Source organism: Wenyingzhuangia gilva (genome assembly GCF_030519655.1).
GTDB classification, from domain to species: domain Bacteria; phylum Bacteroidota; class Bacteroidia; order Flavobacteriales; family Flavobacteriaceae; genus Wenyingzhuangia; species Wenyingzhuangia gilva.
In genome coordinates this window covers 807400-865070 of record NZ_JAUMIT010000001.1, presented here as the reverse complement: position 1 = coordinate 865070, position 57671 = coordinate 807400, and the positions used below count along the sequence as shown (strand labels likewise).

The window sequence follows — 57671 nt, the reverse complement described above, 5'->3', positions numbered from 1 at the left end:
TTTTTGTAATTGCTTGATTTATAAGGTTTTTTATATAAGTTATCATATATGTTGTTAATAAGTGTTAATAATGTTGATTTTATAAACAAAACTAATATTTATTGAATATATGATAATATATACTTTACTGTATATGAGTTGTTTATGTTAAAATTACTAAATAGTTAGACTAATAAGCAAGACCATTTTGTAATTTAGCGCTTTTATAAAAAATACCCTTATATGAATGTACCTAAATCAAATTTACCAAGAGTTGTAGTTATTGGAGGAGGATTTGCCGGTCTTAATTTGGTTAAAAAATTAAGAAAACTACCTATTCAATTGGTCATGATTAATAAGCATAATTATCATGCTTTTCAACCCCTGTTGTATCAAATTTCTACAAGTGGTATAGAATCTGATTCTATTGCTTATCCTTTAAGAATGTTTATTAAAAAACAACAAAATTTTTATTTTAGATTGGCTGATGTCAAAGAAATAGATCCTGATAACAAAATAATTAAATCTGATATTGGTGATTTATCTTATGATTTTTTAATCATCAATACAGGTACTAAAACCAATTATTTTGGAAATAAAGAAATAAAAAAGCATGCAATGCCAATGAAAACTATTCCTCAGGCATTGAACTTAAGAAGTTTAATATTACAAAATTTTGAACGTGCTACTGTAGAAGCAGATATAGAAGTTCAAAAATTCTTATTAAATTTTGTAATTGTTGGTGCAGGACCTACAGGGGTTGAATTGGCTGGAGCTATTGCAGAATTTAAAAAGAGTGTACTTCCTTTAGATTTTCCTGATTTAGATCCTGAATTGATGCAAATTAATTTATTAGAAGGTGCCGATAGAGTCTTACCTCCTATGAGTGAACATGCTTCAAAAAAATCAACTAAATTTTTAAAAGAATTAGGGGTTCAAATTCATACCAATACCATTGTAACTTCTTATGATGGTAAGTTGGCAACTACTAAAGATGGAAAAGAATTTGCCACACGTACTTTAATTTGGTCTGCTGGTGTAATTGCGAACAGAATTGATGGTTTTGCTGAAGAATGTTCTGAACCAAGAACCAGAAGATATTATGTAAATGAATTTAATCAAATTAAAGGATTTAAAGATGTTTTTGCTTTGGGTGATGTTGCTTTAATGATTTCTGATGATTATCCAAGAGGACATCCACAAGTAGCGCAACCCGCTATTCAACAAGCTAAAAATCTAGCTAAAAACTTTCCTAAAATTTTAAAAGGCAATACAAATTTAAAACCTTTTAAATATAACGACAAAGGTTCTATGGCAACCATTGGTAGAAACAAAGCCGTGGCTGATATTAAAAAATTACAATTCGGTGGATTTTTTGCTTGGTTTATTTGGATGTTTGTTCACTTAATGTCTTTGGTTGGTTTTAGAAACCGATTGGTAATATTAATTAGTTGGATATACAATTATACAAACTATAATAAAGGATCTCGTTTAATAGTACGCAGATATAGTGTTACCAAACGTAGAATTAGAACCAACGCAGAATTATAGGCTTTTTTTACGTAAATTTGCCACAAAATATAAAATAGATAAAATGAAAATAGCCATAGGAAACGATCACGCTGGTCCAGATTACAAATTAGCTATTGTTAAATTGTTAGAACAAAAAGGTATTGAAGTTGTAAATTATGGAACCGATACTTTAGACAGTGTAGATTATCCTGATCATGCTCATAAAGTGGCAAGTGATGTAGATACCAAAGCAGTAGATTTTGGAATTTTAATTTGCGGATCTGCAAATGGAGTCGCTATGACAGCTAATAAATATAAAAATGTAAGAGCTGGTTTGTGCTGGTCTAAGGAAATTGTATTATTGGTAAGACAACATAATAATGCAAATATTTTATGTATTCCTGCTCGTTTCACAGCCATTCCCCAGGCTTTAGAAATGGTTGAAACTTTTTTAAATACTGAATTTGAAGGAGGTCGTCACCAAACCAGAATTGATAAAATTCCTTGTGGTTGTTAATCATAATTAAGGTAACTAATAAAAAAGCCTCTGAATTTTCAGAGGCTTTTTTTATAATTAAAACTTATGTTTTTTCAAAATCCTAAACCATGGATTGTGTTGGTTTTTATTGGTTTCAGATGTGGATTCAAAACTCTGTAATTGAAGAATTGGATGCTATAAACCTTCAGAATATAGATTACTCAGCATATGGAGATGATATAAATGTTAAGTGTGCAGTACAACTAGAAATTTAGCAACTAGAAGAATGTACACTTCATTTAAGATCAAATGTAAATGTACAAGTTTATATTAATAATGAGTTGAGAATAGATACAAGAGATTTATCTGTAGAGCAAGAGTTTACAACTATATTAAATTTATATCCAAGCTATAAGTATTATATTCGAGAAGAAGGTTCTTATAGCTCCTCTAATAATGTAACTTTTTAGTTGAAATGGATGGAGATTTTACTTATGATATTTATGGTTTTGATGGAAAAAAATAGAATCTGGAGTTGCATAAACTTCTTGTAAAGTTGATCAAAACCTTTTAGCAGGAGTTTATATACTAAAACTAAATAATAGAATTAATAATTATGTATTAATAATAAAACTAATAATAATTTATAACATGAATAAATAAATAGTAAATAATGTGTTTATTTAGAGTATTTACTGTTTAAATTTTAAAATAAGTTAATTACTCTTTTTTTTTATTAATTTGATAACCTTTTGTTTATTTTATTGTGTTAATTTTAATATAAATAATTAAAATATATCATATTATGAAAAAAAATTACACAATTAATTTCAGCAGTAATGCTGTTATTTGCAGTTATGAATGTATCTGCACAAAACTTGATTCCAAACTGGGATGCAAATGGAGCAACTGGAGCAGGAAGTGAAGGAAATATGTGGGGGTTTGCAAGTAATGCTATAAATCCTACATGGGGAGAGGCTAATGGAGGTGGTGTTAGATATCGTGACAACACAACTTTTCCTATAGAAGGTTCTTCAGAGAGTTATACAGGAAGACATTTCTTATATAGATGGGACGGTGGATATGAAGGTAGTATTATGTCTTTAGGTGTTACCTCTAGTACTGGTCAAGGAGCAATTTCATTGGAAGCAGGAAAAGTTTATGAGTTAACAGGATATTATTTATGGTTAAATAATGGTATTGCCCCTACTTATCAATTTTCTTTTTCTGATACCCCTACAGGGACTGCTTTGTCTCCTCAAGAATTTTCACAAACTGAAACAGAAATTTATAAAGAGTTTACTTATTCATTTACGCCTCCAACTACAGGTGATTATTATTTACAATTAACACAAACAAATGGTTTAACTAGTTCTACAGGAGGTATTATCCAATTAGCAAATTTAAATTTAGAAAATACAGGAACTTTAAGTTCTAAAAATATTTCAAATATAAAACCTGAAATATCTTTTAATAATGATGTGTTATCAGTAACAACAAATTCAGCAATAAGTAGTATTACTTTATTTGATATATTAGGTAGATCAGTATTGTCTAATAACAATTCTAGTACAATTAGTATTTCTAGTTTACAGAGTGGAACTTATATTTTACGAGTTACAACAACTTCTGGTGAAGTTCAAGTAGTAAAGTTTGCTAAATAAATTTATATAAGTATTAGATTGATACTTTACTATTCTGTAAGGTGTCAGTCTAATTTTTTTGATAATTAATATTTCAAATATAAAACCTGAAATATCATTTAATAATGATGTGTTATTGGCAACAATAAATTTAGGAATAAGTAGTATTATTACTTTATTTGATGTATTAGGTAGGTTAGTATTGCCTAATAATAATTATAGTACAATTAGTATTTCTAGTTTACAAAGCGGAACTTATATTTTAGTTATTAAAATCTTTTCGTGTGAAGTTCAATAAACAAAGTTTGTTAAATACAATCAATTACCCCCCTTTTTTTTATTAATTTAACAACCTTTAATCTCTTTTTATTACACTAGTTTTAGTGTACTTAATTAAAACATATTTATATTATGAAAAAAATTACACAATTAATTTCAGCAGCAATGCTATTATTTGCAGTTAGTGCTACATCTGCACAAAACTTAATTCCAGATTGGGATGCTAATGGAGCAACCGGAGCGGGTTCTGAGGCAAATAAATGGGGGTTTGGTACATCTAGAGTTGATGCGCCTTGGGGAACAGCTAATGGTGGTGATGTAAGGTATCGAGATAATCAATCTTATACTATTGATGGTACTACACAAACGTATAATGGTAGGTTGTTTTTATATAGATGGGATGGATCTTGGTGGGGATCAGTTATGTCTTTAGGAGTTACTGGAAGTACTGGTCAATCAGGAATTACAATGACTGCAGGAAATACATATACTCTTACAGGATATTATATGTGGTTTAATAATGGTGAAGCTCCAACATATCAATTTTCATACTCTACTACTCCGGATGGTGATGCGCTGAATCCTCAAGATTTTAGTTTAGAGGAAAAAGATAGACATGAAAATAATACTACTAAAGGAGGTTATTATAGTTTTACATATAATTTTACTCCTGATACTAGTGGTGATTATTTTTTTCAAATTAGACAAACATCAGGTGATGGTAGTGCAGCTGGTACTATTATTCAATTGGCAAATTTGAGTTTAGAAGATAAAGGAACTTTAAGTTCTAATAATATTTCAAATATAAAACCTCAAATAGCATTTAATAAAGATGTATTATCAGTAAAAACAAATTCAGGAGTAAGTAATATTACTGTATTCGATATATTAGGTAGATCAGTATTATCTAATAACGATTCTAGTACAATTAGTATTTCTAGCTTACAAAGTGGAACTTATATTTTACGTGTTACAACCATTTCTGGTGAAGTTCAAGTAGTAAAGTTTGCTAAATAATTTTTAAATTATTTTCAATATAAATAGATCGATACTATACATATGTGTCGATCTATTTTATTGTATAAATATACTTAATAGTTCAATTAATTAGATTATGAAACTAAAATTAAAATTATTATTATCAACCTTTATTTTTACATTAGGAATAAATAGTGTTTGTGCACAAAATTTAATTCCAAATTGGAATGCAAATGGATTAACAGGGCCTGGAAGTGAAGGAAATAAATGGGGATTTGCAGCTTCTACAGGTGGTACAGATTGGCAACTTGCAAATGCATTAGGAGTTAGATATAAAGATGTGACTAATATTACTATAGATGGTGGAGGTGCTTTTACAGGAAGAGAGTTTTTGTATCGATGGGAAGGAAGTTATGTAGGTTCTACTATGTCTTTAGGTTTACCAACCAATCCAGGGGTAGACACTGGTCAATCGGGCATTACTTTAGAAGCAGGTAAAGCATATCGTTTTACAGGTTACTATGAGTGGATTAACAATGCTAATAACCCAACTTATGAGTTTTCAATATCAGATGCTCCTGAAGGAGGGAATATTATTACAACAAAAAGTTACTCTATAAGTACTAGAGGAGTTTATTATCCAATTGACATTTATTTTGAACCACCTACAAATGGCGAGTATTACATTCAATTAAAACAAATAAATGGACTTAGTGGTACTCAAGGAGGACTTATTGGCTTGGCAGAATTAAATTTACAAGAAACAGAAATTATAATTCCTCCAACACCATATTTAGCAAGAGGAACAAAAACTTTTACAAATGATGGTACTTGGTGTTGGTTTCAAGATCCAAGAGCATTGTATTATAAAGGTGAAAAAGAACAAACTTATTCGGGTTGGATTACTCACGACGGAAAAATACAAGTTGCAAGTTACAATCATGAAACTGGTGAAATTATTCAAACAACTATTAGAGAAGGTTTTCAAGTAGATGACCATAACAACCCTACTTTTTTGGTAAGAAAAGATGGACGTATTATGGTTAGTTATTCGGGACATTTTTTTGGGCCTATGCGTGTTCTTGTTTCAGAAAATCCAGAAGATATTACTTCTTTTGGACCAGAAGCTACTTTTGGAACAGAGGTTACTTATGCAAATCCATATCAAATAGGAAATGATATTTACATGTTTTATAGAGATGGAAGTAGTTGGCATCCTAGCATTGCTATTTCAAATGATGGTGGATTAACCTGGGGAAGTCCTCAAACATTAATCAAGAGAAATGCTGCTCAAAAAAGACCTTATGTAAGATATATACAAGACAGTCAAGAAGGAGTTCACATTACTTTTACTACTGGTCATCCTAGACAAGAACCATCAAATAAAATTTATTACGTTTATTTTAAAGACAATAAGTTTTATAAAGCGGATGGAACTTTTATAAAGAATTATACTGGTACCTCTAGTGCTTTAGATATTGATGCAGGAGAACCAGAAGTAGTTTATAATGCATCACAAGGAAAAGGTTGGACTTGGGATATTGCTCTTGATAAAAATGAGAAACCTGTTATTTTATATGCAGCTTTCCCGGATGATTATAATCATCATTATTATTATGCAAAATTTGATGGTTCACAGTGGAACAATCATCATATTGTTAATAGTGGAAAATGGTTTCCACAAACACCCTCAGGAGGAACAGAACCTGAACCCAATTATTCAGGAGGTATGAGTTTAGATCCTAATGATATTTCTACGGTTTATTTATCTAAACAAGTAAATGATGTTTTTGAAATTTATAAATATCAAACCCCTGATGATGGAGCAACATGGAAAACAACAGCTATTACAGAAAACACACCAGCCGATGTGATTAATGTAAGACCTGTAGTTCCTAGAAATCATAAACCTGGATCTTTTGATGTTATGTGGATGCGAGGAAAATATATTACTTATCAAAACTACCTTACCTCTATCATGTATTATAGTCCTAAAGATGAATTAAAATACTATGATTTTGGAACAGAAAATTCTGCGTTAGATACAGATGCTTTAAGAGTAACAAATTCTAATGTTTATGCTAATGATTATGGATTTATAAATATAACAGGTTTAACAGCTGTAGATGATTCACAAACAAATAAAGCAGAAACAGATTATGTTAGTGGTACAAATACAGCCATATTTAAACAAAAATTATTTAATGGTACCTATAGTATAACAGTTGTACAAGGAACCAATACAACAGCTCTGAGCGGTCAAATGATAAGAGCTAATGGTGTAGAAGTTTTATCTAATGGTAGTTCTAATATTGGAGAATGGACCACACACACGTTTGATGTAGAGGTAACAAATGGGGTATTAGAGTTGGAGTTTAGTAATTCAAATTCTGGAAATCCTTGGGTAATAAATAGTTTATTAATTGATACTAAAGAGTTAAAAGTTAGTAATATAAATATTAAAGAAGAAAATGTCTTAGTAAATGAATTGGATGTTGTTCAATTACATTTTACAACTTCTCCAGTAGAAATTTCTTCAGAGAATGTTACTTGGTCTAGTGATGATGAAAACATAGCGACTGTAGATTCAAATGGATTGGTTACAGCAGTATCTTCAGGTTCTACTACTATTTATGCAAGTCTAAGTAATGGTAATCTTATAGGTTCTTGTATTGTAAATGTAAATGCTATTATTCCTTTAGCAAATGATACCACATTTGATTTTGGGACACAATCTTCTCCCTTAATGCCAAACGCTATAAGAATTCATGAGTCTAGTCAATTAAATCAATCTTATGGTTGGATTACCACTAATGGAATTTTATCAAGAGATAGAGGAAGTTCTTCAAACACGCCTAATCTAGACTTTGTATTATCATCTGAGAATAAAGAATTTCAAGTTTATTTAGAGAACGGAGTTTATAGAATTACAACAACTCACGGTGATAGTGATTATGCCCACGATAAAATGTTTATTGCTGCCAATAATGAAAGTGCTGTGGCAGATTTTTCTAGTGAAACAGGTAATTATATAATCAATGAATTTGAAGTAACTGTTACTAATAAAAAATTAGTGTTAAAAATTGGGGATAATGGAGGAAGTGATGTAAACTGGGTATGGAATACCTTAAAAATAGAAAGAACGGGTGATCTTAGTGTCAATCGTTTAGACTCTGAGGCTTTTAAAATTCATCCAAATCCTGTAAGTGATGTTCTGACTCTACAAAATATAAACAATTACAATATTTTAAAAATTGAGATTTATTCTGTGATGGGTAAAAAAGTTTTAGAAAATAAGAATATTCAACCTATAGATGTTTCTAACTTAGAAAAAGGGGTTTATATTTTAAAGATATACACAAACAATAATTCAATTGCTGTAAAACGTTTTATTAAAAACTAAATAAGTTAGCTATATTAAAAAAAGCCTCTGAATTTTCAGAGGCTTTTTTTATAATTAAAACTTATGCTTTTTCAAAATCCTAAACCATGGATTGTGTTGGTTTTTATTCATATAATTAATAGCATTCATTCTTTTTCTTGCAAACCAAACAAAGGCTTTAGTAGAACAAAAAATAATTCCTAAAACTAAAAAAGTAAACAATAATTCAAGTAGCATTCTTATTGATTTAAAATATTGTAAAAGTTTTGATATTGTTGATTTAGCGGAGCAATTTCAATAAGTTTTTTAGCGTATTTTTTAGCTTTTTCTATCTCATTATTTTCCTTATAAATATATGCCATCAGATAAATTAAATCAGTATTGTTAGCGCTTCTTTTTAATTGAGTGTTTAAAACAGAAATGGCATTTTTAGTTTGTTTGTTTTGAAAATATAACAAAGCTAAATTGTAAGCAATTCTATCATTTTCTGGCAAATATCCAATAGCTTTTTGTAGTTGAACAATAGCTTCTTTAGGTCTCCCTAATTCGTTTAACAACAAACCGTAATCATAATTAGTCAATCCAAAACCAGGTTCTTGTTCTAAAATGGTTTTATAAGCTTCTTCAGATTTTTGATAATCTTTAACTTGATAGTATAAATTAGCTAAAGTAGTTCTTACAATATTATTGGTAATATCTATTTTAAGAGCATCTTCTAAAGTGCTAATAGCACTCTGTATTTTTCCGGTATTGAGATAATATTGTGCACGTTTCATTCTACCACCAGAAAACTCTCCTGTAGCCTTTAAATGATTCGCAAATTCAATTTTAACCTTTTCGTAAACATCTCTATATTCCTTAGGTATTTTAGAGTAGGGAATGCTGCTTAAAGCAAAAAAAGCTTTTACTCTTACAGCTGTTTTATCATCTTTTAATAAAGGTAAAAGTACTTTATAATTATCTGCTCCTAATTTTAAATCAAATAACAAATCTGCGGTTGCTCCTTTTACTAATGGAGATTTATCCTTTAAAAATTTTAAGACTTCCGATACATTAATTTGTCCAGCATAATTTCTTAGGTTTGACACTGCAGAAGCCCTAGCCATATTAGGGTAAATGGTATCATGAGCCAACAGCATTAAACTATCTCTTCCTCCTATTGTACCCGTAATTCCTGGAGCTAATTTATCAGAAAAATGATTTTTTTTAGGTTCTCCATATAACTTTACAAAATTTTCATAAGCCCATTGGTCGTCTTTGTCTTTATGACATCCAACACATGCATTTGGTGTTCCATATTTGATACTTAAATCAGGTCTTGGAATTCTAAAACTATGGTCACGTCTAAAATCATTTCCCATATAATATTTTCCAGGCATGTGACAGTTAATACACATGGCTTCTTTTGTTCCCATTTTGTGTTTGTGATGACTTTCTACATTAAAAGTAGCTCCGTCATGACATTGCATACAAAGTCTATTATCATCAAATTTACGCTTGGTAGAGTGTGGATTGTGACAATCTTTACAACTTACCCCGTTATGATACATTTTACTTTGTATAAAAGATCCATATACATAGTCTTCATCTAAAATTTGACCATCGGCATGATAAATATCTTTGGTAATGAATTGAGGAAAATAATGATCTAAAAAAGTACCCTGTGGTGTGTGAAATAAAGTAATGTTTTCTCTTCTAGCATGGCAACGAGCACAGGCATCAACTAATTCTTTAGAATCTAAACCAACCATTTGCATGGTACCATCATTTTTATAATCACTTCCTTTTTTTAAAGCATTTTCAACATGCTTTTTTCCGGGTCCGTGACAAGCTTCACAACTTACATTGATAATGGCATAATTGGTATCATAACTATGATTTTTTTCGTTGTAGTTTTTCTTTACGTTGGTACTGTGGCAATCTGCACACATGGTATTCCAGTTCAGTCCTCCTCTACTCCAATGCAGCCACTCTTTATGAACTACTTTAAAATCTGGATACAAATCAAACCATTTATTTTTTTTAGTGTTAAAAGCAGTTCTTAAACATTGATATTGACCATCAGGAAACAACACAATATATTGCTGTAAAGGTGTAAAACCAAAAGTGTAAATTATTTCATAATCATGATTTTTACCATCACGTCCTTCCGTATTCACATAAAATTTTCCTTCTTTTTGAAAAAAAGTAGAAGTGACTCCTTGACTTTTAAAAACTTCTCCATTAAAAGGAGCAATAATTGTTTGTCTATTGGCTTTTTGCATCGACTTGTCATGGTGTGAACCTTCCCAATCTTTAAATTGAGTTGCATGACATTCTTTACATTTTTGACTTCCTACATAGTGTTTGTTAGGAATACTATCCGTACTGGTAAAAATAGCATTAGGATCTATTTTTTTATAAGCGTTCTCTTCTTTCGGTTTACAAGAAACTAGGCATATAATCAGGTTAGTAAATAAAAATAGTTGTTTCAAAAAGGTAGTTACTTTTAAAAATTTAAAACAGTTGTAGTGTTTTTTATTTTATAGATTTGTTAGCATTACAATATTATCCATTTATATCTAACTTTTTGTTAAGTTGTATTAATAAGATACTATTTTTGTACCAAATACTTTTAAAAAAAGGTTGATATGATTTCTATGTTGGATGAAAAACAATTAAAATATGATACTGCATATTTAAGAATGGCTTTTGAATGGGCAAAATTATCTCATTGTAAAAGAAAACAAGTGGGGGCTATTATTGTAAAAGATAGAATGATTATTTCTGATGGATATAATGGGACTCCTACAGGTTTTGAAAATTGTTGTGAAGATGATAATTATGATACCAAATGGACAGTATTACATGCTGAAGCTAACGCAATTTTAAAAGTAGCTTCCTCTACCCAATCTACCAAAGACGCTACTTTATACATTACCTTATCTCCTTGTAAGGATTGTAGTAAATTAATCCATCAATCTGGAATTAATAGAGTAGTTTACGCAAAAGAATACAAAGACACAACTGGGATTGATTTTTTAAGAAAAGCAGGTGTTGAATTATTGAAATTAGATATTGATGAAACAAAGTAATAACCTTCCACTATTTATTGGAATTTCTATCGCCTTAGGAATTATTATAGGTAGTTTTTTTAATGTAAAAAATACAGGAACTTTTTATCCTGTTGGTTCAAATACAGGAAATAGTAAGTTAAATACTGTCCTAAAATTTATTGAAAGCGAATATGTAGATGATGTTGATGCTGAAAAAATTACTGATGAAGTTATTTCTGATCTTTTAGATAGGTTAGACCCCCACTCTACTTATATTCCTAAAGAAATTCAGGCTTACACTCAAGAAACTATGAATGGAAATTTTGTAGGAATTGGTGTTCAATTTAGGTTAGAAAAAGACACCGTGGTGGTGGTAAAAGTTATACCTGATGGACCAAGTTTAAAGGCAGGTCTTAGAGCTGGCGATAGAATAATTATGGCCGATAAAGATACTTTATACGGAAAAGACATTACCACAGATGATGTAGTTTCTAAATTAAAAGGAGAAGATAAAAGCCAAGTATTGGTTAAAGTTTTTAGGCCAGGAAATGATAAAGTAATTGATTTTAATATCACCAGAGGTAACGTTGCTATAAAAAGTGTTCCTGTTTCTTTTAAAGTAACTGATAGTTTGGGATATATTAAATTGGTTCGTTTTGCCAAGACTTCGTATGATGAGTTTAAAGCTGCTTTAGACAAATTACAAGAACAAGGAATTAAAGATTTAATTCTTGATTTAAGAGGAAATCCTGGAGGCTACATGCATATAGCCGATCAAATTTCGGATGAATTTTTAGCCGATGGACAACTAATTGTATATACTAAAAATAAAAAAGGTCGTCAAAAAAATAATGTAGCCACAAGTAAAGGTTCTTTTGAAAAAGGTCATGTTTACGTATTGGTTGATGAAAATTCAGCTTCTGCAAGTGAAATTGTTTCAGGTGCTTTACAAGATAATGACAGAGGAACTATTATTGGACGTAGAACTTTTGGAAAAGGTTTGGTACAACAAGAATTAGATTTTAACGATGGTTCTGCTATGAGATTAACCATTGCTAGGTACTACACTCCTACTGGGCGTTCTATTCAAAAACCTTATGGAGATATTGATACTTATGAGAATGAAGTGATGAGCAGGTACAAAAATGGAGAATTGTTTTATAGAGACAGTATCAAGGTGATAGATTCTTTAAAATACACCACACCTAAAGGAAAAGTAGTTTATGGTGGTGGCGGAATTACTCCCGATGTTTTTATTCCTTTAGACACGCTTAATGGGGTTAATTATTATGAATTAAATCTTATCAATAATTTTGTTTATAGTTATATAGATGGCCATAGAGAGGATTTAAAAGGGTTTAACGAAAATAATTTCATCAAAGATTTTAAAATTACCCCAAACATTAAAAACGAATTTAATAAATACATAGCTCCTTATAAGTTTAGCAATCAAGAATTAGTAGATGATTTGTTAAAAGAAAATTTTGCAAGTAATTTAATAAATGATAAAGTTTACTATATGTTGACTCAGAAAAGAGATCCTTATATTTCAAAAGTCATAGCTTTAGAACAAAATCAATAATGTTGAGTAATAAGAAAATCTACTTTGCTTCCGATCAACACTTTGGAGCAGAAAGTTCCGAAAAAAGTTTACCAAGAGAAAAAATATTTGTTTCTTGGTTAGATTCCATTAAGAATGATGCAGAAACCCTGTTTTTATTAGGAGATTTGTTTGATTTTTGGTTTGAATACAAATATGTAGTTCCTAAAGGTTTTGTAAGGGTTTTAGGAAAATTAGCAGAACTAAAAGATGCAGGAGTTGACATTCATTTCTTTGTAGGTAATCATGATTTATGGATGAAAGATTATTTTGAAAAAGAATTAAACATTCCTGTATATCATGAGCCTAAAGAATTTACATTACAAGGAAAAACATTTTTAATTGGCCATGGAGATGGTTTAGGCCCTGGAGATAAAGGTTATAAATTCATTAAAAAAATATTTACAAATCCAATTTGTAATTGGTTGTTTAGATGGCTGCATCCCGATGTTGGAATGTCATTTGCCATGTATTTATCTAGAGAAAACAAAGCAGTTTCAGGAGCAGAAGATGTTCATTTTTTAGGAGAAGACAAAGAATATTTAATCCTATTCTGTAAAGAAATTTTACAACAAAAGCACTACGATTATTTTATCTTTGGTCACCGCCACTTACCCATGATTTATGATTTGCCACAAAATTCAAAATATGTAAACACTGGAGATTGGATCACCTATTTTACATATGGAGAATTAATAAATGGAACCTTTGAAATTAAAAAGTTCTTAAAATAATTTCTTATTATTGTAACAACACTATTAAAAAAGTCAAGATTATTTCTTGACTTTTTTGTTTTTTTTTAAAATCTGTCAAATTTACTTAATTGAGTTCAATGTTGTATTTTGGTACACAAATTGATTGCAAACAACTGTATTAAGAATAAAACCTTATAAATAATGGAAGTAGACGTAAGAGCTATCAGCGAAAAAATCGAAAGAGAAAGTGCATTTGTGGATTTATTGTCCATGGAAATGAACAAAGTTATTGTGGGTCAAAAACACATGATTGACCGGTTGTTGATTGGTTTGCTAGGGAACGGACATATTTTATTAGAAGGAGTTCCTGGTTTGGCAAAAACATTGGCCATTAATACGCTAGCAAAAGCCGTTGATGGTGCGTTTAGTAGAATTCAGTTTACCCCAGATTTATTACCAGCCGATGTAGTAGGAACCATGATTTATAACATGAAGCAGAATGACTTCATAATTAAGAAAGGTCCTATTTTCGCAAATTTTGTATTGGCAGATGAGATCAACCGTGCTCCTGCAAAGGTACAATCAGCATTGTTAGAAGCCATGCAAGAGCGTCAAATTACCATTGGTGATGAAACATTTAAGTTAGATGAACCTTTCTTGGTAATGGCAACTCAAAACCCAGTAGATCAAGAAGGAACTTATACTCTACCAGAGGCACAGGTAGACCGTTTTATGCTTAAGGTTGTAATTGATTATCCTAAGTTAGAAGAGGAGCAAATCATTATGAGAGCAAATTTAACAGGAGCTTATGAAAAAGTAAATCCTGTAGTTTCTTTAGAGCAAATTAGAAAAGCTCGTGAAGTAGTGCAAGAAGTTTACATGGATGAGAAAATTGAGAAATATATCCTTGATTTGGTATTTGCTACTCGTTACCCAGAAAAATATGGATTAGAAAATTTAAAAGGATTGATTTCTTTTGGAGCTTCTCCTCGTGGTAGTATTTCATTAGCCAAAGCCGCTAAATGTCATGCTTTTATCAAACGTAGAGGATATGTAATTCCCGAAGATGTGAGAGCGGTTGTGTTAGATATTTTACGTCACCGTATCGGAATTACTTATGAAGCTGAAGCAGAAAATGTAACTGCCGAAGACATCGTAAATCAAATAGTAAACGTAGTAGAAGTACCTTAAATCTAGTACAGAGTATAAAGTATTAAGTACAAAGTAAGGTACTCAATACTCAGTACTCAGTACTCAGTACTAAAAATATATGGATACCAAAGAAATCTTAAAAAAAGTAAGAAAAATTGAGATCAAGACACGTCGTTTGTCCGATCATATTTTTTCAGGAGAATATCACAGTTCTTTTAAAGGACGTGGTATGACTTTTAGTGAGGTAAAACAATATCAGTTTGGTGATGATATCCGTAGCATAGATTGGAACGTAACAGCGCGTTATAACGAGCCTTATGTAAAAGTTTTTGAAGAAGAACGTGAACTAACCATGATGTTAATGGTAGATATTAGTGGTTCTGGAAACTTTGGAACAAAAGAGCAATTTAAAAGAGAAACACTTACAGAAATTGCTGCTACCATGGCTTTTTCAGCCATTCAAAATAATGACAAAGTAGGTTTGTTACTTTTTTCTGATGAGGTTGAACTATATATTCCACCAAAAAAAGGAAAAAGTCACGTGTTGCGTATCATTAGAGAAATGATAGAGTTTGAGCCTAAAAGCCAAAAAACAAATATCAACACGGCATTAAAATACATGTCCAATGTATTAAAGAAAAAAGCGATTGTTTTTATACTGTCTGATTTTATGGATGACGGTTATGAACAAACGCTAAAAATTGTAGCCAACAAACACGATGTTACTGGAATTAGAATTTACGATCAGTTTGATGAAGCTTTACCAAAAATTGGATTGGTTCCTATGGTAGATGCAGAATCTGGACAAACAACCTTAGTAAATACCTCTTCTAAAAGAGTAAGAAATCAATACCAGCAACAATTTTTACATTGGAAACATAATTTTGAAAACGCTTTTAAAAAGAGTGGTGCAGGCGTATTAAGCAGTCGTGTAGAAGAAAATTACGTAAAGAAATTATTGACGTATTTTAAACAACGAGGGTAAAATGAAATATATCATTACAAGTCTTTTTTTATGTATCGGTTTTGCTGTGATGGCACAAAATAATCCATCAGTAAGTGTAAAAATAGATACTACAAATATTAAAATAGGAGAACAGGTTGCTTATACAATTTCAACTCCAAACCATAAAAAAGTCATCTTCCCAAAACTAGAAAACCTCGATAGTTTAGTGGTTGCAGAAGAATTTACGGTAGATACTATTCAGGATAGATTGTATAAAAAGTATTTAATTACGGGTTTTGATAGTGGTGCTTTTTATATTAAAAAGCAACAAGTTTTTATTGATTCAAAAGCTTATTTTACTGATTCTTTATTGATAAACGTTGCAACCATTCCTGTAGACACCGTAAAATTAGCTAAGTATTATGCCGTTAAAGGTTTAGAAAAAGAAGATTACACTTTGGCTGAGTGGTGGTATCGCATTAAAAATTATGTATATGTTGGGTTGGCGGTTATTGCTTTTATGGTTGGATTGTACTTTTTGTTCCGTAATAAAAAAGAACCTGTTAAAGTTAAAAAAGTTGTCATTCCTCCATACATAGAAGCAACCAAAGAGTTAAAAAACCTAGAACAAAAGCAATTATGGCAAAACAACAAGGTTAAAGAATATTATTCTGAATTAACAGATATTGTTAGAAAATATATTGGTAATGAGTTGCTTGTTCAAGCTTTAGAAACTACTACTGAGGAGTTAATGAGCTTGTTAATCAACGAAAACAAACAACAAAAATTAGGCTTAGATAAGGATACTTTGGAAAATTTAAGAGACTTATTGTCTCAAGCAGATTTTGTAAAGTTTGCAAAACAAAAACCTATTGAAATGGAAATTAAAGCACATCAATCCAATGCGTCTAGAATTATAGAAACCATACACAAATTAGTAGAATCTAAAAAGCAAGAAGTAAAAGATGATGAACAGCAGTAATTTTGAATTTACACAACCCGCTTTTTTATGGTTATTAATCATCATTCCTATTTTAGCGTTTTGGTTGTATATCAGTAGAAATAGAAATCAAGCTAAACTTTCCATGGCATCAACAAAAGCGATGCAATCACCTGGAATTTATAATTATCTCTACAGAGCTTTATGGGTTTTTAGGCTGTTAGCATTAGCCTTGTTAATTGTTGCCTTAGCAAGACCAAGAAATGTAGGGGTTACCACCAAAAGCAAAAAAAACAGAGGAATTGATATTGTAATGGCAACCGATGTTTCTGGATCTATGTTGGCAAGAGATTTAAAACCAAACAGATTAGAAGCTTTAAAAGAAGTTGCTGAAGATTTTGTAGACAAACGACCTAATGATAGAATTGGAATTGTGGTTTATGCAGGAGAAAGTTACACCAAAACACCTATTACTACAGATAAATCTATTGTAAAAAGAACTATTGAATCTATAGAATATGGAGGTATTCAAGATGGTACAGCTATTGGAATGGGATTGGGCTCTGCTGTGAATAGATTAAAAGAAAGTACAGCAAAAAGTAAGGTGATTATTTTACTTACTGATGGAGTAAATACTGCGGGTTCTGTAGATCCTAAACTAGCAACAGAATTGGCAAAAGGTTTAGGAATTAAAGTATACACCATTGGTATTGGAACCAACGGAATGGCAGAAATGCCTTATGCTCAAGATTACAATGGTAATTTCATATATAAGCCAATGAAAGTAGAAATTGATGAAAAGTTACTGACTTATATTGCTGAAGAAACAGGCGGGAGATATTTTAGAGCAACTTCAAATAATAAGTTAAAAACCATTTATGAAGAGATTGATAAATTGGAAAAAACAGTGATTGAAGATATTAAATACTATAATTACGATGAGTTGTATAGAAATTTAGTTATTGCTGCTTTACTCTTGTTAGTCATAGAGTATTTATTAAAAAACACATTGTTTAAAAGCTTTATATAAAAAAGTATCAAGTTATAAAGACAGAAAGTTTTAAAAGATAGAGAGAAAGACTAGATTGTTTAATACGTTTATGATAACATCAACAACTTTATAAACTTTGGTCTTTCGAACTTTATAAACATAAATTATGCAGAGATTAGAAGAACCTATATATTTTTATGCATTGGCAATAATTCCTTTATTGTTACTTGTTTTGTTGTTTAAATTTTGGTGGCAAAAAAGAACTCAAAAGGCGTTTGCAAACGTTTATTTAATTCAAAAATTAGCTCCTGATTATTCAACTTTTAAAGCCACTATTAAGTGGTTGTTTTTGGCTTTAAGCATTACTTTTTTAGTTGTTGCTTTGGTTAATCCTAAAATAGGAACCAAGTTAGAAACGGTAAAAAGAGAAGGTGTTGATATTGTTTTTGCATTAGACGTTTCTAAAAGTATGTTGGCAGAAGACATTGCCCCAAATAGGTTAGAAAAAGCGAAGCAAATTATATCTAAAACCATAGATCAACTAGGAAGTGATAGAGTTGGAGTAATTATCTATGCAGGAAATGCTTATCCTCTATTACCTATTACTACCGACCAATCTGCTGCTAGATTGTTCTTAAAAAATGCCTCTCCAGATATGGTTTCTAGTCAAGGAACGGCTATTAATGATGCCTTAAATTTGGCCAAAACTTATTATGATAATGATGAACAAACCAATAAATATTTAGTCATTTTATCTGATGGAGAAGATCACGAAGAAAATACAATTGATAAAGCTAAAGAGCTAGATGAAGAAGGAATTAAAGTCATCACCATTGGTATTGGAACCGAAAAAGGAGGAGTCATTCCAGATATGATTAATGGATATCAAAAAGGATTAAAAAAAGATAAAAACGGTGAAGTGGTCATCACCCAAAGACATGTAAAAGTGTTGCAAGAAATTGCACAAACGGCCAACGGTTTTTATGTAGATGGAAACAAAACATCAAACTCTGTAAATAAAATTATGGAGGTATTGTCTAAAGCCAAAAAAACTGAATTTGAGTCTAAGCAATTTTCAGAATATAAAAGTCAGTTCCAATGGTTTATTGGCATAGGAATTTTTTGGTTGGTGCTAGATATGTTTGTGTTTGAAAAGAAAACCAAATGGGTAAAGAGTATAAACTTGTTTAACGAAAAAGAGGAATAAAATGAAAAAGTTATGGATGTTGTTTTTTGCCATCACAACGTTTTCATCTTTTGCGCAAGAAGATGCAGGACTTCCTAAAGAGAAGTTATACGAAGCAAGAAAACAATTAAGAGAGGGTAATGAATTGTATAAAAAAAACAAACTTGATGATGCAGCCATTGCTTATCAAAAAAGTTTAGCCGAAGATGGAACTTATTATAAAGGTGCTTACAACTTAGGGAATGCTTATTTTCAGCAAAAAAAATACAAAGAAGCTGCTGAGCAATATCAATTGGCAAATAAATTGGCCAAAACCAAACAAGATAAAGCTAAAACTAGTGAGTTGATAGGCGATACTTTTAAAAAACAAAACGAGTTAGAAAAAGCATTAGAAGCTTATAAACAAGCCTTGTTAAAAAATCCTGAGGATGATATTTTACGTCAAAAATTTGTGGCGGCTATGAAAGCAAAACAAAAACAAGATCAGCAAAATAAAGACAATAAAGATAAAAACAAAGACAAGGACAACAAAGACGATAAAAAAGACAAAGGAGACAATAAGGATAAAAATAAAGACCAAAATAAAAAGGACGATAAAGGCGACAAGGATAAAAACAACGATAATAAAAAAGATGGAGAAAATCCTGAAGATAAAAAAGACCAAGGAGACAAGAGCAAGGATGAAAAACAACAACAGCCTGCTCAACCAAAAGAGTCTAAATTATCCCCTGAACAAATTCAGCAATTGTTAGAGTCTATGAATAATGAAGAGCAAAAAACTCAGAAAAAAGTAAATGCTCAAAAGGTCAATGCAAAAGAGAATAATAATGAAAAGGATTGGTAGTTTGAGAGTATCAAGTACAAAGTACCAAGTACAAAGTATGGGATTAAAAGAGTTAATTGTAAAAAGTATACAATACCAATTACAAGGTTTAACATCTAATTGTCTCAACCCTTTTTACTTTTTACTTTTTACTTTTTTTGTAACAACATTTGGTTTTAGTCAAGTTGAATTAACAGCAAGAACAAGTAAAAAAACACTTGGAGAAAATCAAAGATTTAGGTTAGAGTACAACATTAACAACCAAGAGGCAGACAACTTTAAACTACCCAATTTTAAAAATTTTAAAGTAGTTCAAGGCCCAAGTCAATCGGTTAGTAATTCCTATTCTATCATCAATGGAAAAGCACAAAGTACATTTTCTAAAACCTATTCTTATATTTTAGAACCTATAGGCAAAGGAACGTTTACTTTGGAGCCAGCAAGTATTGAATATCAAGGAAAAAAAATAGAATCTAATACCATTACAGTTCATGTAGTTGATGCGGTAGATTTACCAAAAGATCCTAACGATCCTAATTATATTGCAAGTCAAAACATAAAAATGGTCGTTACTATTTCTGATGAAAATCCTTATGTAGGAGAGCCTATTTATGCAGAATATCGTTTGTATGTAAATCAATTAGCCATCAATAGTTTTGATGTAGATACACCGCCAAATTATGAAGGATTTTGGAGTCAAGTTTTAGACAATAAAAATCCTCAGTTTCAAGATGGAAAATACAAAGGTGAAATGTGGAAATATGCTGTTTTACACAAAGTAGTTTTAATTCCGCAAAGAAATGGAGAATTAACGGTAAACCCAATGTCTGCCGATTTAGTGGTTGGAGTTCCTACAGGAAGAGGAGATTTTTTCGGAAACATGATTACCAGAAATGTGAGTCAAAGACTGGTTTCTGATAAAAAAATCATCAAAGTAAAGTCTTTACCACTAGAAGGAAAACCTCTTGATTTTACGGGAGCTGTGGGAGATTATTCTTATGAAGTTAACACAAGTAGATCTGTCTTTAAAGCTAATGAATCTGCGCAAATAAAAGTAAAAGTTTCAGGTAAAGGAAACTTAAAATTATTTGAATTACCAAACATTGTTACACCAAAGGAGTTAGAAGTTTATGATCCAGAACGTAAAGAGCAAGTTACGGTAACTACTACTGGTTTAACAGGTAGCATACAAAATGATTACACTGTGGTTCCTCAATTTAAAGGTAAATTTAAAGTTCCAGCAACTTCATTCAGTTACTTTAATCCTACCGATAAAAAATATCATACAATTACTTCAGATGAAATTTTATTAGATGTTACCGAAGGAAAAGATTTGGCAACTAGTTTAGGAGCAGATTACAGCAACGGAGCGTTAAAACAAACCGTTAAAGCTACTGGAAACGATTTTAGATATGTACATACTTCTACCGTTTTAGAGCCTATTGAAAAATCGGAGTTTTACAAAACCAAGTTGTTTTATATATTGTTATTATTACCATTGGTTATATTGCCATTAGGCGTTTTTACATCAAAAAAACAAAGAGAGTTAAGTAGAGACATCAGTCGAAATAAGTTAAGAAAAGCAGATAAATTGACTAAAAAATATTTAGCAAGTGCTAAAAAAGAATTAGGGAACAAAACCACCTTTTATAGTTCTTTAGAAAAAGCATTACATAATTATTTAAAAGCCAAATTACAGGTAGAAACTACTGATATTAGTAAAGATAGCATTGCAGAAATGTTAACTAAAAAAGAAGTTTCTAAAGAGGCTATTACTCAATTTATTGAGGTGTTTAGTGCTTGTGAATTTGCAAGATATGCCGCTTCATCTGATGAAAAGATGAAAGAAGATTTTGACAAAGCAAAACAGGCCATCACAGAATTAGATAAGAATTTATAAAAACCGATAACATGAAAAATTTTGTATTGGGAATCTTATTACTAACCATTGGTTATGTAAATGCACAAACAACACAAGAGCTGTTTGATCAAGGGAACAAACAGTATCAGTCTGAAGAATATAAAGCAGCTATCAAGACTTATCAAAAAGTCATTAATCAAGGTTTCGAATCTTCTGATTTGTATTATAATATGGGAAACTCTTATTATAAAACCAACAATATGGCAGAAGCCATTTATCATTATGAAAAAGCCTTAGAGTTAGATCCTACCAATAATGATGTAAAAGTAAATTTAGAATATGCGAACAGAAGTATTATTGATAATATCAAATCGGTTCCCAAATCTACTTTTGAAAAGTTTAACAATGCCGTTTTAGCAATTTTTCCATACAATACATGGGCAATTATTGCAGTAGCATGTTCTTTATTGGCAGGACTTATTTGGATGTTTTTCTTTTTTAGTACGGTGCCAAGTGTTAAAAAATTGTACTTTACTTTAGGAATTATTTTAACTTCAGTGTGTTTAACCACATTGGTTATTACTGCACATCAATATGAGAGAGCACAAAATATTCACTTTGCCATTGTATTTGCTACGCAAGTTGAAGTTAAAAATGCTCCAAGAGAAAGTGCCTCAGAAACTTTTATGCTCCACGAAGGAACAAAGGTGCAAGTTATGGACACCGTTGGTAATTGGAATAAAATTAAAATTGCAGATGGTCAGGTAGGTTGGCTCCTTAAGGAAACAATTAAAAAGTTATAAGTAATTTTTAATTAGTATCTTTGACTTTATAAATACTCCTTTAAATAATCACCGCTATGATTAAGAATTATTAAAAGTGGCTATTTGTCTTTATTGACATTTAGTTATTGTATAATGATTTAAATCTAACAAAAATGATAAATGGTTTTAGAAATGAGATTTGGAAAGACATTGAGTTTGACAGTGTCATAGCATCTTTTGAAAAGTATAAAATATCTAACTACGGACGTGTTTTAAAATGTGTAGATGGTAAGGAAGAAATTTTAAAACATTATGATATTAATGGTTATACTACCATTCCTTTAATACAAGAAGTAAACAGAAAAAAAACAAGTCGCTATGTACATAAACTTGTTGCACAGCATTTTTTAGAAAAGAAAGAAGACGATATTTATGTAATCCATTTAGATTATGATAAAAAGAATAATCATGTAGATAATTTGCGTTGGGCTACTAAAAGAGAAAAGGAATTGCATCAATATGCAAACGAAGAGTACTTAAAATCTAAACCTAAACGTACTTATGCAAAGTTAACGGAGGGTAGGGTAAGAATTATCAAAAGAAAATTGGCAGATCCTAATAATAAAACAAGACTAAGAATGATTGCCAAGCAATTTGGGGTTTCAGACATGCAAATTCACCGAATTAAAACAGGTGAAAACTGGGGTTCTGTAAAAATAGATGAATAAAAAAAACCGGCTAATTAGCCGGTTTTTTTATGTGTATTGATAAAATTAATCTTTGTGTACATGAACATCCATTTGTGGAAAAGGAATGTTTATACCTGCTTTATTAAACTCATTATATACTTTAGCATTGGTGTCAAAAAACACCCCCCAATAATCACCTGAATTAACCCAAACTCTTACTGCAAAATTTACAGAACTATCAGCCAAAGCAGATACTTGTACAAAAGGCTCAGCAGGTTCGTTAATAATTCTATCATCATTTTTTAAGATGTTTAACAACACTTCTTTTGCTTGCTCAATACTATCGCCATATCCAATACCGAATGTAAAATCTACACGTCTTGTTGGTTCTGTAGAATAGTTTACCATAGAAGAGTTAGATAATCCACCGTTAGGAATAATAATGGTTTTGTTGTCTGGCGTTTTTAAAATGGTATTAAAAATCTGAATTTCTTTAACGGTTCCAGCGTGTCCTTGTGCATCAATATAATCTCCAACTTTGTAAGGTTTAAAAATTAAAATCATCACTCCACCTGCAAAGTTTTGTAAAGTTCCAGACATAGCCATACCAATAGCCAAACCAGCAGCTCCTAAAATAGCAATGAAAGAAGTCATTTCAATTCCTAAAGTTGATAATACGGTAATGACTAAAACAACTTTTAACAAAGCTCCAATTAAACTTTTTAAGAAAGGTCTTAAAGAATCATCCGTTTTGCTTTTTTCTAATGCTTTACCAAAAGCGTTGTTCATTGTTTTAATAATGTATGATCCAATAATCCAAACAAGAATTGCTGATACCAATTTAAATCCATAAGCAGTTACATATTCTGAACCTGTAGTTGTAACTGTTTCCCAAATGTTGTTCACATCCATAGTCGTTAGTTTTTTTAATGTTTAATAGTTTCAAATATAATTATTTTAAATAGATGTACTTTTTGATTTTGTACAAAATCTGATTTTCTATTTAGTATTTTTAACAAATAGTTATTCACTAAATAGAATTTTAATATGAAAATCTTAATTACGGGAGGAACAGGTTTGGTTGGTAGCTTTTTAACAGAGTTATTATTGTCTAATAATATGGAAGTAATTGTGCTATCTCGTTCGGTAAAAGAATCAAAAGTAAAAGGATTGAGCTATGCTGTTTGGGATGTTGCACAAGAAACTATAGATGTTGCGGCTATTTGTGGTGTAGATCATATAATCCATTTGGCAGGAGCGAATATTGGTGACAAACGTTGGACAGACAAACAAAAAAATCTAATTATTGATAGTAGGGTAAAAACGGCGGATTTGATTTATAAAACCTTAAAGGAAAATAAACATCAAGTAAAAACATTTGTTTCTGCTTCTGGAGCCGATTGTTACGGCATAAAAACTACGAATAATATATACAAGGAGTCAGACAATTTTGGTACCGATTTTTTAGCAAAAGTTTGTGATGCTTGGGAAAACGCAGCAAACCAATTTAATCATTTAGGAATAAGAACAGTTTGTTTAAGAACTGGCGTTGTTTGTGCTAGTAAAGATTCTGCTTTGCAAAAAATGATTTTACCAATAAAATTATGTTTTGGTTCTCCTTTAGGTTTGGGAAAACAAGTGATGTCTTTAATTCACATTTATGATTTGTGTAATATGTATTTACATGCCATTAATAATGTTGAATTGCAAGGGGCTTATAATGCGGTTGCTGTGAATAAAACCAATGAGGAAGTAACCAAGAAGGTTGCAAAAATTTTAAACAAACCTCTTTTTATGCCAAAAGTCCCTGCCTTTATGCTGAGATTATTTTTTGGAGAAATGGCCAGTATTATTTTAGAAGGTAGCGCTGTAGACAATACCAAAATAAAAGCAACAGGTTTTGAGTTTAAATATGCTAGTTTGGAAAGTGTTTTGAAGGAGGCACTTTAGTTTTTAAAAGCTTTTAAACCTTCTATTAAATCAGGATAGATGAATTGATAATTTAATTCATCTATTAATTTTTGATTAGAAACAATCTTAAAGCTGCTTAATTCCTCAATAAATTTAGCAGGTTTTTTATCCATTTGTTCTGTGGCAAGTTTGTAATAATTTGCTTTTGTTGGATGTGTACTTGCTGCAGCATTGTAGGTTGTATTCCATTTTTGTTGCTTAATAATGGCTTTTACAATTCCGATACAATCTTCTAAATGAATTAAATTCACTGGTGTTAAAGCATTTTGAACGATTTTGTCTTCTTTAAAAAAGTTTCCAGGATTTCTAGTGCCTCCAATTAATCCTGCAAAACGAATAATAGTAGTATTAAAATGTGGGTTGTTTTTAAACAAATTTTCAAACACAATTAAGTCTTTTTTTGCCGGGTTTAAAGGAATGTCCATGTCTTCGGTAACTTCTCCGTTAATCTCACTATATACAGAGGTTGAACTGATAAAAATAACGTGTTTGATAGTGGATTTTTCTAGGACTTTTACCAAGGTTTTATAAGCGTTTAAAAACGGCTTTTGTTTTCTAAAAGGAACGTTAATAAAAAGTATTTCTGATTGTAAAAAATGATCTAGATTTCCATCAATTTCATCATCAATACTCAACACATAGGGTTGAATATTCTTAGTCAATAAAGTTTCACATTTATCAGTAGTGGTGGTGCTTCCTTTTACGGTAAATCCATCATTTACTAAGGCTTCTGCCAAGGGCAAGCCCAACCATCCACAACCTAAAATGCTAATAGATTTTTTTGTCTTTGTCTTTGTCATTTTCTTTTTCTTTAAAATCATCAAGTTTATTTAACAATACTGGAAATATAGCTGGAGCTAAATTTTTAGTAGGCGTATAGAGAATAGAATTTTCAATTTCTTTTTCTCCAATAAAAGGAATCATCACATTAATTCTTTCAAACCAACCTAATAAAACACTCATAATTAAGGCTAATTTTAAGCAACCAAAAATGCCTCCTAAAATTTTGTTCATCAATCCTAAAGCTGCCAACGAGGCAATTTTTGTCAATAGTTTTCCTGCTAAAGAAATAGAGACAACAATTATTACAAAGGTAATGGCAAAGGCAGTTAAAGAAATGTATTTTGGTTCCCAATCAACATATTGAATAAGAATATCTTTGACGTAAAAAGAAAAGTGAATGGCTCCATAAATACCAGCAATTAAAGCAACCAATGAGGCAATTTCTACAAAAAGTCCTTTCATCAAACCTTTTACAAAACCAAACAATAAAATCACTGCAATAACAATATCAATAACTTCCATGAATTAATTTTGAATCAAAGATACAGTTTTCTCGTTTTAGCCTTTGGGACTTCTTATATTTGTTAAAAAAAGTAAAGATGGTAAATGATGAGCAATTAAAATTGCGTTGGCATGAAGTGGTAAAAAATTTATCTGATAAGTTTGCTGATGGAGATACTTTAGATGTTGATGCTATTTTATATTTAATTGGCGTTCAAGAATTAGGACAGGGATATAAAGTTTTTAAAAAAGACGAAAAATTAAATTTAATGCATATTGCCATTTGTAGGTTGTTAGAGCCTTATGGTTATTATGAGTTTGAGTATTTTGATGAAGATGGATGGCCACATTATATTGCCTTAGAAAGTTTACCCAATTTAAAACCAGGGGAACAAACATTGTTAATGAAAGAAGCTATTGTGCGTTATTTTGACGAATAGCTTTGGAATATTTTTTGTAATAAAGAATGCATATGAAAAATTTGATCACATTTATAATAGTTATAGCCTCTCAGTTCGTAAATGCTCAGCATACAGTAACAGGCGTTTTTACTGATAATGTTACCGATATAGAAGATGTTGCTCTGTATAGAATTATTAAAGGTGAAGCAGATTATGTAAAATATGCAGATGTAGAAAACAAACAATTTGTGTTTTCTATGGATAGTTTGCCAGCAGGGAATTACAGAGCTTTGTATCAAAACATAAAAACAGGTTATGTTGATTTTATTTACAACAACGAAAATGTAAAATTTAGCGTTGATAGTAAAAAAGGACAACCTTCAGTCTCTTATTTAGAATCTAGAGAAAATCAATTGTTATTGGCCTATAATTATAATATTAGTCAATTACAATACAAATTAGATTCAACACAATTGGCATATTTTAGCAAGCCAACAACCAATGTGGCAAAGTATCAAGAAATCAAATATAAAATTGATGGAGCTCAGGATTATTATGAAGATTTGGCTAAAAACGATTATTGTTTAGGACTTATTAAAGCAACAAAAAGGTACAATGCTCCGTTACCATTTACCTTGCCTGAAGAATACTTAGAGAACATTATCACTCACTTTTTTGATTATATAGATTTTCAAGATCCAACACTTAGAAACTCAATGTTTATTAAAAGTAGGTTAAAGGATTATGTTTTTTATTTACATCAAACAGATGATGTGGTACAGCAAAATGAATTGTATATAGAAGCTGTTAAAGAAATATTAGATAAAACCACAGACGATGTTTTTAAAGAAGAAGTGCTACGTTTTTTTATTCCAGAGTTTATAAAAAAAGAAAATAACAAAGTATTAACAGCCATTGTTAGTTTATATAAACAATTGCCAGTTGCTGTTCAGGATAAAAAATTAATCGAAGAAACTGATAAAAAAGCAAGAGTAATTATTGGAGCCATTGCACCAGACATTAGAATTTCGGAAACAGAAACTTTACACACTTTAAAGGGAACAAATAAATATTTAATTGTTTTTTGGAGTAGTACTTGTTCGCATTGTTCTGTAGAGCTGCCAAAAGTGAAAGAAATTATTATTTTAAAACCTGATATTACTGTTGTTGCCGTCGGTTTAGAAGATGAAGGAACCAAAGAAAATTGGAGTACTATTGTAGAAGAACACATGAAAGATTGGAAAAATGTTATAGCCCTTGGAAAATGGGAAAGCAAAGAAGCTGTCTCTTATGATGTAAATGCAACGCCTACTTACTTTATTCTAAATAAAGATAAACGTATTATTGCCAAGCCTAATGGTTTTAAAGTTTTAAAAGAAATTTTAGAATAGCCAACATATAAAACCTTGTGAAAGAAGCTCTTATTTGAAAAAATAAGAGCTTTTTTATATTCATAATTTTTATTCATTTACAATGTTTATGTTTTATATAAATATTATAAATAAAAATTTATGAAAATAAAATATAACCTTTGCATAAAATATTAATAAAAAAACAATTTTATGTATTCAAAAGACTTAAAAAGAATTTCTGAGCAAGTTCAATTGGTGAAAGGTGAATTTTTGCCATCAGAGGCTTTAGATGTTATTAGTTCTCAATTTGATGAAAAAATAAAATTTCATAAAACACAAAAATTACAATTATGGGAGGCAAATCATCAATTTGATAGTAGAGAATTAGACATGAGAATTGCTGAATTGGAAAGACAAAAAGAAATTGCTAAAAATTTCATCACATCATATAGTAATCCTAATCAAAAAATACAAATTAATGGAGTTATAGAAATTATTGCTTCAAATTCATAAGCTAATTCTTTAACATTATTAAAAAACTATAAAATGATACTTGAAAATAATTTAGATCACTCAATAACCCAAAAGAAAGACACTTTGTTTACTTTTTCTAAAATAAACAGTCTTTTTTTCTGGTTGTTGTTTATTGTCAACTTAGGAGCTCTTTTTTATTACTATCCTGATGGGCCTCAATGGGAATGGAAAGGGATTTTTAGAATTAATGGTTTTACACTTTTAATATGGTGTACGGTTGCTTTTTTTAGTGCTATAGTAAGTAGTTATGGGAAAAATTATTTAAAAGGGTTTCGTTATCATCAAAAATTTATTTTTTTATGTTTTGGATTTACAAGTTCTGTAATGGTTCTTGTTATGTCTAATCATGTGGTGCCTTTATTAATTTCCTGGTTATTTATGGGGGTTTTTATGTCCAACTTAATAGGTGTAGATTCAGATTGGGGAGAGGCGAAAAAAGCTTTAAAATTTGCACAAAAATATTTTCTTATTGGTACTTTCTTTTTGAGTTTGGGTGTACTTTTATTAGCCTATCAAACCAAAACATTTACTTTAAACGGTATTTTATCTAAATTAAATGACTTACATAGTTTAACGTTACTTTTAGCTGCATTTTGTATCATTATTTCAGGAGTTATCCAATCTGCCATTTATCCTTTTCATAGATGGTTACTTTCAGCAATGACAGCTCCTACACCAGCATCGGCTTTAATGCATGCAGGTTTTGTAAATGGTTCAGGAATTTTATTTGCTATGTTTTCTCCGTTGTTCTTTGCATCAAACACTTTAAACATACTGCTGATTATTGGTGGAGTTACTGCAATTGTAGCACAATTTACAAAGTTATTACAAGTAAATATAAAACAGAAACTGGTTTGTTCTACCATTGCTCAAATGGGATTTATGATTATGCAATGTGGGTTAGGGTTTTTTAATGCAGCGGTTGTTCACTTAATACTTCATGGGTTTTATAAAGCATATTTATTTTTGTCAGCTGGAGAGGGAATAAAACACTCAACACCTGAAAAACATATCCCTTTAAGAATTACGTTTTCTCAAGCAATTGTAGTATTGATTTTTGGAATTATTGGAGGTGTAGTTTTTGCAACTTTAACAGGAAAAGGAACGGAGTTAAACAGTAGTATTTTTTTAACATTAGTTGTTGCTATAACAGTAGGTCAAATCACCTATAACATTGTAAAAGAGAAAAGCTTATCCATGGCTCAAAAGACACTAATATCTCCTTTGCTGTTCCTTTCAGGAATTAGTTTTTATGCAATTATATATAATGCTGTAAGTTTATTAATGTCTGATATGCCAATGGTTAATGAACACTTATCATTGTCAATCATTCAAATAGTATTTGGAGTCGTTTTTTTAATCGGTTTTTTTATCATGAAGCTAGGGATTTACCGTAGAATACCATGGTTGTATGTAAAACTCTTAAATGATTCTCAACCGTATAAAAAATCTGTATTAATGTTTAAATCAACATCATTATGAGTAAGCAAAACATAGTAAAAGGGATTAACGAAGCAACTCAATTTTTAGGTAAAACTTGGCCTTTGTATTCTTTTGTGACTTCAAATCCATTAGTGGGTTACGAAAAATTACCATTTGTTGAAGCCATTAAGAAAGCAGAAAAACTTTTTGGATCTAAAGGGCTGCCTGAAGCTAAAGTTTTTAAAAGAGCTCTAGAAAATGGCGACATTGATAGGGAAATTTTATCAGTTTTACTGAAAGAACATCAAATTACAGAAGGTATAGAAGAGACTTTGTTACAAATGGAACAAGTTCGTTTAAAAACAGTTTCTAACAACAATCATGATGTAGATAGAATAACTACAAAATGGTTATCTGTATTTATGGATGAAGGAGTTTCTGAATGGCAGATGCCTTATAGAAACAAAGGATTTTACAAAGCTTGGAAAAAATTAGCAATTCATGATATTGAATTAAAAGGAACTAGTACTACTAAGATACCTGAAACCAGTATTGAAGTACTTGATGAGGTTTTAAGTGATTATAAACAAGAGGATTATGTAAAAATTTTCACTCATCATTTAGCTGCGTTGCCAGGATGGACGGGTTATATAAAATATAGAACAGAAGAAAATTCTAAATGGCATAAAAAATATCCTATAACATTAGAAGATTATTTAGCTGTTCGTTTATGGATTGCCAAATCTTTAAATGGTGAAATTTTACCTAAGGAAGATAAAATTGAAGCGAACACGTTAGTGTTTAAACTTCAGTATGTTTGGTTAAAAGCATGGGAGCAAAGTTGGCAAAATAAATTCATTGAGAATTTTTCTATAAAAAGTTCGAAAAATGAAGGAATAACTCCCGAAGCTCAAATGGTTTTTTGCATTGATACTAGATCTGAAGTGATTAGAAGACATATAGAAGCATGCGGTAATTACGAAACTTTTGGATATGCTGGTTTTTTTGGAATTGCGATGGACTATGAGGATATGCACAATGGAATAATTAAAAAATCTTGTCCTCCAATTGTACCTTCAGCTTACAAGGTTTCAGAAACTTCACTGGAAGGGAAATCCGATAAAGTAAAAAAATATAAAAGGAGAAACGATAATATTAAATTTGGGAACTACTTCTTTAAAAGAATGAAAAACATGCTTCCTTCTTCTTTTGGTTATGTTGAAGGATCAGGACCTTTTTATGGAATTTCTTTGTTGGCAAGAACATTGTTTCCGTCTTATTCTTACGGTATAAAAAAATCACAACTTCAAAACCATGAAAGTATTTGTCAACCAAATTTAAAAAGTGTTAATAATACGCTTTCGTTGGATGATAAAGTGGCAATAGTAAAATCTGCATTTGACTTAATGGGATGGGAAAATTTTGCTCCCTTGGTTCTTTTTGTTGGACATGGAAGTCATACAACTAACAATCCATTTGGATCAAGTTTAGACTGTGGAGCCTGTGCTGCAAGTCCAGGAAGACACAATGCAAGAATGCTGGCAAAACTTGCTAATATGAAAGAGGTAAGAGAGGTTCTTGTAAATGATTATGAGATAAAAATTCCTGAGAATACCGTGTTTATTGGAGCAGAGCATAATACCACAACAGATGAAATTTTAATATTTGATGCTGAAGTGCCAAGCGAACACAAACACTTATTAGATGGACTAAAATCTAATTTGTTAAAAGCCCAACAAACGGCTACTCAAGAACGATTAGGAACAGCCAAAAATAGTATTTCCACAGCCAATAAAAAAGCGACCAATTGGAGTGAAACTAGACCTGAATGGGGATTAGCAAATAATGCTGGTTTTGTAATTGGGCAAAGAGAATTAACTAAAAAAAGTAATTTAAATGGACGTTGTTTTCTACATTCTTACAATTGGAAATTGGATAAAGAAGGAAAAGCACTACAAGGAATTATGCAAGGTGCAATGGTGGTAACACAATGGATTAATAACCATTATTACTTTTCTGCTGTAGATAGTCAAGTTTTTGGTGGAGGTACTAAAATAACCCACAATGTAACTGGTAATTATGGTGTTGTTCAAGGAAATGGAGGAGATTTAAAAAGGGGATTGCCATTACAATCGTTATATAAATCAGACGATGAAATATACCATCAACCATTAAGACTTTCAGTGTTTATTGAAGCTCCGCTAGAACGTGTTAGTGAGATTATTGAAAAAAATGAATCCATCAAACAATTATTAGACAATGAATGGATTTATTTAATGGTAATAGATGTTCTAGATGAGAACAAAATTAAATGTTATCAAAAGAAGTTTGAATGGAAACTAGTAGAGAATAAAAAAGATATTTTATCAGATGTTAAAAAGGTTGAACTACAAGTAGAAATGGTAGAGAGGTTATAGAATTGAGACGAAAAGTTAACGTGATCATAAGCAAGGCAACATAGAATATGTTGCCTTGTTTTTTTTTAAAAAGAAAAATCAACATAGAGTCCTTCATAGAAGAACTTTATGTTGATTTATAAGTGTTGTATTACAATTCATCCTTAAAAAACAACAGTTGGGTAAGTACTTTTTTATAAACAGGTATTTGTGTTAGATATTTGCTTCATCAATAGTAAAAAAAATCAGACTCATAAGATTTAATTACTTTAAACCAAGGTTGTATCTTAATAGGCCTTAACAAGGACAAAATAAACATCATGAAAAAATCAGTTAAAAACATATTGATATCGTTTGTTATAGGATGTGCGGTTTTTGTTATTGGGAATGTATTGTTTACTGGATTTCCATTTAATAACATCACTCAAGTACTGAACAATTTTTTACAATATCAATTGTATTCTTTTGTTTTAGGGTATTCTAATCTATCCTTTTTTGATTATTTAAATCAACAAAACTGGAAAAGGAAATCCTTTATAAAACGTATTGTAATAGGTATTCTAGGTTCAGTAATTATTTCTATAGTAGGTTTATTTTTAATTAGAACTTTCTTAGCGATTTTTTATAGAGGAGAATCATTCCAATCTTTTATTAGCAGAGAAACTTTTGGTAACTATCAATTTGGTTTATGGATTTCTTTAATTATTGTCATCATTTTTCATCTTTTCTATTATTACAATAGGTATCAACAAAACAGAATTAAAGAACAAAAAGTAATTGCAGGTACGGCCAGTGCAAAGTTTGATGCCTTAAAAAATCAACTAGACCCTCATTTTCTTTTTAATAGCTTAAATGTGTTGACGAGTTTGATAGAAGAAAATCCTCAAAGTGCTCAAAAATTCACTACTTCTTTATCAAAAGTATATCGTTATGTTTTAGAGCAAAAAAATAAAGAATTGGTTACTGTAGATGAAGAACTTGCTTTTGCAAAAACGTACATGTCTCTTTTAAAAATGAGGTTTGAAGATAGTATTGTTTTTAATATTCCAGAAAAAGCAACCAATTCTGAAAGTAAAATAGTGCCATTATCGTTACAATTACTTTTAGAAAATGCTGTAAAACACAATATTGTAACCGCTACAAAACCTTTGCATATTAACATTTTTGAAGAAGAAGATTATTTAGTGGTAGAAAACAATTTGCAACCCAAACAAATGGTAAAAAAGAGTAGTGGTATTGGTTTAAATAATATTTTACAACGTTACAAATTGTTAACCCACAAAAAAGTTAATATCAATAAAGAGACAAGCAGTTTTGCTGTGTCAATACCTATGCTAACCAAACAAATATCAGTGATGAGAACAACAGAATCAAGAATTGACGACAGTTATGTAAGAGCACGTAAACATGTAGAAGAACTTAAAGGATTTTATTATAGTCTAGTATCGTATGTGTTAGTAATTCCTTTTTTAATATTTATTAATTATAAAATTTTATGGGGAATTCAATGGTTTTGGTTTCCAATGTTTGGTTGGGGCTTAGGTCTTGCTTTTCAGGCATACAGAGTTTTTGTGAGCAATGGTGTTTTTGGAAGTAATTGGGAAAAAAGAAAAATGGAGGAGTTTATGCGTACAGAAGAAGATAAGAATTGGAAATAAAAGAAATCATGGAAAAATATAATCAAACAGAAAAAAATAGGAATTCATTTCAAAATGGATTTGAAAGAGAAAAATCATATTTATTAGCAGAAAAAAGACTAAAATCTTTGAAAGGTTTTTACTGGCATTTGTTCTGGTACTTGGTTATCAATGCTTTTATATTAATCAGCAGTATTGTTGTAGATGCCGAGTATTACAATCTTTCGCATTTTAATACCTATTCAACAGCCGTTTTTTGGGGAATAGGTTTGGGGGTTCATGCATTATCAGTCTTTGGAAAAAATCTTATCTTTTCTAAAGATTGGGAAGCACGTAAAATTCAAGAATTTATGAATAAGGAAAACAAACAGTGGGATTAAATGCTATGAAAGTGATTATTATTGAAGACGAAAAACCATCAGCACGTTATCTTCAGCGTATGTTGTTAGCTGTAAATATTGAAGTTCAAACGTTGTTACATTCTGTAGAGGAAGCCATGTTTTGGTTTGAAAACAATACACATCCCGATTTAATTTTTTTAGACATACAATTAAGTGATGGTTTGTCTTTTGAAATTTTTGAAGCGATTGATATAAAAAGTGCAGTGATTTTTACTACGGCTTATGATGAATATGCATTACAGGCATTTAAACTAAACAGTATTGATTATTTATTAAAACCCATTGATGAAGAAGAATTGGTAATGGCTGTTAAAAAATACAAAGAACGTATTCCAAAAAAACAAGCCGTTAATATAGATTTTGATGATATTAAAAGATTGCTCATAAATCCTATAGACAGAGAGTATAAAAAACGTTTTTCTGTAAAAGTAGGTCAGCACATAAAGTTGATTAATGTTGATGAAATTGAATGTTTTTATAGCGAAAACAAAGGAACTTACCTGTATACGATTGATAGAAGAAGTTATTTGTTAGACAGCACTTTAGATCAGTTAGAAATGGAATTAGAACCACAAACTTTTTTTAGAGTGAATCGTAAGTTTTTTGTGAATATCAATGCCATAAAAGAGATATTGAGTTATTCTAATTCACGTTTGATGATTACTCTTAATACTTATCACTTGGGAGAAATAATTGTGGCTAGAGAACGAGTAAAAGATTTTAAAATTTGGCTAGAATCATAAATTTTATTCAAAAGCTAAAAAAGCTTCTTTAATATGTTCTATGGTGGTTTCTTTTTTATTTTTAACAATGGCAATTACATCAAAGCGGACATCAACATTTAAGTTTCTTTTTTGTACATAAGCATCTGCTGCCGTAATCAACATTTTTATTTTAGATTTGGTAATAAATTCTTCAGGACTTCCAAAAAAGTCTGTACTCCTAGTTTTTACTTCTACAATAGCAAGCGTATTTTCTTTAAGGGCAATAATATCAATTTCAGCTTTTAAGTATCGCCAGTTTTTATCAAGAATGGTATAGCCTTGTTTTATCAAATATTCGTTAGCTAAAGTTTCTCCTAAATTTCCTAAATCATTGTGTTGAGCCATTTTTATTTTCTAAAATAGTTTTTATTTAGATAAATATTTGGTTATGAACTAAAAAAAATACAATTTTGCATTACAAATGAAACAAAACAATTTACATACTTGCCAATTAATCACTTCTAAGAAGTCGTTATTTCAAGCCATGATGGTCAAGAACCATAATGCGGGGATGTTATTGTGTATTTGTAATTTTTAAGAACAGAAAAATTAATTTCAAAATATATAAAAAGCATCCCATCGGGATGCTTTTTTCGTTTAATACCAATCATAAATTTTAAGACCATGAACACACATTCTAACATTACCATTTTAAAATCAAAACAGGCTTTAGCAGTAAAGTTTATGATGGCTTTACAACAGGTCAAATCGAGAAACGTAGTCCTTTATAAAAAATGATGACAGATAGTTAATTATCAACATATTCAATATTTATAAAGGCACTTTTTAAAGTGTCTTTTTTATTGAGCAAAACTTAAATAAAATGAATAAAATAATAAATAGAATCAACGGAATTATAGAAAACAGATTTATTAGTAATGCAGAAATAGTTGCAAGAAGACTTTACCCAAGACCATATTTTTTGGAAGAAGAAAATGGGGGAGATGATGAGCCTATTCTGTTTATATAAACAATACTAAAAATTACGACTGCTTGTTATAGGTAGTCGTAATTTTTAATTAGAAAATTCTACGGATGATGAGCTGTTACCAACAGTCATGTTGATTTCATGTCCAAAAATCAATCCCATGTTTTTGTCTTCATGTCCTGCAGGAAAATCAAAAAGTACCGGAATGTTGTATTTTTCTACAATGCTCAATACAATCTCCTCAATACTTTGACCAAAATCAGGATAGTTTTGTTTGGTGTCGGTAAAATCCCCTAAAATCAACCCAGCACAATCTTTAAAATAATCTTTTCTGTCCAGAGCTCTTAGCAATCTATCTATATGATATTTGTATTCCCCAATTTCTTCAATAAAAAGGATTTTATTTTTGGTAGAAAAACAAGTGCTTGTTCCAATCATATTTTCTAAAATCGTTAAATTTCCTCCAACAATAACTCCAGACACATTTCCAGTTTGATTGTATGAATTTGAAGAAATAGTATAGCTTGGCAAATTTCCTTTTAAAATAGTATTTAATTGCTCCATGCTTTCTTCAATGGCAGGCCAAGGTTCTTTAAAATTAATTGGCATAGGAGCGTGAATACTTTGAAAACCTAGGTTGTGTAATTTGTTGTGAAACACGGTTATATCAGAATAACCAACAATCCATTTTGGGTGCTTGGCAAATTCGCGAAAGTCTAAATCATCTATAATTCTTACTGATCCATATCCACCACGAGCACACCAAATAGCTTTGGCTGTTGGATGGTCTAAAGCCCATTGCATGTCGTTTTTACGTTGAGCATCAGTTCCTGCAAAATGATGATGCTCATTAAAAACTGCTTCTCCAATAATGACTGTATATCCCCAGTTTTCAAAAGTTTCTTTGGCTTTTTCAATAGCGGTAGGTTGTTTTACAATTCCTGCAGGAGCCACAATTAAAATAGTATCTCCCTGTTGTAAAAAATCGGGTTGGGTAAAAGTGATGTTTTGTGAGAAAGAATTCGACATAAATAATATTATAAAAAAGATGTGTAAATATCTCATATATGATTTAATCAGTTTTTTGTTTTAACTAAGGCAGTCAATTATTTTTAGTTTCAATGTTTCGCTAAAATAATCTTCAGTTAATATGGAGTTTATGATTTCTTTTAGTAAGGCTTTGTTGATTTTATTGTCAGCAATGTAAACAGATATGTTTTCCATTTCAGTAATAAATTTATCTACACAGTACTCTATTCCGTTTATCTCTAATAAATAAGCTCCAAGAGCTATAGAGGTTCGTTTATTGCCATCGGTAAATGCATGAAGCTTATTTATAGAAAAGACAAGATGGGTTAATTTATCTTCAAATTCTGGATAATATAAATCGTTTTGAATATGGTATAAAACACTATCTATTTTTCCAATATCAATAACACCAAAATTTCCTCCGGAATTCTTAATAATAAAATCATGTGTTTGGATAGCGTGTTTAATTTCAAAATAAATATATGTATTCATTATCTATCTTTTAACCTTTTAAATACATCTATATTTTTTATAATTCTTTCCTCTAAATCCATACTTTTTTCTCCTAAAAATTTATCAAATTCTTCAGGTGTCAAATGTGTAATATAGTTTTTAAGTTTTTCATGTAATGCATCTCTAAAAGCCATATCTCTGCTAGCCATTAATGCCCTAGTTTTTTCTTTTAGGGGTTCGTAAATAGCATTAGTTAGTTTCTCAAACTCATCAAATAAAGTATTCGCTTCGGATAATCTAAGTTTTTCTTTTTTTGTTTGAAAGTGATTTTTTAGATACTCAGCAAAACCATTTTCGTAACTAGAAATAAGATCTAATACTTCAGAATACATTGTTGATCTAACACTATCTTTACTATTTAAGTTTAATATTTGTTTATATTCTTTAGCATCTTCTTTAAAGATACTTTTATAGACTTTATTAGTTAGTTGAGCGTATTTAAATTTGTTAGGTTTGATATAATAGTCTAGTGCATTTGTAAATTCCTGTCTATAGCTGTGTTCTTTTATAGCACTAGATAAAAATTCTTCTTCTCTTTGATTAATATATTTTGTGTTTCCACCAAGTTTTTTGTTTATGGTATCGATTACGATATCTAAAATTAATGATCTTAGCTGTTTTGCTTTGTCGCTTTCAGTTAATAACATTCCTACATTAAGGAAAGCTCTAAATGTAAATATACCTAAGGAAGGTGCTTTTTGTATAGACTCGTCTATGTCGACGACATTCATGTCGTCGACATAGGATAATTTAAACTCTTTCAATCTGTTATGTTTTATTATCTCGTATCCTGACTCTTCAAATTCTAGCTTGTTGTTTTCTAGATATCGATCAACAGTTCTTTCATCTATTTCAAAAAATTCGGCTACTTGTTTTTTCGTAAACCGATATTTATTTTCAAACATAATTCCAGAAAAAGAAAGTTTCTTATATAAAATTTTTAATGCATGATTGTTGTTTAGAATATTCTTTCTATGCAGGTTAGAAGTTGTTAAATCTTTAGTCATTATAGATAAATATAAAGTGTCTTGTGAAAATTAAAGATAAGGTTTCAAAATGAATTAGCAGTAAAGATTGAAATCATGATGAAACTATAAATTCAGAATTGTATTTTTGCGGTCTAAAATTATGTAACTGATGAACAATCCTAAAAGATATACGATTACAGCGGCTTTGCCATATACCAACGGACCCATACATATTGGTCATTTAGCTGGGGTTTATGTGCCTGCTGATATTTATGTACGTTACTTGCGTAACAAAGGTAAAGATGTTGCTTTTGTTGGAGGTTCTGATGAACATGGGGTGCCAATTACCATTAAGGCTAAAAAAGAAGGAGTAACTCCTCAAGATGTAGTAGATAAGTACCATGGAATTATAAAAAAATCATTTGTAGATTTTGGAATTTCTTTTGATAATTATTCAAGAACATCAGCACCTATACATCACGATACCGCTTCTGATTTTTTTACAAACTTGTATGAAAAAGGAGCGTTTATAGAAAAAGTAGAATCTCAATTATTTGATGAGGAAGCCAATCAATTTTTGGCAGATAGATTTGTAGTAGGAACTTGTCCTAAATGTGGAGATGAAAATTCTTATGGAGATCAATGTGAAAAATGTGGAACGTCTCACAATGCTACAGATTTAATCAACCCAAAATCTGCCATTACCGGAAACGTACCTACCGTTAAAGAAACCAAACACTGGTTTTTACCTTTAGACAAACACGAAGCGTTTTTAAAAGAATGGATTTTAGAAGGACACAAAGAGGATTGGAAACCTAATGTGTACGGTCAAGTAAAATCTTGGATAGATGATGGATTACGTCCTAGAGCCGTAACTCGTGATTTAGATTGGGGAATTCCTGTTCCTGTAGAAGGTGCAGATGGAAAAGTATTATACGTTTGGTTTGATGCCCCTATTGGATACATTTCATCAACCAAAGAGTGGGCAGCACAAAACGGAAAAGATTGGGAACCTTATTGGAAAGATGAGGAGACCAAATTGCTACATTTTATTGGAAAAGATAATATTGTATTCCACTGTATTATTTTCCCAGCCATGTTAAAAGCACATGGAGATTATATTATGCCAGACAATGTACCAGCTAATGAATTTTTAAATTTAGAAGGAAATAAATTATCTACTTCTAAAAACTGGGCGGTTTGGTTACACGAATATTTAGAAGAATTTCCTGGTAAGCAAGATGTATTACGTTATGCTTTAACGGCTAATGCACCGGAAACTAAGGATAATGATTTTACGTGGAAAGATTTTCAGGCCAGAAACAACAATGAGTTGGTGGCTATTTTTGGAAACTTTATCAATAGAGTAGTAGTGTTAACCAACAAATACTATAACGGAGAAGCTCCAACACCAGGAGTATTGTCTGAATTAGATGAAGACACTTTGGCTCAGGTAAAAGAATATCCAAACATTATTTCTAAATCTTTAGAGCGTTACCGTTTTAGAGAAGGATTAATGGAAATGATGAATTTGGCTCGTTTAGGAAACAAATACTTGGCAGATGAGGAGCCTTGGAAATTGGTTAAAACGGATGAGGAACGTACCAAAACAATTATGTACGTAGCTTTGCAAATTGCTGCCTCACTATCTGTTTTATCAGAACCATTTTTACCATTTAGTTCAGAAAAATTAAAAAGAATTTTAAAACAAGAAGGATTAATTAATTCTTGGGATGACGTAGAGAATAAAGAAGAATTAATGCCATCGGGTCATATTATTGGAGAAGCAGAATTGTTGTTTGCTAAAATAGAGGATGCTGAAATTACGGCACAACTAGATAAACTTGAGGCAACTAAATTGGCAAATGCTGCAGATGCCAAAGTAGTAGAACCTCAAAAAGAAACCATCGGTTTTGAAGATTTTACCAAATTAGATATCAGAACAGGAACCATTGTTGAAGCTACAAAAATGCCAAAAGCTAAAAAGTTATTGGTTCTAAAAGTGGATACGGGTATTGATGTAAGAACCATCGTTTCTGGAATTGCAGAAAGCTACAAACCTGAAGATATTGTGGGACAAAAAGTATCGGTTTTGGTAAACTTAGCTCCAAGAGTATTAAGAGGAGTGGAGAGCAATGGAATGATTTTAATGACAGATACCAAAGACGGTAAACTTTCTTTTATTGCTCCTTCTGAAGACAATGTTTCCAACGGAGAGTTTGTGAGTTAGTAAAAAATTAATTTCTATAACAAATAAAAAGGTCTGTATAAAATACAGACCTTTTTTGTTACATAGTTTAGTTAGTTAATCCCTAATAAATTAAAGATTTGATTGCGAATATAGTAATAATTTTGAAAAAACAATAAAATAAATAAAAAGAGTAACTTTTTTTTATTGAAATCAATGATTTAAAAAATCAGGATTATTGATTTTAATCATCCATAGGCATTATATTTGTTACTAAATACCGGTTAAACAATAACCAATAAAGCTTTGAAAAACAATGTTTAAAACCATTCAACAATTCTTAAAAAAAGCCATTCATTTTTTTAAATGGATGTTTTTAGGGCTGTTGGTTTTATTTATTGCCTTGGTGCTTTTTATCCGTAGTTCTTGGGGACAAAACATCATTAAAAATAAAGTCACTGAATTTGTTGCAGAAAAAATTGAGACCAAGTTTAGCATAGAAAAGTTATATCTCAGTTTTTCGGGAAATTTAATTATTGAAGAACTTTATTTAGAAGATCAGGAAAAAGATACTTTGCTATACAGTAAAGAGCTTGAAGTTTCCGTGGCTATTTTACCCATTTTTACTCAAAATAAAATCAATGTAAAATCGGTTGATTGGACAGGTTTAAAAGCGAAAGTCTATAAACCAGAAACCACTAATGAATACAATTTTGATTATATCATCAATGCTTTTGTAAATCCAAATACCTCAGAAAAATCTGTACAAGAGAGTAATTCATCTCCACTAGATATAAAAGTAGGTACTGTTAATTTTGCTGATTTTGATTTGCTTTTTAATGATGAGGTTTTAGGTGTAAATACAAGTTTAAAACTAGGAAGTCTAGGATTAAAGTTTGGAAATAAATTTAACATCAATACTTATCGTTTTCCAATTGAAAAATTGGATTTGGCAAATGTTAAGGTCAATTATACTCAAAGTAAACCTTTTCCCGAAACCGAAGAAAGTCAAGAGGAATCTCCTTCTCCCATTATAGAAATTGAGAAATTAAGTCTAGAAAATATAAAGGCTTTTTATCAAAATAAAGTAGACAATCAGCTAGCGGATATAAATCTTGGGTTGTTCACTATTAAAGATGCTTTGGTTGATTTAGCAGCTCAAAACATAAAAATTAAGAAGATTGGTTTAAACAATACACTTGCAGATTTATCTTTTTTCAGTAATGAAAAATCAATGGTTCAAGACACCACTAAAACCACTGTAAGCACAAAATTCGAGTGGCCAAATTGGCAAGTAAATGTTAAGGAGTTGTCTTTTAAAAACAATAGCATCGCTTTAAAAACAGGGAATACCATCACCCCAAAAAACGTATTTAACCCTGAGAATTTTAAAATCAGTAAAACCAATATTTTGTTGAATGATTTTAGTTTGGCAAAAAATGATTTGGCTTTAGATTTAAAAGAAATATCATTGATAGAAAAAAGCGGTTTTCATCTAAAAGAACTGGCTTTAAAAGGAGCGATTAACAATCAGCAAATAGGTATTTCAACATTAAAAATAGCCACCAATCATAGCGAGATACAAACCTATGGAAAGATTGAGTATCGTTCTTTGGATGATTTTATCAATCAACCTAAAAACACCAAGTTTGATGTTGATATTAGCGATTTGAATTTAAATATAAAAGATGCTTATTATTTCAATCAGGAATTAAAAGAAAACGAATATGTAAATAAGTTTTCCAAACATTCAATAACAGGAAAAATGAAGGTCAAGGGAGATTTAAAAAACCTTGATATTGCTAGTTTACATCTAAAATGGGGAGCAAAAACATCGGTTGATTTAACAGCAAAAATTAAAAATGTTTTATCGGAGAATAACTTGAGTTTTGACTTACCAAATTTCCGTTTTAAAACGGATAGAAAATCCATGTTAAGTTTGATTGATGAAAAGGAATTTGGCATTATTATTCCTAATTCAATAACCTTAAACTCTAGCACAAGTGGGACTTTAACAAACATTAAAACCAATACGGTTTTAAAATTACCAAAAGGAAAAATAGCTATCAATGGAACGTTTAAAAATGTTGATAGTACTCAGGTAAAAGGAACTTTAAAAGTGACTCAATTAAACGTTGGAAACATCATTAATAATGATCAAATGGGTTTGATAGATTTTGAAACTTCATTAAGCGCAGGTTGGACAGATATTCACGCTTTAAATGCTGAGTTAAAAACAAAATTTAATAGTTTACAATTTGATGGTTACAATTACAATCCGTTAGAAATAAGTGCCAAGATCAAACAAGGAGCGGGACAAATAAATACGGTTTATAAAGATGAGTCTTTGGATTTTGACACCAAAACAAACGTAAAGTTAGATTCTTTAACGTCTAGCATTTCATCGGTTATTACTATTAACGGAGTGAATTTGCAAGCATTAAAATTAACCAAAGAAAATTTAAAAGCCAGACTAAATATTAATGTTGATTACAAAACCAATGCAGATGGTTTTAAAGTAAAAGCACAAACCGACAATGGTTTGTTGGTGTATAATGAGGAGTCTTTTCCAATTAGTAACTTTTTAATCAACACCAATATTGCTAAGGATTCTACAAGTGTAAGTGTTGAAAGCGGATTGTTAAATTTAAAGATGAATGCAAATGCCAATCCTGAAAAAATTACAACAGCCATTAACAAACACATCAGTACTTATTTTACTAAAAATAAATTAGATACAGTTGTAGGAAATACAAATTTAAAAGCTGAATTAACCATTAGCCAAGATCCTATTTTAGATCAAGTGTTTTTAAAAGGATTGAATGAATTTGAACCTATAAAATTCGACTTGTCGTTTAAGGAATCAGAAAAAAAATTAGTTTCATCATTTAACATTCCGTTTATAGAATACCAAGGAAGCAGTATTAAAAAAGGACAATTTTATTTAAACAGTGTTGCAGAAAAGTTTGATTTAGATTTAAAAGTAGACAATGTAAAATATGATCCTGTTAACATTCAAAATATTAATTTACAAGGAAAAGTAGTTGATGAAATAGTGCTTTTAGATTTTTCAACTTCTGATGAAAATGAAAAAATTATCAATATTAAAACTGAAATTGCCGCAAATGATTCTTTGGTCAGGTTTCATATCAATCCAGAGAATTTAATTTTAAACAGAAAAAATTGGGAAATACCCGAAAGCAATGCTATTCTGTTTAACGGAAATATTACTTCTACGGATTTTGAATTGTCTAGAAACAATCAAATTTTAAGTTTTAATGCACAGGTAAAAGAAGAAAATAATAACAGTTTAGCCATCAATTTTCAACATTTTGATTTGCTAAATTTAATGGCTTTTTTAAATCCTGAAGAAAATATTGCGAGTGGAATTGTTGGAGGAAATGTGGAAATTAATCATTTTAACAAAGAACAAAATCTAGTTTCAGATTTAAAAATTGAGGAACTAAATGTGTTTGAAAACTTATTAGGAACTTTACAATTAAATGCTAAAACTATCAATAATAAAAATTACGATGTAAATCTTTCTTTACAGGAAAAAGATAACATTGATTTAGTAGTTGAAGGTAGTTACAATACTTTAGAAAGTGCCTCTCCATTAAACTTAAAAGTGAATTTAAACAAACTAAGTTTAAGTAAAATAGAAGCTTTTGGTAAAGAATATATTTCCAATGCATCGGGAAGTATATCTGCCAATTTTAATATGGATGGTAAAATGGAGGCTCCCATTTATAATGGTGATTTAAATTTTAACAATGCCAAATTAGAGGTAAATAGTTTTAATACTTCTTTTACTTTTCCTGAAGAATCTATTAAAATTGATAACTCAAGCATTTTGTTAAATAAGTTTACCATTTTAGATAAAGATCAAAATTCTTTTGTGTTAGATGGAGAAATAATCACAAGCGATTTTTCTAATCCTAAATTTAATTTGTCCTTAAATTCAGAAAATTTGCAAGTTTTAAATTCTACCATAGAAGATAACGATTTGTATTACGGTCAATTATTTTTAGATGCAGATGTAAAAATAGGAGGAGATTTAAATATTCCTAAAGTAACAGGAGCCATTAAAATTAATGAAAATACAGATTTTACCTATGTTATTCCAGAATCGGAAATAGAAGCGGTTGAAAGAGAGGGTGTGGTTATTTTTGTAAATAAAAAACAGACCAACGACATTTTAACAGCTGATGGAAATTCCGAAACTTCCACTGGAATTGTTACAGGATTAGATATTAAAACTGTTTTAAAGGTTGATAAATCGGCTATTTTAAATGTCATCATCGATAAAAAAACAGGAGATAATTTGCAAATTTCTGGTGCTGCCGATTTAAATTTTGGTATGACTCCTAACGGCAGAACCACTTTGTCTGGTAAATACGAAGTGAGTAGCGGACATTACGAGGCGAGTTTGTATAATTTGGTGACTCGTAAGTTTGAAATTGCTAAAGGAAGTAGTATTCTTTGGCAAGGAGATCCTTTAGAAGCTAAAATGGATATTAGTGCTATATACAAAGTAAAAGCATCAGCAAGTGGATTGATGTCTTCTGTAACTTCAGGAATGGATGCTGAAACACTTAATAAATACAGAAAAAAAATGCCGTTTTGGGTGTATTTAAATTTAAACGGGGAATTGTTAAAACCTGAAATTAGTTTTAATCTGGATGTTCCAGAAGAATCTAGAGGAGAGTTGGGTGGACAAGTTTATACGCAAGTACAACAATTAAACAATAGAGAAGAAGATTTAAACAAACAGGTATTTTCTTTGTTGGTATTAGGTCAATTTTTTCCATCAAATATTAGTGATGGAAGTAACGGAGGATCACTTTCTATTGCTAGAGACAATGTAAACAAAGCCCTGTCTAATCAATTAAATAATTACTCAAATAAATTGGTAGGGAAAACTGGAGTGGAATTGGGGTTTGAGTTAGATAGTTATACTGATTATACGGACAAAGGAGAACAAAACAACACACAGTTAAATGTAAGTGCTCAAAAACGTTTGTTTAATGATAGATTAACCGTGCAAGTTGGTAGTGGTTTTGAAATTGAAAACACCTCTAAAGATCAAAATGATAAAACCCCTATTATTGGAAATGTAAATATTGAATACGCCTTAACAGAAAATAGAAGATATAGATTAAAAGGTTTCCGTAAAAATGAATATCAAAGTGTGATTGATGGTCAGGTAATTGTAACAGGAATTGCCTTTTTATTCAATAGAGAGTTTAATAAGTTTAGAGAGCTTTGGCAGAAGGAAAACACACAAAAAACAACGGAGGAATGAAACAGATAATTTTTTTTAAGGTTTGTTTATTATTCATGGTTTTTGCCGTGTTAAGTTCTTGTAGTGTAAAACGTTTTATCCCCGAAGATGAAAAATTATATGGAGGAGCTACTGTTAAAATAATTAATACAAATAAAATTAAAGGACTTTCTAGCTTAGAAGAGGAGTTGCAAGAATTGTTAAGACCTGAACCTAATAGTAAATTTTTAGGAGCTAGAGTTGGCTTGTATTATCACTATAAAACTGAACAAGGAAAAAAAGGGCTTTTAACCAAATACATGAATAAAAAATTTGGAGAAAAACCTATGTATTATTCAAATGTCTCTCAAAACAAAGTCATTAATTTAATAAAAAACAGGTTAGATAATAGAGGTTTTTTTAATAGTAAAGTTACGGCTTCAGTTAAAGAAAAAAAGTACACTAAAAGTATTGTGTATACTATAGATTTAACCGAACCTTATGTGTTAGAAACATATCAACTAGAGAATGATACCTTGCCTTTTTACAAAGAAATTAAAGAGGAGTTAAAAACTACTTTACTAAAAAAAGGAACTAGATATAGTTTGGAATCTTTTAAGCAAGAAAGAATTAAAATTGATGAAGGTTTAAAAGCCAGGGGGTATTATAATTTCAATCAAGATTTTATCATTTTTGAAGCAGATACAAATCAATACAAGAATAAAAAATTTGATTTGTATTTAAGAGTAAAAAAAGAAACGCCTAAAAAAGCATTGATTCCTTATCAAATAAATAAAATCACTGTTTATCCAAATCATAATTTAGATCAAAAAAATAAAGCTATAGATAGCACAGAATACAAAGAGGTTTACTTTTTACAAGACACTGTTTTTTTTAAGCCAAAAAGACTTCATAATTATTTGTTGTTAAATAAGGATGATTTTTACAATCCACAAAATTCAAAAATTACCAGTAAAAGATTGTCCTCAATTGGAACTTATAAATATGTAAACATTCAGTTTGATGAAAAAAACTACACAAAAAATGACAGTCTGGGTAGTTTAGAGGCTAATATTTATTTGTCTCCATTAAACAAAAGATCTTTAGGATTGGAATTGCAGGCAGTTACAAAATCCAACAATTTTGCAGGTCCGGGATTGTCTCTTAATTACCGAAACAGAAATTTATTTAGTGGAGGAGAATTGTTGAGGCTTACTGGAACGGTTGCTTATGAAACTCAAATTGGGAACAATACTCAAAATTTAAATGGTTTAAAAGTAGGCTTGGGAGCAAGTTTAACTTTTCCACGTTTAATTTCTCCTTGGGATTTAACAGGGCGTTTTAAATACGGAGTCCCTAAGACTAAAATTTCTTTTGATTCAGAATATTTAAGCAGGTCTAATCTATACGGATTGGCTTCTTTCACCAGTAGTTTTGGTTATCAATGGGATGCTAATAAATATTTAAGTCACCAAATCAATCCTGTCAATGTTAATTATGTAAGATTGTTTAATACAACTTCAGATTTCAAAGATATTCTAGCACAAAACCCTTTTTTACAAAGTAGTTTTGATCAGCAATTTATAGCAGGATTTACCTATAATTTAACTTATAGCGAATTAGGAAGAAGTACTAAAAAAAATCAAGTATTCTTCTCTTCAAATCTTGATATTGCTGGCGGAGCCTTAAGTTTATTGAGTCAAAGCACATCTGGCGGAAAGAAGACTTTTTTAGGTTTAGAATATGCCCAATATGCCAAGATTGATTTAGATTTTAGATATTATTTAGGACTAGGAAAAGAAAAAACATTGATTTCAAGATTCTATGGTGGTTTAGGAATTCCTTATGGGAACTCTTCTATTTTACCGTTCACAAAACAATTTTTTGCCGGTGGACCTTATAGTATTAGAGGTTTTGCTTCAAGATCTATTGGACCAGGGACTTATAATAATGGTACAAGCAATAGTACTTTTTTTGATAGCTCTGGAGACATTCGTTTAGAAGCCAATGTAGAATATAGATTTCCAATTTATTCTTTTATAAAAGGTGCATTTTTTGCCGATGCAGGAAATGTTTGGTTGTATGGTGATAGGGAAGGACAATTTTCATCAAACTTTATGAATGAAATGGCAGTAAGTACTGGGGCAGGAGTAAGAGTAGATATTCAAAGTTTTGTTATTAGGTTTGATTTGGCAACGCCAGTTAAGCAGCCTACTTCAACTTCTTTAAGTACCATTAAGTTAAGTAATACCATTTTAAATTTTGCTATAGGATATCCTTTTTAAATATAAAGAGCGTTATCATATTTATATAATAACGCTCTTCGTAGTTTAGCTAGTTTTAGTTTTTTATCTCATTTCCAAAGCAGCTTTTAAGACATCTTTTCTACTAATTTGACCAATAATTTTATCTCCTTCGGTTACAGGAAAACGGTTTCTTCTTGAAGTACAGAACATATGAGCTGCATCAAAAATATTGGTGTCGCCTTTAATAGATTCAACAATAATTTCCATGTATTCTTCAACCGTTTGGTCGTGTAAAGGAATATTGTAATATCTACTATGAGCAATTTTTTTCATACAATCTCCTTCGGAAATCATTCCTAAAATCATGTCGTTTTCATCTAAAACACAAGCACCAGCAATATTGTTGGTAACCAGTATTTGCATTGCTTCCCCAATACTTAATTTAGGAGAAAAAGTTATCAGCCTATTTCTAGGAACCATATAGTCCGAAACTAATATTTTGTCTGCTATAGTTCCTGCTCGTGTATCGGGTGATCTAAAGTTTTTGATAGCCATATTGAGTATTTTTTAGTTGATTACCTAATATAGTATTTATTTTTCATCAAAACAATAGCTTCATTGTTATTAATTTTGTTAAATGGGAATTTCGGTGCAGTTTTTAATTTCGCCCATAACAAAAGTGCTTTGCGTACTTCCAATATTTTTTACATTTCCTAAATGATTTAAAACAAAGTCTTGATAACCTTCCATATCATTTACCATCACTTTTAATAAAAAGTCATAATCTCCAGAAATGTTATAACATTCAGTTACTTGTTTTAAAGCGGTAATGTCTTTCACAAACTGATTTCCAATATCCATGGTATGCTCTTTCAGTTTAATGTTACAAAACACTATTAATTTTTTACCTAAAAGATTTCTGTCTAACAGCACAACTTGTTTTTTGATAAAGCCATATTTTTCTAGCTTTTTTATTCTTTCATGAACCGGTGTGTTTGATAAGTTGGTAATGTTGGCTAGTTCTTTTATGGTAATTCTAGCGTTTTTTTGTAGCTGTTTTAACAGTATCAAGTCTGTTTGATCTGGTGTATACATAGTAATTTTTTCTTTTTTTAGCTTTTTCAAATACTAAGATAGCGTTTTTTCCTATATAATTCTTTTTAAAAGGTTTTTTATCTGTATTTAAACTGTTTTTTTAGGCCTATATTGTTGTGTTGTAGTTTTGTAGTAGAATTTTAATCTAAAATACTATGAAGAACCATGTCTTAGGATATCCTAGAGTAGGAGCAAAAAGAGAATTAAAAAAAGCAATAGAAAGTTACTGGGCTAAAAACAGTAAGCAAGAGGTCTTAGAGCTTGTTGCGTATGAAATTAGAAAACAAAACTGGAAAAAACAACAAGAAGCAGGAATAGATTTAATTCCAGTAAACGATTTTTCTTTTTACGACCAGGTGTTAGATACTACTTTGTTGGTTGGTGCTGTGCCAAAGCGTTATCAAGAGTTGTTAAACAATCAAAATTTATCAGAGTTGGATGTTTATTTTGCCATGGCAAGAGGATTACAAACAGAAAACCACGATATAACTGCTATGGAGATGACCAAATGGTTTGATACCAATTATCATTATATAGTTCCCGAGTTTGTAAAGAATCAAACTTTTAAAATTTTATCAAAAAAAGTAATTAATGAATACAAAGAAGCAGTTGCTCTAGGCTTAAATGCAAAACCAGTTTTGATGAGTCCTGCATCGTATTTATTGTTAGGTAAAGAAAAAGAAGCAGGTTTTGATAAGTTAGATTTGTTAAATGATTTGTTGGCGGTTTATAAAGAAATTATTGCCGAGTTACAAGATTTAGGTGCAACCTATATTCAAATTGATGAACCGTTTTTAGCGTCAAATTTATCTGATAAAGAACAATTTACCATTCAGAAAACACATCAATTTTTAAATAAAGAATTTCCAAATGTAAAATTTATCACAGCTACTTATTTTGATGATGTTTTAGATAACTTGTCGTTAATCAATCAATTGCCAGGAGCGGTATTACACATAGATTTAACAAGAGGAGATGAAACACAATTAGAAAAAATACTACAATCTAACTTTAAAAATCAATCTAAAATTTTGTCTTTAGGATTGGTAGATGGACGTAATATTTGGAAGAATGATATTACCAAATCTATTGTAAAAATAAATAAAGCCAAAGAAGTTTTAGGAACTGATAGGGTTTGGGTAGCTACTTCCAGTTCTTTATTACATGTACCTGTTGATTTGGAAAGTGAAGAAAAATTAGATGACGAGTTAAAGTCGTGGTTAAGTTTTGCTGCTCAAAAATTAGAAGAAGTAGTGTTGTTACATAAATTAAGTACGCACCCTACTCATGCTGATTTATTGGCTTTTGAAGCGAATAAAAAGAATATTCTTGAAAGAAGAGAGTCTAGTAGAATTCATAAATTTCAAGTAAAAAACCGCGAAAGTTTTATAGAAGACAAAGACTTGCATAGAAATAGTGCCTTTGTAACTAGAAAAACCATTCAGAATGCAGTGTTACAATTACCACTATATCCAACTACTACCATTGGGTCTTTTCCTCAAACCCCAGAGGTAAGAAGTTGGAGAGCCAAGTATAAAAAAGGCTTGATAAGCGATCAAGAATACAATACTTTATTAGAAAAAGAAACCAAAGAGTCTATTGAGTTTCAAGAACAAGTAGGCTTAGATGTTTTGGTGCATGGAGAGTTTGAAAGAAATGACATGGTTGAGTATTTTGGAGAACAGCTTGAAGGTTTTGCGTTTACTCAATTTGGTTGGGTGCAGAGTTACGGAACTCGTTGTGTAAAACCTCCAATTATTTTTGGTGATATAGAACGTTTGAACCCGATGACTTTAGAGTGGACAGTTTTTGCACAATCTTTAACAAATAAATATGTAAAAGGAATGTTAACCGGACCTGTAACTATTTTACAATGGTCTTTTGTAAGAGACGATCAGCCAAGAAAAACCACTTGTAATCAAATTGCTTTGGCTATTAGAGATGAGGTGATAGATTTAGAAAATGCTGGAATCAAAATTATTCAAATTGATGAGCCTGCTATTAGAGAAGGGTTGCCGTTAAAAAAAGCGCAATGGAATGATTATTTAACTTGGGCCGTAAATGCTTTTAAACTGTCTGCAAGTGGCGTAAAAGATGAAACACAAATCCATACTCACATGTGCTATTCAGAATTTAATGACATCATTAAATCTATTGCAGATATGGATGCTGATGTCATTACTATTGAGTGTTCTCGTTCTCAAATGGAATTGTTAGATGTTTTTGCTGAGTTTGATTATCCTAATGAAATTGGACCAGGAGTATACGATATTCATTCTCCAAGAGTGCCATCAACCCAAGAAGTGGTGGATTTGATTGAGAAAGCAGAAAAATATATTCCTAAAGAAAATATTTGGATCAATCCAGATTGTGGTTTAAAAACAAGAAAATGGCCAGAAACAAAAAAGGCCTTAGAAGTGATGGTAAATGCCACGCAACAAATAAGAGAAAAAGTTGAAGTTAGTTGTTAAGTTTAAAAATCCCAGATTCTAAAATGGAATCTGGGATTTTTTATAAAAACATCTCGACTTTGCTCGATGATCATTTTGATGTTCTATCTAAGTTGAGAACTCCATATTTTAAGCATTCATAATACTTTCAATTTCTTCTATTTCAATAGGAATGTCTCGCATTAAATTGATTGGCTCTGCATTTTTTTGAAGTACCAAATCATCTTCTAATCTAATTCCTAAATTTTCTTTTGGAATATAAATCCCAGGTTCTACGGTTAAGACCATATTGGCTTTCATTTCATTCTCAAAATCACCATAATCGTGAGTGTCTAAGCCTAAATGATGAGACGTTCCGTGCATAAAATATTTTTTATAGGCAGGCTTTTCTTTGGTTTGGTTCTGAATGTCTGCTTTATCTAGTAGTTTTAAAGATAATAATTCAGAGGTCATTAATTTTCCAACTTCTTCGTTATACGCTGTCCAAAGCGTACCTTCTTTAAGCATTTTGGTAGCTTCTTTTTTTACGTTTAACACAGATTGATAAACAGCTTTTTGCCTATCGGTATATTTTCCATTTACAGGAATAGTTCTGGTTAAGTCACTAGAATAATTAGCATATTCAGCTGCAGTATCCATTAAAATTAAATCGCCAGATTTACACTGTTTGTTGTTTTCTATATAGTGTAACACACAAGCAGAATAACCTGAAGCTATAATAGGTGTGTAGGCAAATCCCTTCGATTTGTTTCGTAGAAACTCATGCATCATTTCAGCTTCAATTTCGTATTCCCAAACATCTGGTTTTACAAAATTTAAAACTCTATCAAATCCTTTTTTGGTGATGTTACAAGCCTGTTGAATCAAATCAATTTCAATTTGAGACTTGATCCCTCTTAGTTGAAATAGAATATCTGAAGCTTTTAAATAATTGTGGTTGGGATATTCTTCTTTTAGCTTTTTTACAAAACGATCCTCGCGAGTTTCCATTTCTAGAACTGCTCTTTTGTGTGGGTTTTGATTGATATAAATGTTTTTTGCTTCTGGAATTAAATCTTTTAAAACAGTTTCCATTTCAGACAACCAATAAATAGTTTGGATTCCAGAAGTTTCGGTAGCTGTTTTTTTATTTAATTTTTCTCCTTCCCAAATAGCAATCAATTCACTGGTTTCTTTGGTGAATAGAATTTCTTTATGATTGGGATTTTTAGCATCAGGAAACAATACCAATACCGATTCTTCTTGATCTACACCACTTAAGTAAAAAATATCTCGGTGTTGATGAAAAGGCAAAGTACTATCTGCTCCAGTTAAATAAATGTCGTTAGAATTAAAAAACGCAATGGAATGGGCTTCCATTTGGTTAGTAAAGCGTTTTCTATTCTCTATAAATAATTGTGGGTTGATTGGGTTGTATTTCATGACCATAAAGTTATAAAATGTCTGTACATAATTATTTAAATGTCTGTATCTTTTTCTTGTTTATTGAATATTAAAAAACTAAAATTGCGTTTAGGGAGTTTAGCTGAAAATCCTTTAAAGAGTAGGCATTAAAAAAATTATTTTATGAAAAAAATATTGATGTTGTAGTTAATTCTAGGGGGATTAACATTTACAAGTTGTTCAGTTAGGTTGGTAGATTTTACGGTTATTAGCAGTAAAAATGTGAATTTAGCGGGAATTAAAAAGTCTGAAGGAGTAAAAGTAAATGCTTCTAAATCTTATTTCTTAGGTTTTGGATGGAATATTAAAGATGCTCTAGATATAGCTTTAGAAGAAGCTGGTCCAGATTACGATATGTTAATTGATGGGGTTGTGAGATATGCTAGTTATCCTTTTGTTTTACAAATTAAGGTTGAAGGAACAGCTGTAAACTCACAAAAAATGATTGCACAAATGGGGCAAGAAGGTTTCAATCAGTGGATAAGTGGTCATCAAGTTACCACAGCTGATACTGTTAAGTTAATTAAAGAATAAAATTTTAATTATATCTTAATTTAAAAAGAGTTAGCAAACAGCTAACTCTTTTTTTATATATTTTTCAATGTTTCTAAGGCTTTTTGTACACTATCAATCCTAATAAACGTAATGAGTAATCGTAAACCATTTTTGGTTTCTTTTTCTTTCATTACACACATTTTAGGGTTGTTTTGCACGTATTTTAAAATATTTGTAAACGACTGCGTGTTGTAAAAACCACTTTGTTGGTCGGAAACAAAATAACCAATCATTCTTTTTTGTTTTAGGATAATTTTCTCTAGTCCTAATTTTTTAGCCAACCATTTAATTCTTACGGAATCTAACAAATCAATCACTTGGGTTGGAAGTTCTCCAAATCTGTCAATTAATTGTTGCTCAAATTGTTCTAACTCTTTTTCGTCTGTTAGCTCTCCTAATTTTTTATACAGGTTTAATCTTTCTGCAATGACGTTGATATAATCATCGGGGAATAAAATTTCAAAATCGGTATCTATTTGTATATCTGATACGTAATCTTTGTTTTCTAAATCTTCCTCATCATATAAATCCTTAAATTCTTTTTCTTTCAATTCTTTAACGGCTTCTTCTAATATTTTTTGATAGGTATCAAAACCAATATCGGTAATAAATCCGCTTTGTTCTCCTCCTAATAAATCTCCAGCTCCACGAATTTCTAAATCTTTCATGGCAATGTTAATTCCGCTACCCAATTCGCTAAACATTTCTAAAGCTTGAATACGTTTACGAGCTTCTTCGGTCATCATATGGTAAGGTGGACAAATAAAATAACAGAAAGCTTTTTTGTTAGAACGTCCAACACGTCCACGCATTTGATGCAAATCTGACAATCCAAAGTTGTTAGCATGGTTAATAAAAATAGTATTGGCGTTAGGCACATCTAAACCAGATTCTATAATGGTGGTGGCCACTAAAATATCGTAGCTTCCTTCCATAAAATTTACCATCACTTCTTCTAGTTTTCGTCCTTCTAGTTGACCGTGACCAATTCCTATTCTAGCATCGGGAACCAAACGTTGTAACATTCCGGCCACTTCTTTAATATTGTCCACTCTGTTGTGAATAAAGAATATTTGTCCTCCTCTTGAAATTTCATACATCACAGCATCTCTAATGGTTTCTTCGCTAAAACCAATCACATTACTTTCTATAGGATGACGGTTGGGTGGAGGTGTAGCAATGACCGATAAATCTCTTGCTGCCATTAAACTAAACTGTAAAGTTCTAGGGATCGGTGTAGCAGTTAAGGTTAAAGTATCTACATTTTCTTTAATGGTTTTTAACTTGTCTTTGGCAGCTACTCCAAATTTTTGTTCCTCGTCAATAATTAGCAATCCTAAGTCTTTGTATTTGATTTTATCTGAGACCAATTGATGGGTTCCGATGACAATATCTAACCTTCCTTCTGCCAAATCTTCTATCACAATTTTCTTTTGCTTAGCCGTTTTAAAACGGTTTAAATAGTTGATGTTTACCGGAAAATCTTCTAATCTTTTTTTGAAAGACTTAAAATGTTGAAAAGCCAAAATAGTGGTAGGAACAAGCACTGCTACTTGTTTTCCATTATCAACAGCTTTAAAAGCGGCACGGATAGCTACTTCTGTTTTTCCAAAACCAACATCACCACAAACCAGTCTATCCATAGGTTTGTCACTTTCCATATCGGCTTTTACATCTTGAGTGGCTGTAAATTGATCTGGAGTATCTTCATACATAAAACTAGCTTCTAGTTCATGTTGTAAATAACTGTCTGGGTCAAAAGCAAATCCTTTTTGATTTTTTCGTTTTGCGTAGAGCTGAATTAAATCAAAAGCAATTTGTTTTACTTTGGCTTTGGCAGTTTGTTTGGCTTTTTTCCAAGCAGGAGATCCTAATTTATGAACCTTAGGAATTTTACCATCTTTTCCATTGAATTTGGATATTTTATGTAAAGAGTGAATGCTAATGTAAAGGACATCGGCATCGCCATAAATTAATTTAATCGCCTCTTGTTTTTTACCGTTGACATCAATTTTTTGTAAACCACCAAACTTTCCAATTCCATGATCTATATGGGTTACAAAATCTCCAATTTCTAAATTGTTAATTTCCTGTAGGGTAACGGCTTGTTTTTTGGCAAAGCCATTTTTAAGTTGAAATTTATTATAACGTTCAAAAATTTGATGATCGGTATAACAAACTATTTTGTGTTCGTGATCTACAAACCCTTCGTGAATTTGAAAAACCACGGTTTCGTATACTATTTCCTCTTCGCTTTCATCAAATATATCATGAAAACGTTTGGCTTGTTTTTCGCTAGAACAGAATAAATAATTTTGATATCCTTTTGCTGTGTTTTGCTGTAAGTTTTCTATCAACAAATCAAAATGTTTGTTAAAAGAGGGTTGAGGTTCTGTATTTCCGTTGATGCTATCTGTAGAAGTACTATTGTTAACAGAAACTCTACTATACCCTTTTAATTGTTCTTTGATTTGAATTCCATCTAAAAACAATTCACTAGGTAAAGTGTGATTTAAAGTTTCTGATAAAGTTTCAAAGCGAGTAGTTGCTTTTTCAAATAAAGTATTTAAATCGTTTTGAAGAATATCTATACTCAACGTAAAAATAACGCTGTTGTTAGGGATAAACTTTAAAAACGATTCTCTTTTTTCGGAAAACTGCTTGTTTTCCACATTAGGCATGATCTGAACTTTATTTGGTTTTCCTGTAGAGAGTTGCGTTTCTACATCAAACGTACGGATGCTGTCTACTTCATCACCAAAAAACTCTAGTCTATACGGTTCATCGTTGGCAAAAGAAAACACATCTACAATTCCACCACGCACGGCAAATTCTCCGGGTTCTGTTACAAAATCTACTCGGTTAAATTTATATTCAAATAATACTTCGTTAATAAAATCTAGGCTAAATTCATCACCTGTCGTAATTTTTAACGTATTGCTATTCAGGTCTTTTTTGGTCACAACTTTTTCAAACAATGCGTTTGGATAAGTAACAATAATAGCTGGTTTTTTTCTGGAATTTAATCGGTTTAAAACCTCAGCACGCATTAAAACATTGGCATTGTCTACATCTTCAATTTCATAAGGTCTTCGGTAAGAACCTGGATAAAACAATACGTCTTTATCATTTAAAATTCTTTCTAAATCATTTAAATAATAAGCTGCTTGTTCCTTATCATTTAAAATTAATAAAAAAGTTTTGTCAGTTTGTTTAAAGGTTTCTGCAATAATAATGGACAAGGCAGCACCGTTAAATTTACTTAATACCGCATGCGTTTTTTCTTGAGAAATTTGTGTTACCAATTGTTTTGTAGCACTTGCATGTTGGTACTTTTCTAGTAGAGATTGAATTTTCAAGACCGAAATATTTTCTTACAAATGTAGGACTATCCATTGTTTTATAAAACTGAAAGTTTTAAGCATTTCTTTTTATTGTAAATAGCGATCAACTTTATTGTTCTCTAGGCATCAACTCCTTATTTTTGCAGTATGAGCGCATTTGTTACTTATAAAAATATACCTATCCATTATACCGAATCTGGTAAAGGAACTGCCATTGTTTTGTTACATGGTTTTTTAGAAAACACTACGATGTGGCAAGGTTTAGAAAAAGTATTAAACCCTAAATTTAGGGTAGTTTGCATAGATTTATTAGGACACGGACAAACGGAAAGTTTGGGCTATGTACATACCATGACAGAAATGGCCGAAGCGGTAAAATCAGTTTTAGATGTCTTAAATATCCGTAGGTCTTTTTTTGTAGGACATTCCATGGGAGGTTATGTAGCCTTGGCATTTGCAGATTTGTATCCTGACAATGTAAAAGGATTGGTGTTGTTAAATTCTACGGCCAGACCAGATTCTGAAGAGAAAAAAACAGGAAGAGATAGAGCCAT

At 30.7% G+C, this 57671-nt stretch carries 47 protein-coding genes (1 of these 47 running past the window's edge); 35 read left to right on the top strand and 12 right to left on the bottom strand.

All coding sequences use genetic code 11. The features are described from left to right. Positions 1-222: 222 nt before the first annotated feature. From QVZ41_RS03975 to QVZ41_RS03945, 7 genes are all read left to right on the top strand, one after another. Positions 223-1530 carry an NAD(P)/FAD-dependent oxidoreductase gene (locus QVZ41_RS03975; RefSeq protein WP_302883251.1) on the top strand — a complete coding sequence of 436 codons (1308 nt, stop codon included), beginning with the start codon at positions 223-225 and terminating at the stop codon, positions 1528-1530. 43 nt (positions 1531-1573) lie between these two features. After that, a complete protein-coding gene (rpiB, locus tag QVZ41_RS03970; RefSeq protein WP_302883250.1) occupies positions 1574-2008 on the top strand; it encodes a ribose 5-phosphate isomerase B in 435 nt (144 codons plus the stop codon). 89 nt (positions 2009-2097) lie between these two features. Next, the gene (locus QVZ41_RS03965) at positions 2098-2244 is read left to right on the top strand and encodes a hypothetical protein (RefSeq protein ID WP_302883249.1); all 147 of its coding nucleotides are present in this window, start codon (positions 2098-2100) and stop codon (positions 2242-2244) included. 564 nt (positions 2245-2808) lie between these two features. Beyond that, entirely contained in the window at positions 2809-3633 is an 825-nt protein-coding gene (locus QVZ41_RS03960) for a T9SS type A sorting domain-containing protein (protein WP_302883248.1), read from the top strand. Positions 3634-3748: 115 nt separating this feature from the next. Continuing rightward, positions 3749-3910, top strand: coding sequence for a T9SS type A sorting domain-containing protein (locus QVZ41_RS03955; RefSeq protein ID WP_302883247.1), 162 nt, complete (start codon positions 3749-3751; stop codon positions 3908-3910). 113 nt (positions 3911-4023) lie between these two features. After that, entirely contained in the window at positions 4024-4908 is an 885-nt protein-coding gene (locus QVZ41_RS03950; RefSeq protein ID WP_302883246.1) for a T9SS type A sorting domain-containing protein, read from the top strand. A 97-nt stretch (positions 4909-5005) separates the two neighbouring features. After that, positions 5006-8272: a BNR-4 repeat-containing protein gene (locus QVZ41_RS03945; RefSeq protein ID WP_302883245.1), complete on the top strand. Its 3267-nt coding sequence runs from the start codon at positions 5006-5008 to the stop codon at positions 8270-8272. Between the two features lie 218 nt (positions 8273-8490). Here the strand turns inward: QVZ41_RS03945 and QVZ41_RS03940 are convergent, their stop codons facing one another. Beyond that, positions 8491-10725: a tetratricopeptide repeat protein gene (locus tag QVZ41_RS03940; protein WP_302883244.1), complete on the bottom strand. Its 2235-nt coding sequence runs from the start codon at positions 10723-10725 to the stop codon at positions 8491-8493. Positions 10726-10890: 165 nt separating this feature from the next. Between QVZ41_RS03940 and QVZ41_RS03935 the strand changes: the two genes are divergently transcribed. The 12 genes from QVZ41_RS03935 (at position 10891) to QVZ41_RS03880 (ending at position 22972) form a co-directional block, all read left to right on the top strand. Beyond that, on the top strand, positions 10891-11325 hold the full coding sequence (locus QVZ41_RS03935; RefSeq protein ID WP_302883474.1) for a deoxycytidylate deaminase: 435 nt from the start codon (positions 10891-10893) through the stop codon (positions 11323-11325). Next, a complete protein-coding gene (locus QVZ41_RS03930) occupies positions 11312-12868 on the top strand; it encodes a S41 family peptidase (protein WP_302883243.1) in 1557 nt (518 codons plus the stop codon). The genes QVZ41_RS03935 and QVZ41_RS03930 overlap by 14 nt, the downstream gene beginning before the upstream one ends. Continuing rightward, entirely contained in the window at positions 12868-13620 is a 753-nt protein-coding gene (locus QVZ41_RS03925; protein ID WP_302883242.1) for a UDP-2,3-diacylglucosamine diphosphatase, read from the top strand. Before QVZ41_RS03930 ends, QVZ41_RS03925 begins: the two co-directional genes overlap by 1 nt. Before the next feature lie 162 nt (positions 13621-13782). Beyond that, a complete protein-coding gene (locus QVZ41_RS03920; protein WP_302883241.1) occupies positions 13783-14772 on the top strand; it encodes an AAA family ATPase in 990 nt (329 codons plus the stop codon). 79 nt (positions 14773-14851) lie between these two features. Then, positions 14852-15718, top strand: coding sequence for a DUF58 domain-containing protein (locus QVZ41_RS03915; protein ID WP_302883240.1), 867 nt, complete (start codon positions 14852-14854; stop codon positions 15716-15718). A 1-nt stretch (position 15719) separates the two neighbouring features. Next, a complete protein-coding gene (locus tag QVZ41_RS03910; protein ID WP_302883239.1) occupies positions 15720-16661 on the top strand; it encodes a hypothetical protein in 942 nt (313 codons plus the stop codon). Next, entirely contained in the window at positions 16648-17649 is a 1002-nt protein-coding gene (locus QVZ41_RS03905) for a vWA domain-containing protein (RefSeq protein WP_302883473.1), read from the top strand. The genes QVZ41_RS03910 and QVZ41_RS03905 overlap by 14 nt, the downstream gene beginning before the upstream one ends. A 127-nt stretch (positions 17650-17776) precedes the next feature. Further along, the gene (locus QVZ41_RS03900) at positions 17777-18817 is read left to right on the top strand and encodes a vWA domain-containing protein (RefSeq protein ID WP_302883238.1); all 1041 of its coding nucleotides are present in this window, start codon (positions 17777-17779) and stop codon (positions 18815-18817) included. Position 18818: 1 nt separating this feature from the next. Next, complete coding sequence (locus tag QVZ41_RS03895) at positions 18819-19640, top strand: tetratricopeptide repeat protein (protein WP_302883237.1); 822 nt, start codon at positions 18819-18821, stop codon at positions 19638-19640. After that, positions 19624-21519, top strand: coding sequence for a BatD family protein (locus QVZ41_RS03890; protein WP_302883236.1), 1896 nt, complete (start codon positions 19624-19626; stop codon positions 21517-21519). Before QVZ41_RS03895 ends, QVZ41_RS03890 begins: the two co-directional genes overlap by 17 nt. A gap of 11 nt (positions 21520-21530) precedes the next feature. Beyond that, a complete protein-coding gene (locus QVZ41_RS03885) occupies positions 21531-22283 on the top strand; it encodes a tetratricopeptide repeat protein (protein WP_302883235.1) in 753 nt (250 codons plus the stop codon). A gap of 134 nt (positions 22284-22417) precedes the next feature. Next, the gene (locus QVZ41_RS03880) at positions 22418-22972 is read left to right on the top strand and encodes an NUMOD4 domain-containing protein (RefSeq protein ID WP_302883234.1); all 555 of its coding nucleotides are present in this window, start codon (positions 22418-22420) and stop codon (positions 22970-22972) included. Positions 22973-23017: 45 nt separating this feature from the next. Here QVZ41_RS03880 and QVZ41_RS03875 read toward each other — a convergent pair whose 3' ends face one another. Next, the gene (locus QVZ41_RS03875) at positions 23018-23845 is read right to left on the bottom strand and encodes a mechanosensitive ion channel family protein (RefSeq protein WP_302883233.1); all 828 of its coding nucleotides are present in this window, start codon (positions 23843-23845) and stop codon (positions 23018-23020) included. Between the two features lie 135 nt (positions 23846-23980). Between QVZ41_RS03875 and QVZ41_RS03870 the strand changes: the two genes are divergently transcribed. Next, positions 23981-24883, top strand: coding sequence for a TIGR01777 family oxidoreductase (locus QVZ41_RS03870; protein ID WP_302883232.1), 903 nt, complete (start codon positions 23981-23983; stop codon positions 24881-24883). Here QVZ41_RS03870 and QVZ41_RS03865 read toward each other — a convergent pair. Together QVZ41_RS03865 and QVZ41_RS03860 are read right to left on the bottom strand one after the other, a co-directional pair. After that, positions 24880-25704: an NAD(P)-binding domain-containing protein gene (locus QVZ41_RS03865; RefSeq protein ID WP_302883231.1), complete on the bottom strand. Its 825-nt coding sequence runs from the start codon at positions 25702-25704 to the stop codon at positions 24880-24882. The two genes, QVZ41_RS03870 and QVZ41_RS03865, sit on opposite strands and share 4 nt — an antisense overlap. Beyond that, a complete protein-coding gene (locus QVZ41_RS03860) occupies positions 25673-26209 on the bottom strand; it encodes a CvpA family protein (protein WP_302883230.1) in 537 nt (178 codons plus the stop codon). The genes QVZ41_RS03865 and QVZ41_RS03860 overlap by 32 nt, the downstream gene beginning before the upstream one ends. A 77-nt stretch (positions 26210-26286) precedes the next feature. Between QVZ41_RS03860 and QVZ41_RS03855 the strand changes: the two genes are divergently transcribed. The 8 genes from QVZ41_RS03855 (at position 26287) to QVZ41_RS03820 (ending at position 35074) form a co-directional block, all read left to right on the top strand. Next, positions 26287-26628 (top strand): hypothetical protein, encoded by a 342-nt coding sequence (locus tag QVZ41_RS03855; RefSeq protein WP_302883229.1) that lies wholly within the window; start codon positions 26287-26289, stop codon positions 26626-26628. 32 nt (positions 26629-26660) lie between these two features. Then, positions 26661-27980, top strand: a complete 1320-nt coding sequence (locus QVZ41_RS03850; protein ID WP_302883228.1) for a TlpA family protein disulfide reductase — start codon at positions 26661-26663, stop codon at positions 27978-27980. A 171-nt stretch (positions 27981-28151) separates the two neighbouring features. Beyond that, the gene (locus QVZ41_RS03845) at positions 28152-28454 is read left to right on the top strand and encodes a hypothetical protein (RefSeq protein WP_302883227.1); all 303 of its coding nucleotides are present in this window, start codon (positions 28152-28154) and stop codon (positions 28452-28454) included. 33 nt (positions 28455-28487) lie between these two features. Continuing rightward, positions 28488-29957: a proton-conducting transporter transmembrane domain-containing protein gene (locus QVZ41_RS03840; RefSeq protein WP_302883226.1), complete on the top strand. Its 1470-nt coding sequence runs from the start codon at positions 28488-28490 to the stop codon at positions 29955-29957. Continuing rightward, on the top strand, positions 29954-32314 hold the full coding sequence (locus tag QVZ41_RS03835) for a DUF2309 domain-containing protein (protein WP_302883225.1): 2361 nt from the start codon (positions 29954-29956) through the stop codon (positions 32312-32314). The genes QVZ41_RS03840 and QVZ41_RS03835 overlap by 4 nt, the downstream gene beginning before the upstream one ends. 299 nt (positions 32315-32613) lie before the next feature. Beyond that, a complete protein-coding gene (locus QVZ41_RS03830; RefSeq protein ID WP_302883224.1) occupies positions 32614-33951 on the top strand; it encodes a histidine kinase in 1338 nt (445 codons plus the stop codon). Between the two features lie 8 nt (positions 33952-33959). Then, entirely contained in the window at positions 33960-34310 is a 351-nt protein-coding gene (locus tag QVZ41_RS03825) for a 2TM domain-containing protein (RefSeq protein ID WP_302883223.1), read from the top strand. Positions 34311-34315: 5 nt separating this feature from the next. Then, on the top strand, positions 34316-35074 hold the full coding sequence (locus QVZ41_RS03820; RefSeq protein ID WP_302883222.1) for a LytR/AlgR family response regulator transcription factor: 759 nt from the start codon (positions 34316-34318) through the stop codon (positions 35072-35074). A 3-nt stretch (positions 35075-35077) separates the two neighbouring features. Here the strand turns inward: QVZ41_RS03820 and QVZ41_RS03815 are convergent, their stop codons facing one another. Next, entirely contained in the window at positions 35078-35440 is a 363-nt protein-coding gene (locus QVZ41_RS03815; protein ID WP_302883221.1) for a YraN family protein, read from the bottom strand. Positions 35441-35918: 478 nt separating this feature from the next. On the opposite strand from QVZ41_RS03815, the gene QVZ41_RS03810 reads away from it, so the two are divergent. Beyond that, the gene (locus tag QVZ41_RS03810) at positions 35919-36065 is read left to right on the top strand and encodes a hypothetical protein (protein ID WP_302883220.1); all 147 of its coding nucleotides are present in this window, start codon (positions 35919-35921) and stop codon (positions 36063-36065) included. A 45-nt stretch (positions 36066-36110) separates the two neighbouring features. Here the strand turns inward: QVZ41_RS03810 and QVZ41_RS03805 are convergent, their stop codons facing one another. The 3 genes from QVZ41_RS03805 to QVZ41_RS03795 are packed head-to-tail and all read right to left on the bottom strand — an operon-like array spanning position 36111 to position 38572. Next, positions 36111-37052, bottom strand: a complete 942-nt coding sequence (locus QVZ41_RS03805) for a S66 peptidase family protein (protein ID WP_302883219.1) — start codon at positions 37050-37052, stop codon at positions 36111-36113. A gap of 60 nt (positions 37053-37112) precedes the next feature. Next, the gene (locus QVZ41_RS03800; protein ID WP_302883218.1) at positions 37113-37544 is read right to left on the bottom strand and encodes a type II toxin-antitoxin system death-on-curing family toxin; all 432 of its coding nucleotides are present in this window, start codon (positions 37542-37544) and stop codon (positions 37113-37115) included. Next, positions 37544-38572, bottom strand: coding sequence for a DNA-binding protein (locus tag QVZ41_RS03795; protein ID WP_302883217.1), 1029 nt, complete (start codon positions 38570-38572; stop codon positions 37544-37546). Before QVZ41_RS03795 ends, QVZ41_RS03800 begins: the two co-directional genes overlap by 1 nt. Positions 38573-38702: 130 nt before the next feature. Here QVZ41_RS03795 and metG point away from each other — a divergent pair, with 130 nt between their 5' ends. The 3 genes from metG (at position 38703) to tamL (ending at position 48269) form a co-directional block, all read left to right on the top strand. After that, positions 38703-40763, top strand: coding sequence for a methionine--tRNA ligase (metG, locus tag QVZ41_RS03790; protein WP_302883216.1), 2061 nt, complete (start codon positions 38703-38705; stop codon positions 40761-40763). Between the two features lie 274 nt (positions 40764-41037). Next, the gene (locus tag QVZ41_RS03785) at positions 41038-46026 is read left to right on the top strand and encodes a translocation/assembly module TamB domain-containing protein (protein WP_302883215.1); all 4989 of its coding nucleotides are present in this window, start codon (positions 41038-41040) and stop codon (positions 46024-46026) included. Further along, on the top strand, positions 46023-48269 hold the full coding sequence (gene tamL, locus QVZ41_RS03780) for a translocation and assembly module lipoprotein TamL (protein ID WP_302883214.1): 2247 nt from the start codon (positions 46023-46025) through the stop codon (positions 48267-48269). The genes QVZ41_RS03785 and tamL overlap by 4 nt, the downstream gene beginning before the upstream one ends. A gap of 63 nt (positions 48270-48332) precedes the next feature. Here tamL and QVZ41_RS03775 read toward each other — a convergent pair whose 3' ends face one another. Next, a complete protein-coding gene (locus tag QVZ41_RS03775; protein WP_302883213.1) occupies positions 48333-48785 on the bottom strand; it encodes a CBS domain-containing protein in 453 nt (150 codons plus the stop codon). Between the two features lie 78 nt (positions 48786-48863). Beyond that, on the bottom strand, positions 48864-49325 hold the full coding sequence (locus QVZ41_RS03770) for an Lrp/AsnC family transcriptional regulator (protein WP_302883212.1): 462 nt from the start codon (positions 49323-49325) through the stop codon (positions 48864-48866). Between the two features lie 155 nt (positions 49326-49480). Here QVZ41_RS03770 and metE point away from each other — a divergent pair, with 155 nt between their 5' ends. Beyond that, positions 49481-51796, top strand: a complete 2316-nt coding sequence (gene metE / locus QVZ41_RS03765) for a 5-methyltetrahydropteroyltriglutamate--homocysteine S-methyltransferase (RefSeq protein WP_302883211.1) — start codon at positions 49481-49483, stop codon at positions 51794-51796. Between the two features lie 108 nt (positions 51797-51904). Here the strand turns inward: metE and QVZ41_RS03760 are convergent, their stop codons facing one another. Further along, positions 51905-53197 carry an aminopeptidase P family protein gene (locus tag QVZ41_RS03760; RefSeq protein WP_302883210.1) on the bottom strand — a complete coding sequence of 431 codons (1293 nt, stop codon included), beginning with the start codon at positions 53195-53197 and terminating at the stop codon, positions 51905-51907. 210 nt (positions 53198-53407) lie between these two features. Here QVZ41_RS03760 and QVZ41_RS03755 point away from each other — a divergent pair, with 210 nt between their 5' ends. Next, positions 53408-53752, top strand: a complete 345-nt coding sequence (locus QVZ41_RS03755) for a hypothetical protein (protein ID WP_302883209.1) — start codon at positions 53408-53410, stop codon at positions 53750-53752. Positions 53753-53805: 53 nt separating this feature from the next. On the opposite strand, the gene mfd is transcribed toward QVZ41_RS03755, so the two are convergent. Further along, positions 53806-57132: a transcription-repair coupling factor gene (mfd, locus tag QVZ41_RS03750; RefSeq protein ID WP_302883208.1), complete on the bottom strand. Its 3327-nt coding sequence runs from the start codon at positions 57130-57132 to the stop codon at positions 53806-53808. Positions 57133-57264: 132 nt separating this feature from the next. On the opposite strand from mfd, the gene QVZ41_RS03745 reads away from it, so the two are divergent. Continuing rightward, a protein-coding gene (locus QVZ41_RS03745; RefSeq protein ID WP_302883207.1) for an alpha/beta fold hydrolase crosses the window boundary here: on the top strand, positions 57265-57671 show its 5' portion. Its footprint extends 382 nt past the window's final position; only the first 407 of its 789 coding nucleotides appear in the window; its start codon is at positions 57265-57267; the stop codon falls past the right edge of the window.

Coding starts and splice junctions, on each gene's coding strand:
- QVZ41_RS03930 (WP_302883243.1), top strand. CDS start 11,312: ATGAAACAAAGTAATAACCTTCCACTATTTATTGGAATTTCTATCGCC.
- tamL (WP_302883214.1), top strand. CDS start 46,023: ATGAAACAGATAATTTTTTTTAAGGTTTGTTTATTATTCATGGTTTTT.
- QVZ41_RS03850 (WP_302883228.1), top strand. CDS start 26,661: ATGAAAAATTTGATCACATTTATAATAGTTATAGCCTCTCAGTTCGTA.
- QVZ41_RS03775 (WP_302883213.1), bottom strand. CDS start 48,785: ATGGCTATCAAAAACTTTAGATCACCCGATACACGAGCAGGAACTATA.
- QVZ41_RS03905 (WP_302883473.1), top strand. CDS start 16,648: ATGAACAGCAGTAATTTTGAATTTACACAACCCGCTTTTTTATGGTTA.
- QVZ41_RS03855 (WP_302883229.1), top strand. CDS start 26,287: ATGGTAAATGATGAGCAATTAAAATTGCGTTGGCATGAAGTGGTAAAA.
- metG (WP_302883216.1), top strand. CDS start 38,703: ATGAACAATCCTAAAAGATATACGATTACAGCGGCTTTGCCATATACC.
- QVZ41_RS03925 (WP_302883242.1), top strand. CDS start 12,868: ATGTTGAGTAATAAGAAAATCTACTTTGCTTCCGATCAACACTTTGGA.
- QVZ41_RS03920 (WP_302883241.1), top strand. CDS start 13,783: ATGGAAGTAGACGTAAGAGCTATCAGCGAAAAAATCGAAAGAGAAAGT.
- QVZ41_RS03860 (WP_302883230.1), bottom strand. CDS start 26,209: ATGGAAGTTATTGATATTGTTATTGCAGTGATTTTATTGTTTGGTTTT.
- QVZ41_RS03815 (WP_302883221.1), bottom strand. CDS start 35,440: ATGGCTCAACACAATGATTTAGGAAATTTAGGAGAAACTTTAGCTAAC.
- QVZ41_RS03880 (WP_302883234.1), top strand. CDS start 22,418: ATGATAAATGGTTTTAGAAATGAGATTTGGAAAGACATTGAGTTTGAC.
- rpiB (WP_302883250.1), top strand. CDS start 1,574: ATGAAAATAGCCATAGGAAACGATCACGCTGGTCCAGATTACAAATTA.
- QVZ41_RS03830 (WP_302883224.1), top strand. CDS start 32,614: ATGAAAAAATCAGTTAAAAACATATTGATATCGTTTGTTATAGGATGT.
- QVZ41_RS03975 (WP_302883251.1), top strand. CDS start 223: ATGAATGTACCTAAATCAAATTTACCAAGAGTTGTAGTTATTGGAGGA.
- QVZ41_RS03770 (WP_302883212.1), bottom strand. CDS start 49,325: ATGTATACACCAGATCAAACAGACTTGATACTGTTAAAACAGCTACAA.
- QVZ41_RS03785 (WP_302883215.1), top strand. CDS start 41,038: ATGTTTAAAACCATTCAACAATTCTTAAAAAAAGCCATTCATTTTTTT.
- QVZ41_RS03890 (WP_302883236.1), top strand. CDS start 19,624: ATGAAAAGGATTGGTAGTTTGAGAGTATCAAGTACAAAGTACCAAGTA.
- QVZ41_RS03825 (WP_302883223.1), top strand. CDS start 33,960: ATGGAAAAATATAATCAAACAGAAAAAAATAGGAATTCATTTCAAAAT.
- QVZ41_RS03835 (WP_302883225.1), top strand. CDS start 29,954: ATGAGTAAGCAAAACATAGTAAAAGGGATTAACGAAGCAACTCAATTT.
- QVZ41_RS03760 (WP_302883210.1), bottom strand. CDS start 53,197: ATGAAATACAACCCAATCAACCCACAATTATTTATAGAGAATAGAAAA.
- QVZ41_RS03895 (WP_302883237.1), top strand. CDS start 18,819: ATGAAAAAGTTATGGATGTTGTTTTTTGCCATCACAACGTTTTCATCT.
- QVZ41_RS03960 (WP_302883248.1), top strand. CDS start 2,809: ATGCTGTTATTTGCAGTTATGAATGTATCTGCACAAAACTTGATTCCA.
- QVZ41_RS03820 (WP_302883222.1), top strand. CDS start 34,316: ATGAAAGTGATTATTATTGAAGACGAAAAACCATCAGCACGTTATCTT.
- QVZ41_RS03945 (WP_302883245.1), top strand. CDS start 5,006: ATGAAACTAAAATTAAAATTATTATTATCAACCTTTATTTTTACATTA.
- QVZ41_RS03805 (WP_302883219.1), bottom strand. CDS start 37,052: ATGTCGAATTCTTTCTCACAAAACATCACTTTTACCCAACCCGATTTT.
- QVZ41_RS03935 (WP_302883474.1), top strand. CDS start 10,891: ATGTTGGATGAAAAACAATTAAAATATGATACTGCATATTTAAGAATG.
- QVZ41_RS03950 (WP_302883246.1), top strand. CDS start 4,024: ATGAAAAAAATTACACAATTAATTTCAGCAGCAATGCTATTATTTGCA.
- QVZ41_RS03810 (WP_302883220.1), top strand. CDS start 35,919: ATGAATAAAATAATAAATAGAATCAACGGAATTATAGAAAACAGATTT.
- QVZ41_RS03900 (WP_302883238.1), top strand. CDS start 17,777: ATGCAGAGATTAGAAGAACCTATATATTTTTATGCATTGGCAATAATT.
- QVZ41_RS03845 (WP_302883227.1), top strand. CDS start 28,152: ATGTATTCAAAAGACTTAAAAAGAATTTCTGAGCAAGTTCAATTGGTG.
- QVZ41_RS03875 (WP_302883233.1), bottom strand. CDS start 23,845: ATGGATGTGAACAACATTTGGGAAACAGTTACAACTACAGGTTCAGAA.
- metE (WP_302883211.1), top strand. CDS start 49,481: ATGAAGAACCATGTCTTAGGATATCCTAGAGTAGGAGCAAAAAGAGAA.
- QVZ41_RS03910 (WP_302883239.1), top strand. CDS start 15,720: ATGAAATATATCATTACAAGTCTTTTTTTATGTATCGGTTTTGCTGTG.
- QVZ41_RS03885 (WP_302883235.1), top strand. CDS start 21,531: ATGAAAAATTTTGTATTGGGAATCTTATTACTAACCATTGGTTATGTA.
- QVZ41_RS03965 (WP_302883249.1), top strand. CDS start 2,098: ATGGATTGTGTTGGTTTTTATTGGTTTCAGATGTGGATTCAAAACTCT.
- QVZ41_RS03870 (WP_302883232.1), top strand. CDS start 23,981: ATGAAAATCTTAATTACGGGAGGAACAGGTTTGGTTGGTAGCTTTTTA.
- QVZ41_RS03795 (WP_302883217.1), bottom strand. CDS start 38,572: ATGACTAAAGATTTAACAACTTCTAACCTGCATAGAAAGAATATTCTA.
- QVZ41_RS03840 (WP_302883226.1), top strand. CDS start 28,488: ATGATACTTGAAAATAATTTAGATCACTCAATAACCCAAAAGAAAGAC.
- QVZ41_RS03865 (WP_302883231.1), bottom strand. CDS start 25,704: ATGACAAAGACAAAGACAAAAAAATCTATTAGCATTTTAGGTTGTGGA.
- QVZ41_RS03915 (WP_302883240.1), top strand. CDS start 14,852: ATGGATACCAAAGAAATCTTAAAAAAAGTAAGAAAAATTGAGATCAAG.
- QVZ41_RS03800 (WP_302883218.1), bottom strand. CDS start 37,544: ATGAATACATATATTTATTTTGAAATTAAACACGCTATCCAAACACAT.